45 protein-coding genes, 3 tRNA genes and 1 pseudogene (2 of these 49 only partly in view) are annotated in these 57,671 nt (G+C 51.8%); 27 read left to right on the top strand and 22 right to left on the bottom strand.

Annotated features, from left to right (window positions below; translation table 11 throughout):
• A protein-coding gene (locus HMPREF2981_RS07650; RefSeq protein WP_013399304.1) for an acetolactate synthase large subunit crosses the window boundary here: on the bottom strand, window positions 1-1,231 show its 5' portion. Its footprint begins 590 nt before the window's first position; only the first 1,231 of its 1,821 coding nucleotides appear in the window; its start codon is at window positions 1,229-1,231; its stop codon lies beyond the left edge, outside the window.
• Between the two features lie 541 nt (window positions 1,232-1,772).
• On the opposite strand from HMPREF2981_RS07650, the gene HMPREF2981_RS07645 reads away from it, so the two are divergent.
• Window positions 1,773-2,291, top strand: a complete 519-nt coding sequence (locus HMPREF2981_RS07645) for a hypothetical protein (protein WP_048779015.1) — start codon at window positions 1,773-1,775, stop codon at window positions 2,289-2,291.
• Window positions 2,292-2,402: 111 nt separating this feature from the next.
• Here the strand turns inward: HMPREF2981_RS07645 and HMPREF2981_RS07640 are convergent.
• A tRNA-Lys gene (locus HMPREF2981_RS07640) sits at window positions 2,403-2,475 on the bottom strand.
• A gap of 186 nt (window positions 2,476-2,661) precedes the next feature.
• A tRNA-Lys gene (locus tag HMPREF2981_RS07635) sits at window positions 2,662-2,734 on the bottom strand.
• A 266-nt stretch (window positions 2,735-3,000) separates the two neighbouring features.
• Between HMPREF2981_RS07635 and bcp the strand changes: the two genes are divergently transcribed.
• From bcp to HMPREF2981_RS07595, 8 genes are all read left to right on the top strand, one after another.
• Window positions 3,001-3,477 carry a thioredoxin-dependent thiol peroxidase gene (bcp, locus tag HMPREF2981_RS07630; RefSeq protein ID WP_070524208.1) on the top strand — a complete coding sequence of 159 codons (477 nt, stop codon included), beginning with the start codon at window positions 3,001-3,003 and terminating at the stop codon, window positions 3,475-3,477.
• Between the two features lie 67 nt (window positions 3,478-3,544).
• A tRNA-Leu gene (locus HMPREF2981_RS07625) sits at window positions 3,545-3,629 on the top strand.
• 254 nt (window positions 3,630-3,883) lie between these two features.
• On the top strand, window positions 3,884-5,872 hold the full coding sequence (locus HMPREF2981_RS07620) for an ABC transporter substrate-binding protein (RefSeq protein ID WP_070662081.1): 1,989 nt from the start codon (window positions 3,884-3,886) through the stop codon (window positions 5,870-5,872).
• 182 nt (window positions 5,873-6,054) lie between these two features.
• Complete coding sequence (locus HMPREF2981_RS07615) at window positions 6,055-7,536, top strand: malate:quinone oxidoreductase (RefSeq protein ID WP_070662078.1); 1,482 nt, start codon at window positions 6,055-6,057, stop codon at window positions 7,534-7,536.
• 231 nt (window positions 7,537-7,767) lie between these two features.
• A complete protein-coding gene (locus tag HMPREF2981_RS07610; protein WP_070662076.1) occupies window positions 7,768-9,063 on the top strand; it encodes a YihY/virulence factor BrkB family protein in 1,296 nt (431 codons plus the stop codon).
• Window positions 9,064-9,227: 164 nt separating this feature from the next.
• Window positions 9,228-10,163 (top strand): alpha/beta fold hydrolase, encoded by a 936-nt coding sequence (locus tag HMPREF2981_RS07605; protein WP_070662074.1) that lies wholly within the window; start codon window positions 9,228-9,230, stop codon window positions 10,161-10,163.
• Between the two features lie 194 nt (window positions 10,164-10,357).
• Window positions 10,358-11,449, top strand: coding sequence for an S-(hydroxymethyl)mycothiol dehydrogenase (locus tag HMPREF2981_RS07600; RefSeq protein ID WP_070662071.1), 1,092 nt, complete (start codon window positions 10,358-10,360; stop codon window positions 11,447-11,449).
• A 20-nt stretch (window positions 11,450-11,469) separates the two neighbouring features.
• Window positions 11,470-12,117, top strand: coding sequence for an MBL fold metallo-hydrolase (locus HMPREF2981_RS07595; RefSeq protein ID WP_070662069.1), 648 nt, complete (start codon window positions 11,470-11,472; stop codon window positions 12,115-12,117).
• 103 nt (window positions 12,118-12,220) lie between these two features.
• On the opposite strand, the gene HMPREF2981_RS07590 is transcribed toward HMPREF2981_RS07595, so the two are convergent.
• The 3 genes from HMPREF2981_RS07590 to HMPREF2981_RS07580 form a co-directional block, all read right to left on the bottom strand.
• Window positions 12,221-13,738: a hypothetical protein gene (locus tag HMPREF2981_RS07590; RefSeq protein ID WP_246825388.1), complete on the bottom strand. Its 1,518-nt coding sequence runs from the start codon at window positions 13,736-13,738 to the stop codon at window positions 12,221-12,223.
• 88 nt (window positions 13,739-13,826) lie between these two features.
• Window positions 13,827-17,018, bottom strand: coding sequence for an AAA family ATPase (locus HMPREF2981_RS07585; RefSeq protein ID WP_070662066.1), 3,192 nt, complete (start codon window positions 17,016-17,018; stop codon window positions 13,827-13,829).
• Window positions 17,015-18,202: a metallophosphoesterase family protein gene (locus HMPREF2981_RS07580; RefSeq protein ID WP_048779032.1), complete on the bottom strand. Its 1,188-nt coding sequence runs from the start codon at window positions 18,200-18,202 to the stop codon at window positions 17,015-17,017. Before HMPREF2981_RS07580 ends, HMPREF2981_RS07585 begins: the two co-directional genes overlap by 4 nt.
• Before the next feature lie 104 nt (window positions 18,203-18,306).
• On the opposite strand from HMPREF2981_RS07580, the gene HMPREF2981_RS07575 reads away from it, so the two are divergent.
• Window positions 18,307-19,440: an ADP-ribosylglycohydrolase family protein gene (locus tag HMPREF2981_RS07575; protein ID WP_048779128.1), complete on the top strand. Its 1,134-nt coding sequence runs from the start codon at window positions 18,307-18,309 to the stop codon at window positions 19,438-19,440.
• 34 nt (window positions 19,441-19,474) lie between these two features.
• On the opposite strand, the gene HMPREF2981_RS07570 is transcribed toward HMPREF2981_RS07575, so the two are convergent.
• The 6 genes from HMPREF2981_RS07570 to HMPREF2981_RS07545 form a co-directional block, all read right to left on the bottom strand.
• Window positions 19,475-20,359: a YwqG family protein gene (locus HMPREF2981_RS07570; RefSeq protein ID WP_048752828.1), complete on the bottom strand. Its 885-nt coding sequence runs from the start codon at window positions 20,357-20,359 to the stop codon at window positions 19,475-19,477.
• 12 nt (window positions 20,360-20,371) lie between these two features.
• The gene (locus tag HMPREF2981_RS07565; RefSeq protein WP_048752829.1) at window positions 20,372-21,226 is read right to left on the bottom strand and encodes a YwqG family protein; all 855 of its coding nucleotides are present in this window, start codon (window positions 21,224-21,226) and stop codon (window positions 20,372-20,374) included.
• A 144-nt stretch (window positions 21,227-21,370) separates the two neighbouring features.
• The gene (locus HMPREF2981_RS07560) at window positions 21,371-22,258 is read right to left on the bottom strand and encodes a YwqG family protein (RefSeq protein ID WP_048752831.1); all 888 of its coding nucleotides are present in this window, start codon (window positions 22,256-22,258) and stop codon (window positions 21,371-21,373) included.
• A gap of 409 nt (window positions 22,259-22,667) precedes the next feature.
• A complete protein-coding gene (locus tag HMPREF2981_RS07555; protein ID WP_048752832.1) occupies window positions 22,668-24,074 on the bottom strand; it encodes an RNA polymerase sigma factor in 1,407 nt (468 codons plus the stop codon).
• A 274-nt stretch (window positions 24,075-24,348) separates the two neighbouring features.
• Complete coding sequence (locus tag HMPREF2981_RS07550) at window positions 24,349-25,986, bottom strand: DUF4192 family protein (RefSeq protein WP_070662063.1); 1,638 nt, start codon at window positions 25,984-25,986, stop codon at window positions 24,349-24,351.
• A gap of 268 nt (window positions 25,987-26,254) precedes the next feature.
• Entirely contained in the window at window positions 26,255-27,166 is a 912-nt protein-coding gene (locus HMPREF2981_RS07545) for a PAC2 family protein (RefSeq protein ID WP_070662060.1), read from the bottom strand.
• A gap of 224 nt (window positions 27,167-27,390) precedes the next feature.
• Between HMPREF2981_RS07545 and HMPREF2981_RS07540 the strand changes: the two genes are divergently transcribed.
• The 4 genes from HMPREF2981_RS07540 to HMPREF2981_RS07525 all read left to right on the top strand — a co-directional run bounded on the left by HMPREF2981_RS07540 (window position 27,391) and on the right by HMPREF2981_RS07525 (window position 32,899).
• A complete protein-coding gene (locus HMPREF2981_RS07540; protein ID WP_070662057.1) occupies window positions 27,391-28,884 on the top strand; it encodes a leucyl aminopeptidase in 1,494 nt (497 codons plus the stop codon).
• Between the two features lie 326 nt (window positions 28,885-29,210).
• The gene (gene lpdA / locus HMPREF2981_RS07535; protein ID WP_004004973.1) at window positions 29,211-30,593 is read left to right on the top strand and encodes a dihydrolipoyl dehydrogenase; all 1,383 of its coding nucleotides are present in this window, start codon (window positions 29,211-29,213) and stop codon (window positions 30,591-30,593) included.
• 166 nt (window positions 30,594-30,759) lie between these two features.
• Complete coding sequence (sucB, locus tag HMPREF2981_RS07530; protein WP_070662054.1) at window positions 30,760-32,400, top strand: 2-oxoglutarate dehydrogenase, E2 component, dihydrolipoamide succinyltransferase; 1,641 nt, start codon at window positions 30,760-30,762, stop codon at window positions 32,398-32,400.
• Between the two features lie 151 nt (window positions 32,401-32,551).
• Window positions 32,552-32,899 (top strand): hypothetical protein, encoded by a 348-nt coding sequence (locus HMPREF2981_RS07525; RefSeq protein WP_070662051.1) that lies wholly within the window; start codon window positions 32,552-32,554, stop codon window positions 32,897-32,899.
• A gap of 143 nt (window positions 32,900-33,042) precedes the next feature.
• Here HMPREF2981_RS07525 and HMPREF2981_RS07520 read toward each other — a convergent pair whose 3' ends face one another.
• Window positions 33,043-34,122 (bottom strand): serine/threonine-protein kinase, encoded by a 1,080-nt coding sequence (locus tag HMPREF2981_RS07520; protein ID WP_246825386.1) that lies wholly within the window; start codon window positions 34,120-34,122, stop codon window positions 33,043-33,045.
• Between the two features lie 564 nt (window positions 34,123-34,686).
• Here HMPREF2981_RS07520 and lipB point away from each other — a divergent pair.
• From lipB to HMPREF2981_RS07505, 3 genes and pseudogenes are all read left to right on the top strand, one after another.
• Window positions 34,687-35,394, top strand: a pseudogene (gene lipB, locus HMPREF2981_RS07515) (lipoyl(octanoyl) transferase LipB); the annotation flags it as partial.
• A gap of 208 nt (window positions 35,395-35,602) precedes the next feature.
• Window positions 35,603-36,610, top strand: a complete 1,008-nt coding sequence (lipA, locus tag HMPREF2981_RS07510; RefSeq protein WP_004004979.1) for a lipoyl synthase — start codon at window positions 35,603-35,605, stop codon at window positions 36,608-36,610.
• A 265-nt stretch (window positions 36,611-36,875) separates the two neighbouring features.
• The gene (locus HMPREF2981_RS07505; protein WP_048753778.1) at window positions 36,876-37,595 is read left to right on the top strand and encodes a DUF4191 domain-containing protein; all 720 of its coding nucleotides are present in this window, start codon (window positions 36,876-36,878) and stop codon (window positions 37,593-37,595) included.
• 110 nt (window positions 37,596-37,705) lie between these two features.
• Here HMPREF2981_RS07505 and HMPREF2981_RS07500 read toward each other — a convergent pair whose 3' ends face one another.
• Window positions 37,706-38,155, bottom strand: a complete 450-nt coding sequence (locus HMPREF2981_RS07500; protein ID WP_004004982.1) for an RDD family protein — start codon at window positions 38,153-38,155, stop codon at window positions 37,706-37,708.
• Window positions 38,156-38,345: 190 nt separating this feature from the next.
• Between HMPREF2981_RS07500 and glnA the strand changes: the two genes are divergently transcribed.
• From glnA to HMPREF2981_RS07480, 4 genes are all read left to right on the top strand, one after another.
• A complete protein-coding gene (gene glnA, locus HMPREF2981_RS07495; protein ID WP_004004983.1) occupies window positions 38,346-39,770 on the top strand; it encodes a type I glutamate--ammonia ligase in 1,425 nt (474 codons plus the stop codon).
• A gap of 614 nt (window positions 39,771-40,384) precedes the next feature.
• Entirely contained in the window at window positions 40,385-40,900 is a 516-nt protein-coding gene (locus tag HMPREF2981_RS07490; RefSeq protein ID WP_048779053.1) for a nuclear transport factor 2 family protein, read from the top strand.
• A gap of 223 nt (window positions 40,901-41,123) precedes the next feature.
• A complete protein-coding gene (locus tag HMPREF2981_RS07485) occupies window positions 41,124-41,990 on the top strand; it encodes a GRP family sugar transporter (RefSeq protein ID WP_070662048.1) in 867 nt (288 codons plus the stop codon).
• A gap of 115 nt (window positions 41,991-42,105) precedes the next feature.
• Window positions 42,106-42,588 carry a GNAT family N-acetyltransferase gene (locus HMPREF2981_RS07480; RefSeq protein ID WP_246825385.1) on the top strand — a complete coding sequence of 161 codons (483 nt, stop codon included), beginning with the start codon at window positions 42,106-42,108 and terminating at the stop codon, window positions 42,586-42,588.
• A gap of 131 nt (window positions 42,589-42,719) precedes the next feature.
• Here HMPREF2981_RS07480 and HMPREF2981_RS07475 read toward each other — a convergent pair whose 3' ends face one another.
• On the bottom strand, window positions 42,720-43,100 hold the full coding sequence (locus HMPREF2981_RS07475) for a PH domain-containing protein (protein ID WP_070662040.1): 381 nt from the start codon (window positions 43,098-43,100) through the stop codon (window positions 42,720-42,722).
• A 99-nt stretch (window positions 43,101-43,199) separates the two neighbouring features.
• Here HMPREF2981_RS07475 and budA point away from each other — a divergent pair, with 99 nt between their 5' ends.
• The gene (budA, locus tag HMPREF2981_RS07470; protein WP_246825384.1) at window positions 43,200-44,015 is read left to right on the top strand and encodes an acetolactate decarboxylase; all 816 of its coding nucleotides are present in this window, start codon (window positions 43,200-43,202) and stop codon (window positions 44,013-44,015) included.
• 227 nt (window positions 44,016-44,242) lie between these two features.
• Here budA and HMPREF2981_RS07465 read toward each other — a convergent pair whose 3' ends face one another.
• Together HMPREF2981_RS07465 and HMPREF2981_RS07460 are read right to left on the bottom strand one after the other, a co-directional pair.
• The gene (locus HMPREF2981_RS07465) at window positions 44,243-44,671 is read right to left on the bottom strand and encodes an HIT family protein (RefSeq protein WP_070662037.1); all 429 of its coding nucleotides are present in this window, start codon (window positions 44,669-44,671) and stop codon (window positions 44,243-44,245) included.
• Window positions 44,672-44,686: 15 nt separating this feature from the next.
• The gene (locus HMPREF2981_RS07460) at window positions 44,687-45,346 is read right to left on the bottom strand and encodes an MBL fold metallo-hydrolase (RefSeq protein ID WP_070662034.1); all 660 of its coding nucleotides are present in this window, start codon (window positions 45,344-45,346) and stop codon (window positions 44,687-44,689) included.
• 193 nt (window positions 45,347-45,539) lie between these two features.
• Between HMPREF2981_RS07460 and HMPREF2981_RS07455 the strand changes: the two genes are divergently transcribed.
• Window positions 45,540-46,004: a Fur family transcriptional regulator gene (locus HMPREF2981_RS07455; RefSeq protein ID WP_070662032.1), complete on the top strand. Its 465-nt coding sequence runs from the start codon at window positions 45,540-45,542 to the stop codon at window positions 46,002-46,004.
• Window positions 46,005-46,122: 118 nt separating this feature from the next.
• On the opposite strand, the gene HMPREF2981_RS07450 is transcribed toward HMPREF2981_RS07455, so the two are convergent.
• The 5 genes from HMPREF2981_RS07450 to HMPREF2981_RS07430 form a co-directional block, all read right to left on the bottom strand.
• Window positions 46,123-47,073 carry a metal ABC transporter permease gene (locus tag HMPREF2981_RS07450; RefSeq protein ID WP_070662029.1) on the bottom strand — a complete coding sequence of 317 codons (951 nt, stop codon included), beginning with the start codon at window positions 47,071-47,073 and terminating at the stop codon, window positions 46,123-46,125.
• Window positions 47,070-48,056, bottom strand: a complete 987-nt coding sequence (locus HMPREF2981_RS07445) for a metal ABC transporter ATP-binding protein (protein ID WP_070662025.1) — start codon at window positions 48,054-48,056, stop codon at window positions 47,070-47,072. Before HMPREF2981_RS07445 ends, HMPREF2981_RS07450 begins: the two co-directional genes overlap by 4 nt.
• Entirely contained in the window at window positions 48,057-49,025 is a 969-nt protein-coding gene (locus HMPREF2981_RS07440; RefSeq protein ID WP_238382283.1) for a metal ABC transporter solute-binding protein, Zn/Mn family, read from the bottom strand. It abuts the gene before it with no gap.
• 158 nt (window positions 49,026-49,183) lie between these two features.
• Window positions 49,184-50,278 (bottom strand): hemolysin family protein, encoded by a 1,095-nt coding sequence (locus HMPREF2981_RS07435; RefSeq protein WP_070662018.1) that lies wholly within the window; start codon window positions 50,276-50,278, stop codon window positions 49,184-49,186.
• Window positions 50,275-51,627, bottom strand: a complete 1,353-nt coding sequence (locus HMPREF2981_RS07430; protein WP_070662828.1) for a hemolysin family protein — start codon at window positions 51,625-51,627, stop codon at window positions 50,275-50,277. The genes HMPREF2981_RS07435 and HMPREF2981_RS07430 overlap by 4 nt, the downstream gene beginning before the upstream one ends.
• 365 nt (window positions 51,628-51,992) lie before the next feature.
• Here HMPREF2981_RS07430 and HMPREF2981_RS07425 point away from each other — a divergent pair, with 365 nt between their 5' ends.
• The 4 genes from HMPREF2981_RS07425 to HMPREF2981_RS07415 all read left to right on the top strand — a co-directional run.
• Entirely contained in the window at window positions 51,993-55,832 is a 3,840-nt protein-coding gene (locus tag HMPREF2981_RS07425) for a multifunctional oxoglutarate decarboxylase/oxoglutarate dehydrogenase thiamine pyrophosphate-binding subunit/dihydrolipoyllysine-residue succinyltransferase subunit (RefSeq protein WP_070662015.1), read from the top strand.
• A 239-nt stretch (window positions 55,833-56,071) separates the two neighbouring features.
• Window positions 56,072-56,668: a GDSL-type esterase/lipase family protein gene (locus tag HMPREF2981_RS07420; protein ID WP_013397390.1), complete on the top strand. Its 597-nt coding sequence runs from the start codon at window positions 56,072-56,074 to the stop codon at window positions 56,666-56,668.
• 197 nt (window positions 56,669-56,865) lie between these two features.
• The gene (locus HMPREF2981_RS11280) at window positions 56,866-56,940 is read left to right on the top strand and encodes a 50S ribosomal protein bL37 (protein ID WP_095343185.1); all 75 of its coding nucleotides are present in this window, start codon (window positions 56,866-56,868) and stop codon (window positions 56,938-56,940) included.
• Window positions 56,941-57,140: 200 nt separating this feature from the next.
• On the top strand, window positions 57,141-57,671 hold the 5' portion of the coding sequence (locus HMPREF2981_RS07415) for a sigma-70 family RNA polymerase sigma factor (RefSeq protein ID WP_004005002.1). Its footprint extends 111 nt past the window's final position; the window shows 531 of its 642 coding nt (coding positions 1-531); it begins with the start codon at window positions 57,141-57,143; its stop codon lies off the right edge, out of view.

Below are 57,671 nucleotides of genomic sequence, written 5' to 3'. Positions count from 1 at the left end.
CGTAGAAAGCATCGGGACCGGTGAGGGCGCTCAGGCGCTCCAACACGTGCTGGGGGGATCCCAAGCCGTCGTCGGTCTTGGTGTACCCAAGGGGGTAGTCGTTCTTGATGGTATCAAGCTCAACCCACCACTCGCCCAAGTTCGGCAACTTGTTGGCGAACTCAGTGGAGAGCAGTTCGTTGAGTTCGGGGAGCACATAGCGCAAATCACCCACGATCGGCACGTCTGCGAAGCGAATCTTGGAGATTTCTGCCGGGTCTACGTCAATGTGGATGACCTTGGCTTCAGGGGCGAAAGAGTCGAGTTTACCGGTCACGCGGTCGTCAAAACGGGCCCCTAGAGTAATCAGCAGATCGGATTTCTGCATAGCGAACACGGCGGGAACGGTGCCGTGCATACCAGGCATGCCCAGGTTTTGCGGGTTGGAGTCTGGGAAAGCACCACGGGCGTTCAACGTGGTCACCACGGGAGCCCCGGTAATTTCGGCGAGCTTTGCCAGCTCCTCGGATGCACCGGAGCGGATAATACCGCCGCCAACGTACAGCACGGGACGTTTGGATTCACTGATGAGCTTGGCCGCTTCACGAATCTGCTTGGAGTGACCACGGGTTACGGGAGTATACCCACGCACCTCAACCTTGGGAGGCCAGTTGAACTCCATCATACCGACCTGCGCATCCTTGGTGATGTCCACGAGCACGGGGCCGGGGCGTCCGGTGGAGGCGATATGGAATGCGGCAGAGAGTGCACGCGGAATATCCTGCGGATCAGAAATCATGAAGGAGTGCTTGGTAATCGGCATGGTCATACCCACCACGTCTGCTTCCTGGAAGGCGTCGGTGCCCAGAAGTTTGGTGGAAACCTGACCGGTGATGGCTACCAGCGGAACGGAGTCCATATTGGCGTCCGCGATCGCGGTGATCAGGTTTGTGGCGCCCGGTCCCGAGGTTGCAATACACACGCCGACTTTGCCGGTAGAAGTTGCATACCCTTGAGCCGCATGCCCTGCCCCCTGCTCATGACGAACGAGGATGTGGTTAATTTTGGACGAATCCATCAGGGGGTCGTAGGTGGGCAGAATTGCGCCGCCTGGCAGACCGAAGACATCGGTAACACCCAAAAGTTCGAGTGTACGAATAATCGCTTGCGAGCCGGTCATGCGTTCGGCAGCAGGGGCTTTTTCTTCAGCCTGCCCACTACCCGCGGAGTTAATCGAAAATCCCGTGGTCATAATAATGATGCCTCGTTTGTATTGTTTTCTAGTTCTCGACAGATGCGCGTGAAGCCCGCCTGTTCGGGTATCTTACACACTGTTTCGCTCGCTGTAGGCTCCGGTCGGGTGCCTTTAGCTATAAAAATACCCTTCGCTATGGTGTTGCGAAGGGCGCACATTCTATTCACAGAAAATCTACCTTGTGAAGCACCCTAGGCGACGACGACAAGGCTAAGAATTCGCTGTGTCTTGCGTGTTTGCACCTTTATATAGTCTCGCTCTTGATGACATGAGTCAAATTTCCACGCCGTTTTTATGAGAGTTTCTCTAATTTCTTCGCATTGCGTGTACTTTCGATATATTTTCGAGCGCTTACTCAACGCTTTGGATACCGTGCTGGGCTCCCTGCGCTCGAGATAGCTGGAAAGTATTCAGTGCGGCGCAGGCAAGAGTCTCGTATCCTAGACTCTCACGGTAATCTGCAAGCTCCAGGAATCCCCCAGGTAAATATGTGACGTGATACAGTGACGTAGAACGCCTTCGCCGGTAAGATGAGTACATGACCAACTCGCAAAACCTGGCTGCTTCACCCTCCCCTACACCGGAGCAGTCTAACCAACCACAGAGCGCCGAGGCTCTTACGGGAGAACAGCTCATCAAGGTGCTCCATCCTGCATTCGATGAGCAGATTATTAACTATGGGGCCTACGACTTGGTCTACGCTACCGGAAGCGCCATCTACCGTAACCCCGATATCGACCAACACCAAGAACCTATGCAGGAGCATTTTTTGGTGGGCTACCAAGAGGTTCCTGACGAGGTTATTATCGCCCCTATCCGCATGCCAGATGTTACGCCTGCTGGCACCGCATCCACCATTGATAACACAAATGCGCTGCACGCATACCGGGTAGGTGAACATTCGGTGGCTATTGAATCGGTGAACGGCAGCTCTTTCCTGCTTATTTTTGAGGATGCGCCTGAGATTACCACCATTCACGGAACCGGCGTTCTCAATCAAAGTCATGATGTCTCTGCCTTCCGCGAGTTTGTAACCTCACGCTGGCCTGTTCTCTAGGCTCTTAAGCGGCCTGTACAATACAGGACTGTCTCGGATAATGCATATACACTAATAGCCGGACTATATAAAAAGCAAACCCCGTCACAGATAGTGACGGGGTTTATTCTGTGCGCCCTCTGGGACTCGAACCCAGAACCCATTGATTAAGAGTCAATTGCTCTGCCAATTGAGCTAAAGGCGCTTAGGTAACAAATATTGCAGCTTCGCAACGGCAACAGATAAATACTATACGAGCATCAAGCACGTTTTGCAACTTACGAATACGGCTGTAGTCAGCGATTTTGGCGAACATCAACATTCAGCATCACGACTGCAAATCACCATGGTATACAACAAAACCCCGCCATAACCGACGGGGTTTATTTTGTGCGCCCCCTGGGACTCGAACCCAGAACCCATTGATTAAGAGTCAATTGCTCTGCCAATTGAGCTAGAGGCGCTTACTTGGGGTGATGTATCGCATTCATACGACAACAGATAAATACTATACGGATAATTAATATTTCACGCAAGTTACATATAAGTGACGCTTCACACAAACTCTCATTTCTTGCTGTCGCTCATGCTCTCGATGGCACCGCAGCACCTCATCTCATGGCACACCCTCACAAAAAATACCCCAGAGATCCTATAAACCCCGTACACTAAAGAGAACGTTTACGGCAACACATGCATTACCGAGAACCTCTACTTTTAAGGAGAAACCATGAGCACCCGACTAGAACCAGGCACAAAAGCCCCAAGTTTTACCCTGGAAGATTATACTGGTCAGCAATATTCCCTAGCGGATTACGCAGGGCATAAGGTCATTCTCTACTTCTATCCCAAGGCATCAACACCCGGATGCACTAAAGAAGCCTGCGATTTTCGAGATAACCTTGCCTCTTTGAAGTCGCTCGGATACGTTGTCTTAGGCGTTTCTCCCGATAAGCCCGCAGCTTTAGAGAAGTTCACCGCCAAAGAGTCTCTCACCTTCCCCCTTCTCTCCGATGCCGATCACGCCGTTGCGCTTGCCTACGGTGCATGGGGCGAAAAGAAAAACTATGGCAAAGTCTACGAGGGACTTATCCGATCTACATTCGTCATCAATGAGCAGGGCATCATAGAGCTGGCGCAATATAACGTACGCGCCACCGGCCATGTTGCTAAGCTACGCCGTGACCTTGGCATTGACCCCAAATAGTCGGATTTTTCCGTTTGTATAGTCTTATATCCTCGTGTAGACTTTCCTAGGTAGCTTTGCTCACCGCGCGCGAGTGGTGAAATTGGCAGACACGCAGGATTTAGGTTCCTGTGCCTTACGGCGTGGGGGTTCAAGTCCCCCCTCGCGCACCAATCTTGGGTCCGCAACGTCTTCTTATCGAAGAAGTTGCGGGCTTTTTGTTATATACCGCACAGCAGAGTACCCTGGCGCTATATCCCTAAGCCTATAATTCGCTGTGAGTCGTGCCTAAAACCCTCTTTGAGTATCGCGACATTAAATCGTGACGTTGTATTCTAAAAGAATAGTGTTTTCGCCCAGACATAAACGTCTTATCAACCACGCATTACCTATCACGGTTCAGTAATCACCATGAAAGGGCTTGTCCGTGAATCATCTCTCCCCAACCGATGCCCCCGGTATCAGCTACAGCGGCATCAGCCGTCGCACTGCGCTGCGGTTAGGGTCTCTTCTGGCAGCGGGTTATACTTTGACGGCCTGCGGTGATTCGGCACCCGACAACGGTTCAGGAGAGACCCGCAGAATCTTTAGATTTGCTCAAGGCGCGGCACCTTACTCTCTTGATCCCGCCTTTGACCCGGTCTCTCCGACGTACCGTGTAACAGCACAGATTCTTGAAACTCTCGTGAGTGCCGACCACTACACAGGTACTCCACAAGAGGCGCTCGCCTCCTCGTGGACGATTAGCCCAGATGGTCTGACCTATACGTTTACGCTCCGGGAAGGGGTCTCATTTAGCGATGGCACTCCCCTTACGGCAGAAGCCGTACTGCGTAATGTACAGCGGTGGCAGGCGTTAGCAACATCCCCAGAAACGGCAGCACGCTGCGTTCCCTTTCAGCCGCTCTACGGCTGGGGGTTTGGTAACATTGTGCACTCCAACTCGCCACACGCAGGTAAAGCATCACAGGAGACAAGCTCTTCACCGTCTGCCGCCGCAGCCGCAACGCAAACTCCTTCGGCTCAGGAAGACACAGATACACCCAAGGCCGATACACCAAAGACTGATGAACACACCGAGCAGATACCTTTACGTTATGCTCCCCTAGTTTCCGATGTGCGCGTCACCGACTCCAAACTTGTGTTTACGCTTGTACGTCCTTCACAAGCGTTCTTGCGGATTCTGACCCAACCGGCTTTCGGCATCGTTTCACCCGAGGCACTTACCGAGAACCACCGTATCAAAGAGATGCCCATCGGCACTGGGCCCTTTAAAATCTCAACGCCCGCTTCGCAAAATACCGATATCGTTCTCATACGCAACGATAAATTTGTGAGTATCAAGCAGGAAAAGATTGAACTCGACGAAATACATTTCTCGACTCTCAATTCTTCCGACAAACGTTACTATGCTCTCGTAGACAATAAAGTTGATGCCTGCGATCAAGTAAGCGGCAATGACTTAGGACCTCTGGGGCGTGAAGGGTTCCTATACCCGCTGCGTGATCCCTTCTCGCTTCTTTATCTGGGGTTCAACCTTGCGCATCCGGTTCTTAAAGATATTTCGGTGCGCCGAGCTATCGCGCGAGCTGTCGATCGCGGTGCCCTCATCCGATATTACCTTTCTGGAACTTCTGAAGCACTGCACCTCATGCCTAGGCTTTTTCGTACCTCGGATGACTCTCTGGAACGTCTGTATAGGCGAGATGTTGACCAAGCAAAATCGTTGCTCGCGGCCTCAGGTTACACAGGCGAAACTATCGAATGCTACTACCCTATTGATGTTTCGCTTCCGTGGATTATGTCACCCCAAAAAGTCTATTCTGAGATGATCGGAGCTCTTCTCGATATTGGACTCAATATTAAACCTATCCCGCTGAACTGGTCCGATTATCATACCCGCGCTACGGAAATAAATACTACTCGCGGCATTCTCCTCGGTGGTTTCTACGGAACCTATCGTGATCCTTACGCTTTTCTTGGGCCGATTCTTGCACCTCTTCTGGTGGCGCAGTGGATCGATGCTATGGGATTAAACCCCGTATCGCACGATACCCCCGAGGCGAAGGCGCATCCCGCCGATTCTCCGACTCCATCACCCTCAGCAAGCGCTGCCCCGAAGGACAGTTCCGAGGCCGAGGTCTCCCCTACCCCGTCTCCCAGCATTACGCCTGCAAAAGTGGAACCAGCGCCTACGCTAGAACAGATTATGAGTAAGATCCGCGAAGCCGACAGCGCCACTTCTTTAGACGAACAACGTGAAAAATATCGTTCCGTTAACCAGGATTTAGCGGCATTTATGCCTGCGGTTCCGCTTTTGAACGTTACGTCTAACATAGGCATTAATCGACGTATTATTGGTTACGAAACCGAACAAAGCGCTATCGAGCTCTTTGCTAAAGTGCGAATTTCCTAAGGTTTCCGTTGTGGAATTTAATGTATTTTGCAGAATTTCCCTACCCTTTTGTGAACTACATTACTGATTCTGGGTTTTTCTCGGCGGAATGTGTACCTGCAGACCCTCAGGGAGTACGCTAGAGTCATATAACTGTCATATGACCATGCCCAAAGCTGGGCACCGAACCCCTGGGAGTATCAGTGGTAGCACGTACTGAACAGACCGATGTCGTCCTTGTGGGCGGCGGTATTATGAGCGCAACGCTTGGTATTTTTTTGAAGGAACTGGAGCCCACTTGGAATATTATTCTTCTGGAACGCCTTGATAAGCCCGCACAGGAGTCCTCGAACCCGTGGAATAACGCTGGCACCGGTCACTCTGCACTGTGCGAGTTGAATTACGCCCCCGCTGGCCCCGAGGGAAAAGTAAGCGCCGATAAAGCCTTAGGTATTAATGAGCAGTTCCAGATTTCACGTCAGTTCTGGGCTTCCCTTGTGAATGAAGGTATTCTGCCCAATAACGATTTCATTCGTCCTGTACCCCATATGTCCCTTGTATTCGGCGAAGATCATTCCAAGTACCTTGCGGCACGTTACGATTCTTTCCGCCAGCAGAAGCTCTTCGAGCGAATGCAGTTCTCCAAGGAACGCGACCAGATCGCTCAGTGGGCACCCTTGACGGTCAAGGGCCGCTCCGAGGGAGAACCGGTCGCAGCTACCTGGGCTCCGGAAGGTACCGACGTTGATTTTGGTGCGCTTACCTCCGGCATGATCGACTATCTGCAATCTCAGGGAGTCGAAGTACGCTACGGCTACGAGGTTAAGAACCTTGACCGTGAATCTGACGGTACGTGGACTGTGTCTGCTATTAACCGCATCAATACCAAAGAACCCCTGAAAATCCATACTAAATTTGTTTTCCTTGGTGCTGGGGGCGGTGCCTTGCATCTACTCCAAAAGTCGGGAATTGAGGAAGGCAAGGGGTACGGCGGCTTCCCGGTTTCGGGTCTGTTCCTGCGCAATACCAATGAAATTACCGCCGCTAAGCATAATGCAAAGGTGTATGGTCAGGCATCCGTAGGCGCTCCTCCGATGTCTGTTCCGCACCTGGATACTCGGTATGTTAACGGCAAACGCTCTCTGCTTTTTGGACCTTATGCTGGGTTCAAGACTAATTTCCTGAAGCAGGGGTCTCTCCTTGACCTGCCTCTCTCACTTCGTCTGCACAATATTTATCCCATGACTCGTGCGGGTCTCGATAACCTGTCGCTCGTCAAATATCTGCTCACCGAGTTGGTTAAGGATAAGAATGCGCGTCTGGAGTCCCTGCACCGCTACTACCCTGAGGCTGACGGCGACGAGTGGGAACTCATTGAAGCGGGTCAGCGTGTGCAAATTATGAAGAAGGATTCGAAGAAGGGCGGAATTTTGCAATTCGGCACCGAGGTTGTTTCTTCGGCCGATGGTTCTATCGCTGCCCTGCTTGGCGCATCACCGGGGGCTTCAACCGCAGCACCCATTATGCTGAACCTACTCAAGAGGTGCTTTCCCTCTCAGTTTGCGGGTTGGGAGTCGCGCATCCGTGCTCTGGTTCCGGGGTATGGGGTTAAACTCAACGATAATCCGGATCTCGCTGACGAAATTATGGCTCACACTGCACATACATTAGATATCGCCAACTAAGATACACTTGAGGTGCTGACTCGAAAACCTTAATCCTGTTCCCTGCCATACACAGGTTTTTGGATGGAGGTTTTCGCTGTTAAGTAATAGTAAAACTCTTCAGTGGAGAGAACTCATACGTGCCGCGCTCTATCGTTCCTCCTCATGAGAAAAACTATTTCCTGTATTATTGCCACAAGTACTTGGTACTCCTAAGCGCCGCAAGCAAACACCAAGACAAGGAACGCTCCTATGGCACGACGCCGCAAAAAATCACTTCCTCATTCAGAATATGTAAAAATACGCGAATTTCCTCAGGGCAGTATCGCCTATATTTTTCGACGCGCGGGTTTTTCCTTTGGAGCGCACGGGGGAACAGATCTAGCCGCAGCGCTCACCTATTTCACGGTGCTCTCTGCATTTCCTGCTCTGCTCGCGATCCTGTCACTCCTGGGAATTTTTGGGCAGGGAGAAGACAGCGCCAAGGTAATCTTAGAGTTCCTCCAAGAGCGTGCCCCTCAGCAAATGTACTCGATTCTGGAAGGACCTATTCATCAGCTAACCAATGGACAAGGCGCCGGGTTTGCATTAATCATTGGTATTCTCAGTGCGCTCTGGTCTGCCTCCGGATATGTAGGGTCTTTCGGGCGTGCGCTCAATAACGTATACGGAGTACGCGAAGGACGACCCGGGTGGTTCCTCAAACCCTATAACGCACTCATCACTACCGGGGTTATAGTGCTTGTGGTTCTCATGATGCTGATGTTCCTCTTGGGAGCATCAGTTCTCGACTGGGTTGCGCCCTATATGCCTGGAGTAGATATAGAACTCATCAAGGTTCTGTGGCTCAATGGACGTTGGGTTTTAATTCTCATTCTTGCGGTATTTCTCATTGCGATGCTCTACACTGCAACACCCAATGTGCGGCGTCTTAAAATTCGGTGGACCTCGCCGGGAGCCGTTATCGCCTTGTTTGGCATGGGATTAGGCGGATTAGGCTTTACCGTCTACACCAATAATTTCAGCAAATATAACGCTACCTACGGACTTATCGGTGGTGTCATCGTCATGCTGGTGTTCCTCTGGATCATGAACAATATGCTGGTCTTTGGCGCTCATGTCGATGCTGAATTTGAACGGATGCGCCAAATTGTGGCGGGTGAGGATATCGACGGAAAACTACGTGTAGAGCCCCGCGAAACCCGAGCCATTACCAAGTACCAGGAAAAATTAGAGGCCCTAAGCTCAAGTGCCCAAGAGATCCAAGACCTTGCAAGCGGTCAGCAGACGCTGCCCAAACCGCCCGAGCCCTCAATCCTCGAACGGGTGCAGACTGCCGTTTCTACCAACACTGAGATGCTTCGACAGGCTGTTTCCGATACCCGTGCAGGGGAGACAGAGGCACAATCCTCTGAGGATTCTAGGGACGTGAAGGAGGAGGCTTCGCAGTCCTCTCAAAAACATACCCGCGATTCCATGCCACACAGCGATAATCCTCAAAACGGCAGCTCCAAGCGTCAAGACTCTTCGCGAGACACGCTTTTTTAAGTGCAGCATGAGCGGCACATACACTACCGGATAGACCTGTGGTAGTTGGCGGAAATATACCGCACCCACCACGATTGTGATTGTCATAAACGTGATTTTTCGCCCCACACGTCATATATATTTTCGTCTACACAATCAGCGCGCGCAGGTGCAAAAATATACATATGTGTGAGACTCCCATACCGCCTTTTGAATATACCCGCTACACACCTGCAGACGCGGAAAAAGGTACAACTCCCGTTCTGTTTCTACACGGCTTTGCAACCCGTAGCGACCAGCTCTGGGGCGGTACCGGCTGGATTCGCCAGTACATTCGGGCGGGTATACCCGTGCTAACCGTCGATTTACCTTTTCACGGGCGAAAATACCTCAAAGACTCCAACTTTACAGTACATGCCAAACTCCCGGTGGGAACAATCGAAGAACACGGTATTTTTCCGGTCGTCCAGACCACAGTGTCAGAAGATGGTTCACCGCAGAACGGCATGGCTCTTTTCGCTGATACGCTTTCTGCTCTCCTTGACGAACTTGCTATCCAGCAAGTACATGGTGTGGGTTTTTCCTTCGGATCTAGGGTAGGGTGGGAGCTCGCTCTGAGGCACCCATCTCGCGTTGCATCGCTTATTCTGGGCGGTATGCCCCTGCACAATCACCTCGAAGCCCTGCGCTCTATGCTTTCTGCCTCGTGTGCTGATGATGCCATTACCCAAGATCCTGCGACAGAAGAAGCCTTTACCAGCATTATTGAATCCTCACCTTTGCGCACCGATGCTCTTCTTGATTTTGTGCATATACCCTTCGGCGAGTTCTTCTCACTGCCGTCTGTGCTTGCAGACTCTACGCGCATTCCCGTTATTCACGCTGCTAACCCGCCTTTCCCGTACCCTCGTGTTCCTCTGCTGATCGCAATCGGTTCCGAAGACTCCATCGCTGCCGACGGGCGTAGGCTATATCCCCTGCTCCAGAGGGTACATCCGTATCTAAAATTTCTTGATATTCCGGGGCGGGATCATGTGAGCGCCCTGACCTCAGGCGTTTTTAGGCGCAACGCTTTAGCCTTTGCGCGCGATTCTCAGGGAAGTGACCGGCAAGCAGTATAAACTTTCTGCGCACCAACACGCTTAGCTTATAGCTATTCATATGTACAGACCCTAGTGATAGCCCTATAATGGAAAGACGTATCAAGAAATCTTGATGCGTCAGAACATGTGGTCATACATGCTCTATGCGACGGGTAAAGCCGCACGAGGTCCCAAAAACTTCTTCAACGATCCCGAAGGGAATAAGCCAAAGCATGCACAAGGTTAAAGCTGTTGTAGCGCTCGCTAAGAACGAGCCCGTTACCGTAACGACTATTCACGTACCCGATCCCGGTCCGGGCGAGGCCCTCGTGAAGGTTCTTACCTGCGGTGTTTGCCAGACAGATCACCACTATGTTGCAGGCGGTGTGGGCGATGATTTCCCCTACCTGTTGGGGCACGAATCAGCAGCCGTAGTGGAGGCAGTTGGCGATGACGTGACCGATATTGTCCCCGGAGATCTTGTGATCCTCAACTGGCGTGCGGTCTGCGGTGAATGCCGTGCATGCCGTAAGGGCGAGCCGCAGTACTGCTTTGCGACCCACAACGCTACCCAGAAAATGACCCTGGAGGACGGCACCGAGCTCACTCCTGCTTTAGGTATTGGCTCTTTCGCCGAAAAAACCCTGGTCGCTGCGGGCCAGTGCACGAAGATCACCGCCGATATTTCTCCCGAGCAGTACGCCGCTATTGGACTGCTCGGGTGCGGTGTGACCGCAGGCCTGGGCGCCGTTCTCAATACGGGTGCGCTCAAACGCGGAGAGTCCGTGGCCGTTATTGGGTGCGGCGGTGTGGGTACCGCTGCAATTGCCGGGGCGCAGCTGGGCGGAGCAACGACCATTATCGCCGTTGATATTGATGACGATAAACTTGAACGCGCACGTCAGCAGGGCGCAACACACACCGTGAACTCCGCCAAGGTAGACCCAATCGAGGCTATTCGGGAGCTGACCGGCGGGTTTGGTGCAGACTTGGTGATAGACGCGGTAGGTATCGCCCCCACCTTCAAACAGGCTTTCGAAGCACGCGATCTTGCCGGGCGCGTGGTACTTGTGGGGGTCCCTGAGCCTGGCACCACCTGGGATATTCCGCTGGATGAGGTTTTCGGGCGCGGCGGCTCTATTAAGAGCGCCTGGTATGGTGACACCCTGCCTTCACGCGACTTCCCCGAGTTCGTGGACCAGTACCTGCTCGGCCGCCTCGATCTGGACGGCTTTGTCTCTGAGCGTATTAAGCTGGAAGACGTCAATGATGCCTTTGAAACCATGAAAACCGGTCGCGTGCTGCGCTCCGTGGTGGAACTTTAAAACCGGGAAAGGAACCCCTAATGACTGAAGCTATTGAACAGGTTGTTACCCAGGGGACGTTCTCACTCGACGGCGGCACCTGGGAAGTCGATAATAATGTGTGGATTATTGGCAATGACCAGCACGTGACAATCATTGACCCCGCGCATGACGTCGATAAAATCGCAAAAAAGGTTGCCGGGCGCACGGTCGAGAAGATTCTGCTGACCCATGCTCATGACGACCATATTCGCTCCGCTAAGGAAGCCGCCGAGCGTTTTAAAGCACCCGTCTACCTGAACCCTGAGGATCGGGTGCTCTGGGAGATGGTGTACCCCTCCTGGGACTTCGACGAGCCCCTGCACGACGGGCAGAAAATCAGTGCTGGTAATACCGAGCTACATGTGATCGCTACCCCCGGACACTCCCCCGGGTCGGTCTGTTTCTACACGCCCGAACTTAGCTGGGAAAACAGCGAAGGCGTACTCTTTTCGGGCGATACTCTCTTCAAGGGCGGTCCCGGAGCGACTGGGCGTTCCTACAGCGATTTCGACACTATTATCGAGTCCATCGAGTCGAAGTTACTCACTCTCCCTGAGTCTACGGCGGTTCTCACGGGTCACGGAGACTCCACAGGCATCGGTGTAGAGGCACCCGATCTAGACGCTTGGAAGAAACGCGGGCACTAAAAACCTCACGGCTCTTTTGCTCATATATGAGGTGGTACAGGTCTTCCTCTCGAAGACCTGTACCACCTCATTATTATTCATATGGGTAAGTCCTACTTGCTGATCAGCCGTCTAATGGCGCCAGTTGTTCCTCGTAGCGGCGGCGCCAGAGATACCCGTAAAGATGCCCCATGCAGAAGTACAGGCAAGCGGCAACGATCGGAACGATAAAGGCGTTACGGTAGTAGGGCCCGCTTCCCAGGTACCCTCCCCAGGTAGCACCAAAGGTAAGCCCTAGTGCCATAGCACCACTAATATAGAAGCTCATCTGGGTATCAGGAGTGCGTACCAGCACATGCGCCAAAGCTAATTTATGGCCGCCAACAACAATTCCTAACGCCACGCCGTAGATTGCTAGGCCTACCATCATCATTGATATTCGATCGACAGTAGGCAGTAAAAGTGCAGCCAGTGTGAGCACAACGCCGCTCGAAAGCCAACCGTGCCAAGGAACAATTTTATCTGCGCCTAAAAGCACCGGAAGCATAGTGATAACAGCCGTCCCCAAGCATATTGTAATCATCAAGGGGTAGAGCGATAATGCATTGTGATTGAGAGCGAATCCCAGCAGAGCTGAACCGATAGATCCGATACATCCGCTGATAACCATGAGCCCCAAGATCAGAACCATACTTATAGAATCTGAGGGTATCTCCTGTACATACGATTGTGCGGTTCCATCTGCTCGCTCCACGTCTGAATCTGAGGGGAGCGACTTTGGAGTTCTAGGAAGTACGTTGGGGATAAGAACGACAACAAATATTAACAAACCAGCCAATAAAATAGCCGCCCAGAACCCAGCGTTAATACCCATAAGGCTGTTCAGAAGCACCAAGACAAATGCAGCCAGAGGATACAGCGCCAGCTTTTCGACATTCGTCCATGCAACCATGGCAAAAAGCCACTCAGGATCAGAAGTTTTTGTGGGATTATACCGAGCTTCATGCACAATCACAGGCCATGGCGGAAGGGTGTAGCCCGCCAGCATACATGCCGCCGCATACTCAAAAGTCGTGACCAAAGCTGCGGTCTCCGTAGCCAGCATATTTGACAGATGCATGAGGTACAGTACCGCAGGAATATGCAGAACCGCACTGCCTCCTAATACGAGTCTAAGCCCGCAGTAACGCTCCAAAATCGGGGTTGTCGATATCTTGAGGGTATAGGCAAAGGCAAGAGCCCCTACAGCGTAGCCGCCATCATGCACTGTATGCAGATTTCGCGCAATTACCAGAAAAAGGGTCATACCGATCAGAGCAACAGGCACATGCATCATAACGTCAAATGCGCTGTAAAGAAATCCTTCTTCACGCCGTGTGCGGATAAGGTATCCTAGGCGAAGCCTCAACATTCCCAAGAAGCTGCGACCGTGAGCACGGGTCGCTTCTCGCAGATCGTATTCTTCATAGGGAACCACGGTATTTGTCTGGAGTCCAGATCTCCAGCGAGGTACTCCGGTCCCTAAAGAGCTATGCCGCTGTTGCGAGGGCTTGTTAGTAATGTGCGTACCAGACGCACCAGAACCTAACGGTGTAGGTGAGGTTCTCTCACCGCCGTCTCTTCCGGATGTGGTGGGGCGCATCCTGCTCTCCTTGGGGGTGTTTGAGGCCGGTCTTCTAACCATCTAAGTGATATCTCTTTGGATAGTTTACCCCCACATTCGTCCAAACCTAAACGTTAACTCGAAGAGTCGAGCCATTTTGTCGCTTTTCTATACTGACTTGGGCAGAAATACGCTCTTTCATATCTTCAACGTGTGATATAAGTCCAATAACACGACCGTTCTCTCGAATATTCTCCAGCGTTTCCATTACAAGCTCCAGAGTCTGCGCATCGAGAGTTCCAAAACCTTCATCAATGAAAAGTGTCTCAATCTCTATACCGCCGTTACGTGCTTGAACGACTTCGGCAAGGCCCAAGGCTAACGAAAGCGATGCGAGGAAAGACTCGCCGCCGGAAAGAGAACTCACCTCACGCTGGTCGTTATTCCAGTTATCCTCAACGCTAATACTCAAACCACCGCCGATACGCGCTCGTTTCTCTCGTTTGTCGCTGAGTACCAAACTGTAACGATTATCGCTCATACGCTGCAGATGCTCAGAAGCCACTTGCAAGACTTGCTCAAATTCACCGCCGAGCACATAGCTCACAAGATCTATCTGATGGTTTTTATCAGGATTGTCACCCCGAGCGATGCGCGCCAGTCCAGCGTAAAGATTGGCCTGCTCCACGGCGTGGGCTGATTCCCCTTGCCGTTCTTGGTAGTCCTGAAATAGAGCTTCTAAAGTTTCAATACCATTTGTACGAATACCCTCGCGTGTCATCAAAGTTTCATACTGTTGCTCAACATTATCACGTTCTTGACGTATGCGGGTAAGTTCTTCCTGGGAAGGAGCCTTCTGTCCATGCTCAATAAGCGTGGCAACGGTACGCATGGATGGTCGGTCAAGAGAGGCTTGAAGAGTGGCATGTTCTTCTCGATAAGCCGAAATAGCCTGCTCAAGATGCTGTTGCTGTACCTCCGTGAGAACCGCCTGCTGAACCGCCTCGAAAGTCTCGAAAACCGACCGTTCCAGACTTTGCTGTGCCTGATGGGCGCTCTCTGCGGCGCTAATTGTGGCGTCGTCAAGACGACGGCTCGCATCAACGGCACGATGCGCCTGCTCCACGTAGCTTTCAAGCATGCGTACCCGGTCGGCAAAACTTATGGTAGCTACCACCTGACAAAGTTTTTTCTCAAGCTTTTTCAGGGTTTGCTGCTCACTCGCCTGCTGAGTCTGCAGTTGGGTTAAAGATGTACGCGCCTGGGTCTGCTCTTCCGAAATTTTCTGAAGTTCAAGCGTCTCTTTTTCCTGTTGATGCTGCGCTTCACGCTTGTTCTCTAGGCTTTCTTGAGTTTGGTTATAGACGTTTTGTGCCTCTGCAACTTGACGCTGCGCTTCTTGAGAATCAGGCATGTGAGACTCGTTAAGTTGGTCCAAAACGGTCTGGGTTTGCGCCACGGAAGTAGCTGCTGCCGATGCTTTCTGCTGCTCCCGGTGGGCACGCTTCTCGGCGGCATCAATCTCAGATTGTTCCACTAAGGTAATGCCGCTGACGCTGGGCTGGGCCGGTTGCGGATGCTCCCGAGAGCCGCACACCATGCAGGGCTGTCCTTCGTCCAGCTCCTCTGCAAGTGTGAAAGCAACCTGTTCTAAGCGCCGTTTTTGAAGCCTCGTGTACTCTTCTGAAGCGGTGATAGATACTCGCTGAATTAGCTCATACGCCTGCACGGCCTGGTCGTGAGCAGTTTGCGCCTGCTCTAATTTTTCTGCATGGGCAGCGACTTCTTGCTGGGTCTTTTTCGCAGTTTCTAGGGCAAGTTGGGCCCGAGCGTAGTTCTGTTCAACATCGTGCAGGGAGCTTAGCCGCTTGCTAATATCACTGAGTTTTTGCTGGCTCTGGAGCTCGCGTTTCGCAATTCCTTCCACCGTCCGTTGCGCTTTCTCGGAGTCCCGCTTGAGCGCTGTAAGGGCTGCTTTTGCCTCTTCTAAAGCTTGTTCATCGTACTGGTATACCCGAAGCTGCGCCATCACGCTTGGAGCTTGATTGAGAACCCGTTGAAGATCCTGCGCCATGTCTATCCGGTACAGTGAAGCCTCAAGGTGCTCGGTGCAGTCCCCTAGGGCTTCTAGAGCTTGTGAGGCGCTGCTCCGAGCCATGTTCAGCGTATCCTGTGCGTGCTCGGCGGCGTGCATCCGGCGTTCCTCATCACGACGAGAACGTTCCAGTTCAGCCTCCACAGGGGCTGCTGCCCGAGAGTTACTGAGCGTTCGGCACTGTTTCTTATGTTCCTCTTCCTGGGATTCGTGTCGCATCCATGCCGACTGCAGTTTCTCATATTCCGTCCAATCCTGTATTCGCTGGGCTATGTCCTGCTGTTGCGCGGCAAGTTTTTCACGTTTATCTTTGAGGTCGGTCAGGGCGTGCTCATCCTGCTGTTCTTGCCGGCGTACAGCGTGAAGATGCTCCGTGAACCACCCCTCGAAATCATGCCGTGCAGTCTTAAGATCGGTCGCTAGGTCAAGCTTGGTATATGCTTCAGAAACTTCACGCTCCTGCGCATCAACGATATTTTTGTTGTCGTCAAGGTCTGTGCCGCTACGCGAAAGTCGTTCACATAGTTTTGTGTACGTCGTGACGGTCTGCTCAAGAGTCCTGTCTAAAGCATGTTTAATATCCTGTACAGCACGCTCACTAATCTGTTCTTTCTCTCGAAGCCTATTCAGTACCTGTTCATAGGTATCAACCGGAAAAAGCTGTTTAAGCAACGGAATTCGGTCTTTACTGCGAGCTTTAAGAAAATCGGCGAATTGTCCCTGAGGTAAGAGCATAACCTTCAAAAACTGTTCTCGGTTGAGTCCTATAAGGTTCGTCAGGTAGTCCGCCGAGTCTGCCATGCCCTCCGCGGCTTTACGCCAGGATTGTTCATCCTGCGGGTCTCTGCCCGAAATAAGTTCAGAAACTAAAGCCTGCGGATTTTCGAGGGTGGGTGTTCCTTTATTTTTCCCGCGTGTGATGAGCCGACGATACGCTGGGGTTCGGTCGATCCTTAGACGACGATTCTGTATGCTCAACTCCAGAAAAATATGGGGTTTTATTTCTCCAGGGGGCACATGGGTAGAGTACAAAGATCCTATATCACGCTCGGAAGAGGGCATTCCGTACAGCGCATAACAGATAGCGTCGAGTACGGTCGTTTTTCCCGACCCGGTGGGACCATTAAGAAGAAAAATACCGGCTTCGTTGAGGGCATCAAAGTCTATGACCTCTCGCTTGGGGTAGGCCATGAATGCTTCAAATTCTAGGCGATGAAAAATCATGCTGACCTCCCGCTGCTGATAACCTCATCAACAATATGTTCAAGGGCTCGGGTTTCTGCCGCTTCCAGCGGATTCGCCCGCACAGTAGCGTAGAATTCCTCGCACACATGCGCTGGGTTAGTGGTTTCGGTGATGCGCGGGCGAGTATTTGCGCGCGGTTGTTGATGCAGAGGCTCAAAAACGAACGAGGCAATATTCTCATATCGTTTACGGAGCTCGTCGAGAGTGCCTACCGGCTGCTTATCATCGCGCAGGATAATACGGCAAAAATACTCGGTTTCGTAGGGCGAGAATTCGTCACTTTCCATCAGTTCATCGAAAGTTCCCGTCAGGGTCTTGAGGGGCAGCCGAGTGCGCCATTCATGGGATTCAATCTGCACCTTCACGCACCCTTCGCGTGCTGTGAGGTTCAGCAAATAGGCTCCGTTCTTATTAGCTTCTTCGCTAAAGGAAAAGGGCAACGGCGAGCCGCTGTATCGTGTAAGATCCGTCACCGGATAGCGGCGATGAATATGTCCCAAGGCCGTGTAATCGAAGCCGTTGAAGAGCGCAGCCGGCACCCAGTCCACGCCGCCTACACTGATATTTCGTTCCGAAGAGGAACGCACAGATTCATTGAAGTCACCGTGCTCGCTCACGGTGGCATGGGCCATGACAATGGTGAAATCTGCGGGGTTCTCCCCTGCGTTCCGTTTCTCATTGTCTTCTCGAATTCGTGTGCAGACCTCTCCCAGCACGGCTGCATGGGTAGGGTCGATATCAAGCTGACGCCCATAGTATCGCGGGTTTAGGTAGGGTATGGCGTAAATACGCACTCGTATATCGTCTCGGGTAAGTTCTACCGGTTCAAATGTTTCCTTCAAAGTCGTCACAGGATATATACCCTGCCGCGCTAGAGTACCTGCCCCGTACCCTAACCTACGAGCGGAATCATGATTTCCCGCGCTCAGAACTACCTGAATTCCCGCGAGCCCCAGGCGGTCTAAAGTCTTGCCAAGAAGTTCGGTGGTTTCGGCGCTGGGGTGGGCACTATCGTACACGTCTCCGCTGATGAGGAGCACATCAATCTTTTCGGCAGTCGCATAGTCGATAAGTTCATCGATGAACTGCTGGTGCCATTCGTGCAGGCTGTGCCGGTGGAAGGTACGCCCTAAATGCCAGTCGGAGGTGTGCAGAATCTTCATAGTTTTTAGTATTGCATTGGGTGCTGGAACATGCACCCTGATTTCATCATGTACGTAACTTATGCCCGTATTTTGGCATTGTAGGGTATGGGATAATGTGCGTTATGGGTGATTTTACTCGGGTTCCTCATATTTCCTCTCCAACGTATGCCGAACGCCTTCGATCTGCCTTGATTGCGGGTACACTAGGCGATGCGTTCGGGTATCCTTTAGAGCTTCTGAGCGCCACCGAGATCGCGGAACGCCCGCAGAGCATCACAGCGGAAAATACCCCGCTGGTCTTTAGCGATGACACCCAGCTGATCTGCTATACCGTTGATGCCCTGACCGAGGTTTTGGAATGGAACAACCAAGGGGCAGCTGCCGATGAAGCGGCATGTCTGTGGCTCGCCTATCTGCGCTGGTACCGAGGTATGGGTTTCGTTTTACCCGAGAATGCTCCTTATGCTCTGCCTCGTACCATCGATCATGGTACGTATATGACCCGGAAGGAAGGTCCAGGGAAAGCAACTCTGCGTGCTTTAGCAAGTGGAGAGATGCAGACCGCTACGCAGAACATTAATCCTAAGGGGCTAGGTTCTGGTGCTCTTGTACGGTCGGTTGCATTCGGGTTTTTACCGGTGGAGCAGGAACGTACAGTTGTATCGTTGGCGGTACGTGGTGCGGCGCTCACGCATGGGCATCCGGAGGCGCTAGTTTCTGCAGCGGCATATGCTCTGCTGGTTCGTGATGTTCTAGGTCGGGTAACTTCGGACCAACCTTCACGATCTTCAGACATACTCGCCGCATCAGTAAAGACAATTATCAAGTGGTGCGGCACGGTAAATGCGGATGGTGTGTTTCCCAGTGACGGTTCGCAGACCCGCGATGTTCTAGAGCAGGCGCTTCGTCTCGGGAGCGGAGAACATCCTGTAGAGCCCTCTGCGGAGGCAGTAGCACAAGAGTTCGGCACCGATTGGATGGCTACGACGGTGTTGGGGATCGCCGTGTGGGTGGCGCTCTACGCGGAGTCGCGCGCCCGCGCCTCCTCCGGTCTAACCCGTCATATTTTGCTCGACGCTTACACGCAGGCCATATCGGTAGATTCCGATTCGGATTCCGTCGGGTCTGTGATGGGGTCTCTCGTGGCGCTCTGTTTTCAGCTCGGCGACTTGGTGGAACCGCAGATAAAACGTGTTCGGGGTCTTGATGAAGTGCAGGCCGTTGCTGAGCGGTTTCTCACTCAACTTGGACTATAGACTATATTTCAGGCAAACAATCGGCGCGAAGCAGCTATCCGCAGGACCATTCAAAAAGGACTTTCGAGAAGTCGCGGTTATTCAGCTGTTCCGGAGTCATCAGCCAGTTTGCAGTGCCCTGATCTCCCCAAACAGTAACAAATTTTTCGGCATCCTCAGAGAACATAGTGAGCAGGTTGATTGTGTAGTTATCGAGCCCATCATGCTCTTGACGCGGGTCCTGCTGGGTAAACTCGGGGTATCCGCCAAGTTTGTGGTAACTTCCCTGATCTATGTCACGGTAGAACATCACACTCGGGCGTTCCTCATCTGCGGGCGCGTATGCATCAACACCCGCGAAATCGCCGATAGGCTGCTGGGGGTATAGTTCATCCCACAACTCTACAAACCGGCTCTGGTAGACCCACCAATTCTGTGGGGTTATTCCTTCTGAGGCTTCTTCAAAGCTGAGTCCGATTTCCCATCCCTGATCCATGTGTACTGGCCAGGCCATAAATTCCACCTCGGTTTGTTTCTCTTGATCTGGCATAACAAGAGTGTGGGCACATGGGTTTGTTTCCTCAAGATTAGGATAATAGATCACGCGAGCATTGACCTGCGACACCGGGTTCTTCAGGTCGATGCCCAGTCCCAGCTCATCATACGGATCCAGCCAGAACTGAAGTATACCGATCTTGGGGTAAAGCTCATTTTGGGGTAACTCAGCACAGTTAATCTGCGCGACCATACCCAGCGGCCTACCGTTCTGGTTAGTGGGGGCCTGAGCCCCGGCGGGCAGGTACGGCACTCCCCCAAATTTAGAGGCGGTCACCGGCACAGTTCCCTGAACTGCGCGAGGAATGATGCGCACAGTGGGTTTACGATCCTGCTGGCTCAGCAGATGATTAAGGTGCTTGACCCGCTCAAAAATAGTGCTCATGGTGTATTTTCTTTAGCAGCTATCCCACGAATAAAAGACCTTCGAGAAATCTAAATTCTCCAGCTGCTCTGGGGTAATCAGCCAGTTTGCCGCTCCGGCATCGCCCCACATGATGGTTATGGTGTCACCTTCATCCGCAGAGACAAGAGTGAGCAGATTAATCGTGTAGTCTTTCCATTCCTCCTTGTCATCGCGGGGGTCCCAGTCGATATACTCGGGAACACCGCCCAGCTGGTGGTGATCAAGATCTTCATAAAAGGTGCTCGCAAGGTCATCGCCTTCAAGCCCTGCAAGTTCATCAAGATCCCAAGGACTTTCAATCTGCTCCTGCGGGTAGCGTTCATTCCACAACCGCGTAAATAACTGCCCGGTACTGTATTGTTTGAGTTTTAGCCCGGACTCTAGATTTTCAGGCTCGAAGCTTAGGGCGTATTCTCCGCCCAAAAGAGGCCATATAAAGCCATTATCCTCGGTAATGACTAGTTTATGAGCCTTCCTGTTCGCTTTTCCCAGCTTGGGATAGTAGATCACGCGATCATATCGTGATGAGGTGTAATCTTCCGTATCGGTCTCGATCGGGCTAATCCAGAACTGCAGCAGCCCCTCCGTCGGGTAAATACTATTCGGGGGCAGATCGACGCAGTTAATCTGCGCAATCATATGCAAAGGTTCACCGTTAACGTCTACGGGACCGTCCTGGCCCTTGGGCAGGTACGGCACTCCCCCGATTTTGGAGGCGGTGACCGGCAATGTCTTGTACTTAGCGAATTGTGTATTGATACGCATCGTGGGAACTTGATGTCCCACATTCATCTCAGCCAGTAAAGTGCGAGCCCGTTCTAGTATTTCTGTCTGTTTATCCGTCACGCGTTCTCCTCGTTGGGTTGGGTGCCCAGTATTATATAAAGATGACTCACACCTTAGCATGAAGCATTATCTTTACACCCGGTCGGAGAAGATACACGCCGGAGAATTTTGTGTGTACAGCCAGCTGGTCCTAAGTATTGGACCTTATGACCATTCGAAGAGAACCTTCGAGAAGTCTCGGTTCTTAAGCTGGTGCGAGGTCACCATCCAGTTTGCGGTTCCCATATCGCCCCACATAATGCCCTCATGGCTCCCTGACTCCACCCGTGATATAAGCGTCAGCAGATTCACGGTGTACTGAGTAAGAGCCGCATCACCATCACGCGGATCGCGTTGCTCGAAGAGGGGGTAACCACCAATTTTGTGATGGGTATAGCTTTCGGGAGTGCCCGTCATATCGCGTAAGGTCTTGATGGTGTCAGCACCGCCGTCGAACTTTCGAAGGTCCCAAATGCTTGTTATAAGCTGTTCGGGGTACATATCGTTCCAGATTCGAGTAAATTCCGAATGTGGGCGTCCGTCAAAAATCCATTCTTCATTACTCTGGGATTTGGCGATAAGACCATACCCATGACGTCCGCTGACCGGCCAATATAAGTCATCATAAGGGTTATTAACTATAAGTTCCGTTACGGCGGTACCGATCCCGGAGTCTGGCGCATCCAGAGTCGGATAATAGACAACTCGAGTTTTTTGTTGGCTGGTGGGATCGTCTAAGTTTAGCCCCCACAAGTCTTCGTGCGGATCAAGCCAGAACTGTAGGATTCCGGTTTCGGGGTAAATGTCGTTTGTGGGAAGCTCAGAACAATTAATCTGGGCAATAAGCCCCAAATTCTGTCCACTGCCGTTGGTCGGCGCCGCGGTACCAACCGGAACGTAGGGAACACCTCCAACCTTAGAAGCGGTCACTGGCAGAGGTTCTGATGTCTGCTGAGTGTCAAAGAAAATAACAGGCGATATCTGCTGTGCATTGATGCGGTCAATAACGTTCAGAGCTTGTTGTTCAAGAGCGGTCTTTTCAAGAATACTCACAGTATCGTCCCCTATCGGTGATGTGGATGTGGGATGCGGTTGTTGGTTGCATTTCCGGAAAAAATGCGGGTTCGTTATCTTGTGGTAACCACTACTTCTAGGTAATCACAGATAAACACGCTATGCCATACCTTGCGTTCCGTGTCGTGTACTTGCAGGGTCGACTTTATACGCACGAACATGCCTTAGATTTGCGTTGTTTACCACCGCCTTGTTAGCGGGCCCTTCCAAGCCGCAACAGCGCGGTATTCAAGGCTGCAAGTTACGCTCTTTCACCCTCAAGATAGATTTCAGTAGGGGCGTTTTCTATTCGCATACTGCTTAATTGTATTAAGTGTTATACGTAAGTGCGCCCATCAGAAAGGTCTGATGGGCGCACTCAACACGTTACGACTAGGGGGTATTGTCTCTAGTCTAGATAGTCACGTAAAACCTGCGAACGCGAGGGGTGACGCAGTTTCGACATGGTCTTTGATTCGATCTGACGAATGCGCTCACGCGTCACGCCATATACCTTGCCAATTTCGTCTAAAGTCTTCGGCTGCCCGTCGGTCATGCCGAATCGCATAGCAACCACGCCCGCTTCACGTTCGGAGAGCGTATCGAGCACCGAGTGCAGCTGCTCTTGGAGAAGAGTGAATGACACCGCGTCAGCCGGAACGACAGCCTCCGAATCCTCAATCAGGTCGCCGAACTCGGAATCGCCATCCTCACCCAGCGGCGTGTGCAGAGAAATAGGTTCGCGCCCGTACTTCTGCACCTCAATAACCTTTTCGGGAGCCATGTCCAGCTCTTTACCGAGCTCCTCGGGGGTGGGTTCACGCCCCAAATCCTGAAGCATCTGACGCTGCACACGGGCGAGCTTATTAATGACCTCAACCATGTGCACAGGAATACGAATAGTACGCGCCTGGTCCGCCATTGCACGGGTAATTGCCTGACGAATCCACCAGGTGGCGTAGGTGGAGAATTTAAAGCCCTTCGAGTAGTCGAATTTCTCGACCGCGCGAATCAGACCAAGATTACCTTCCTGAATAAGGTCAAGGAATAGCATTCCGCGGCCCGTATAGCGTTTAGCGAGTGAGACCACGAGGCGCAGGTTCGCCTCCAACAGGTGGTTCTTTGCACGCTTACCGTCATGGATCACCCAGCGCAGTTCCTTCTTGAGCTTCGGATCCATGTCGGGGTTGTCGGCGAGCTTGTGCTCCGCATACAGGCCAGCTTCAATGCGCATCGCAAGATCGACTTCCTGCTGCGCGTTCAGGAGCGAGACTTTACCGATCTGCTTCAGGTAGTCTTTCACGGGGTCAGCTGTTGCTCCGGGGGTAACGACGCGTTGAGCAGGTGCATCGTCATCATCGCTGGCGGTCAGCACGAAGCCAGAGCCTTTTGCCGCCACTTCTTCGGCAGCTTTCTTCTCTTCTTTTTTGGCGACGGCTTCTTCATCTTCGTCAGCGTCTTCGTGCTCTTCGCCGTCAACGTTCTCGGGATCTAGTTCGTCGTCAAGGTCAAGATCAAACTCGTCCTCGTCGGTCTTCTTCTTACGTCCACCGGTTTTACGTTTAGTGGTTGTTTTACGCGCGCGCTTAGACTTCTCTTCAGGCACGGCCTCGGCAGTAGTTTCGACCGAGTCCTCTGCATCAGATTTTGCGTCTTCTTGAGTTTTGGCTGCTGCGCGTTTCTTAGCAGGCGCTTTTTTTGCAGGTTTGGATGTGGCTGCAGTTTTTTTAGTGCGGGTTGTCTTTTTGGGGGTTTCGGCTACAGTCTCTTCAGAGGTTTCACCGGTCGCGGTCTTCTTGCTGGTTGCAGGTGCCACAAGAACCCTTTCTAACTCGTGTTGGGGTGCTTTGTCTGCAAAACACCTAAGACCCTGTCAAGTCTTGCTCCTCACATTACTGGTGAAAGCAGGGTTAGCGGAATAAATATAACCGCTAGATACTGGGGCTTATTCCCTGCGTTTTCACCTCATGAAGGCGCGCGCAAAAGCACAGACTTTACGGGGTCATCATCAAGTATGGCAGAATCTTATTTTCTTTCAAATAAGGCTCGCCTAGACAACCCTGTTTTATTCCCTGCAAACACAACGTTCGCTACCCTGCCTTGGGCTCAATCGTCTCTACCTTGGCGGCGGCTGCCTCGTGAGGCAATAGAGTACTGAAGTAAAGGTCGCCACGCCAACACCGCACGGGATCCGTAATCCAGAGCGGAAATACAGATTCTGATAGGGCCTGAAAAAGAGGCATATCTTCATCACAGTGAAGCCTAGCGATATCGGCGAGAATACCTGCATAGGTGTTTCCGCCACGTAGCCAATTTATCCAGGCTTGAAGAAGCCTCAGTCGACCATACTGTTCACCCGATTGAACCGCATGCACCAACAGATTACAGAGAACTTCGAGAGCGTTAAGACGGCTCCAGGCCGGTTTATAGTCCTTTGTTAGACCGCTCAGAAGTTCCACCATCCGGTCTATCTTCGTTATGTGTTCTTCCGGTCTGGTCTCAGACGAGTCGCATGTGTCGTCTAAAATCTGCTGTTGAAGTATACGATGCGTACGCCGTATCCAGTCGTGCCAGCTCACGCGACCGTGCCCGATACCTCCGATACGGGGGCTTTCGCCCCGAAAAGTTTGATAAAAGGTCTCCGGCAGCGTCGTGCGCCGACGAGTTGTTGGTTTGCCGTAACATAGCGGTTCCACCGGTTCGTATGATCCTTCACCGCATGCGGCATGCATACAGTCATATCCGTCTAGTACCCCCAATGCTTCCGGCAGGTCTTTAGCCGCTTGGTACAGTATAAATTCTGGGGTTGCCTGGGTATTCATGCTGCACAGCAGATAGCCGGCTATTTCGGGTGATATCAGCGAACGTAAACGATCCCCAAAACTTATGGCGTTATCGTGCTCTTCGGCGTTTTCAGGCGGATAGGTACGCATTACCCAGCGTACAGCCTCAAGGGCACTTTCCCAGTAGCAGAGTTCAATACTTTTCTGACGGTAGTAGCCGGGATGTTCTAAAACAGTATGCCGACCCGTAGCTCGGTTAAGTTCTTCTTCAAAGGTATGCATCCACAACAGACTTGCTTGTTCCCATTCTGTCACCTCATTCGTGGAGGCACTGGTTGCAGTATCCCAGAGGCATTGCGTATATGCAGACAGGGGTTCTGCGGATACTTGGCGTCCCTCATACACCCGATCGAGATAGTACGAGCTATGCATAATGTCTTCAATAGGGCCGCGGTAAGTGAGCGCAAGCTGGTTTTGATCAAGTGACCATCGCGATACGGACCCGCAGTACAGCACATCGTAAAGATCAAGATGAACATTGTTGCAAGCTGCGTAGAGTGTGGGCAGCCACTGGTTGAATGAGATTCCAGCGCGATTATCGATATACAAATCCGTATTGTGTAAGACAGTGCGTGTAGCAGGTGAAAGTTGCCGCTCTCGAGTTGCCGCATTGCCGCTAAAGATCAAAGCAAAGACCCCAGTAATGGGCTCGAACCCGTCAACGGTGGCGGGTACCAGATTCGCTAACGTATCAAAATATTGTTCTAGGTCTTGTTGCTCATCAGGAAGATTAACGCGTATACACGGCCCTACAGCATGCTTCGTCACGCTTAAAAGCACCAGCGATTCTTGCGGCCAGTACCCAAACTGATGCAGCACTAGAGCTATCAAGTCTTCTTCGGTATGTAAGCTATAGGTTGTCGTTAGGTTACTCGTTGTTGTCATATCTTTACTATGGCAAGATTGCTCACCTTAAAAGTTCGCAGACCAACTAACCTGTGGATAACCCAGGTGCATTCGCTTCGTTAGGACACATATTTCGCTTCTGTGGATAAGAATTAGCTGTTTTCTATCCAAATATTACGATCCATACCCACACGAGCAGCACAAGGCATACGTGACCCCTAAAAGTTTAGGGATGCACCCACCATAGCTTGAATTTTCTATGTTGCGTGCACCCCTGAGTTAAACCATGAGATCTTTTGAGCCTTACTTATTCTTCATGCTCCTCAAGGAATCGCTCAAACATGGCACCGATTTCATCACGTCCAGGAATCTTATGGGCGTCGCGCTGCGAGAGCGGAATAGCGACGTTTGAGGTACGGAAGTTTTCATCGTAATTCGCTTCCATCGTCGAAATCATACGCCCAATCTCTGGGTTCTCCTTGACCTGCTCATTAATTTGCCCATGAACAGTCCTCGCAGCCTCCCTAAGCTCATCACTCGGAAAAGCCAATCGGGTTGCCATACTCACGTGTTCAAGCGCGGTCAGCGTTCCCTGCGGTAAATCAGCATCAGAAACATACTGGGGAATATTAATACCGAATCCCACAGTGTCGAAGCCGTTCTCGGTGAAAAGAACCTCTAAAAGATTCGTCATATTAGCATGCAAATCAACTTTAGGACGCCATGGCGAAATCCCTTCAATGAGGTCTTTCCGAGAGCCATGCGCCGTCACCGGCATAGGACGTGTATGCGGCACAGGCATTGGAAACGCCGACACCAGCACCACAAGTGAAGGATCCAGCGTCCGCACAATAGACAACAACGCCTGCTGAAAACGCTGCCATTGATAATCAGGTTCTGAACCGGTCAAAAGCAAGAAAGGCTTATCAAGGGTATCTTCGACCGCATAAAGCTTCAGAGCAGGCATAATTGGCTGCTCAAAATGGTCTTTATTGAAGAAAATATGTGGTCTGCGGCTACGGTAATCATGAAGCTGATCCGTATCAAACTCCACAACCTCAATATTCTTAAGTTCCTTGAGAAGAAAATGTCCCAGCTGCCCCGCTGTGGATCCTGCATCCTGTGGGCTTGAGAGAGCAATAACCAGAGTGAGATTTTTCAACCGTGCATCATGAAGAATTTTATTATTCGCCAAATATAAATCTTCAGGGTTTAACATCTTCACTCCTTTCCCTCGCCGGGTTTAGTCTCTGAGCTTTTTATTTTAATGTATGTGTCTAACCGCAACAGTACTATTTCCTAGTCTCTCGCGCGAGGCGAACACTCGTAAAAGCGTTAGAAGAGTATTTTCACCGTACTGTTCGTCAAGATTTCCGATACCCGCAGTGTACAGTAGAAACACATTACCCAATATCAATATTCCAACCCATTCGCGGAGGAACTATGTCGACAGCACTTTCTCTTCACACCAACGACCTGCAATCGCTGAATGCTGAGGTACTTGTTCTCGGTGTCTTTTCGGGAGAAGACGGACCTTACCTAGCCTCAAATTCACTTCCTGATGATTCGGCGCAGAGCATCAATAAACTTCTGGAGTCTCTAGGTGCCACAGGTGCTCTCGACCAAATACTTCGCCTCCCCGGCGTAGAAGGGGCATCGTCCGACATCATCGCTCTCATCGGTTTAGGCTCAGACACCACAATTGACCAGGAGCGCCTAGATGCCCTTCGCTTCGCTGCTGGCTCGGCAACCCGTCAGCTTTTAGGAACTGCACATATCGCGCTCGACTTCGGTAGTACCTCACGCGACGAAATTGAAGCTGTAGCTCACGGTGCCGTTCTCGGATCATTCTCCGAAGAAGGAGTACGCAGCAAAACTGCAGATTCTGTTCGAGACGAAGCGGAGTCCATCACCATTGTGGCAAAAGCCGATGCCAGCGAAGCCGAGCCCGCCCTTGTGCGCGCCGTTATTCTGGGCGAAGCTGCCAAGGATGCGCGCCGCCTCGTCAATATGCCCCCTTCACACCTGTACCCGGATTCTTTTGCAAATCTCGCCACAGAGCTTGTCAAAGATTATTCAGATGTCAGCATTGAAGTCTACCCTTATGACCGTTTGCTCAAGGAAGGTTTTGGAGGCATCGCAGGAGTCGGTCAAGGCTCCCCGCGGAAGCCCGCACTCGCCGTTGTTAAGTACACCCCCGAGAGCCCTTCTGCACATGTGGCTCTCGTTGGCAAAGGGATTACTTTTGATACCGGTGGAAACTCCCTAAAACCTGCGGCATCTATGATGACGATGAAATGCGACATGGCAGGTGCAGCATCGGTTCTGCACGCAGTTCTTGCGGCGTCCGAGCTGGAAATTCCGGTTGAGGTCACCGGATACCTTTGCCTCGCTGAGAATATGCCCGGCGGTGCTTCCCTGCGCCCCGAAGACATCATCACTATTCGTGACGGCCGCACGGTTGAAGTTCTCAATACCGACGCTGAAGGCCGCCTAGTCATGGCGGATGGTATTGCTCTTGCATCCGAATCAAACCCTACCGTAATCCTGGATATTGCAACGCTCACGGGTGCAGCTATGGCGGCGCTGGGATTGCGTACCGCCGCACTTATGGGTGATGAGGATATTCGCGACCGTGTACAACAGGCAGGGGCAAAATCCGGTGAGGCATACTGGCAAATACCACTCGAATCATATCTGCGTGCCTCTATGAATTCCCCAGTAGCTGATATTAAAAATATGGGTTCGCGCTACGGTTCCATGATGATCGCAGGGCTCTTCCTGCAAGAATTTGTAGGTGAAGGCATTCCCTGGGCACATCTCGATATTGCTGGTCCTGCCTTTAACGAAGAAGGTGCTTATGGGTTCACCCCTAAGGAAGGTACCGGTTTTGGCACCGCGACCCTGGTGAATTTCATCGAATCGTACGCACGGTAAAGGAAATATCCGCCTTATATTGGGGTCCCTAGACTGACGGTCTCAGGGCCCCGATACTGCTCTTCTTCTACGTGCAAAATCTCACATCATAAATTCCAGGATGGTTACGCTCTTCAAAAAATTTGCACAGTTTGTGCGATTATTGCCCCAAATTAGCGTCAGGTGAACTTAAAGGGCCTAAAACAGGGGTATTGTTGTAGTGAGTGTTTTTCTGCTCTCTCATAGATGCGCGCCCTCACGCAAACCGGAAGGTGCGGGTCTGCTGTTTGACAGAAAAGCAATATAGATAAAGAACGCATTGCACCGGGGTTACAGCCCCACAATCTATGCAAGGGAGCAACATCGTGGCTCAAGAATTCGACATCCTCATCCTTGGCGGCGGTTCCGCTGGTTACTCTGCCGCTCTGCGCGCGCGCCAGCTGGGTTTTACCGTTGGCCTCGTTGAAAAGGAAAAAGTAGGCGGCACCTGCCTGCACACCGGTTGTATTCCGACGAAGGCATACCTACACGCCGCAGAATTGGCGGAGGACGCTCGTGAAGCCTCTAAAGTAGGCGTAAACGCCACCCTAGAGTCCATCGAAATGGGTAAGGTACGCGATTACAAAGATGGTATTGTCGCGGGTAAATTCAAGGGTCTCTCCGGTCTTTTGAAGATGAAGGGCGTAGAGGTTATCGCTGGTGAAGGCAAGCTGACCGCTCAAGATACCGTGACCGTCAACGGTACGGATTACAAGGGCAAGAATATTATTCTTGCTTCCGGCTCTATTTCTAAGACTTTTGGCCTGCCTATTGAAGGTCGAGTTCTGACCTCCACCGAGGCTCTTGAAATGGACTACCTGCCGAAGAGCGCTATCGTTCTCGGAGGCGGCGTCATTGGCTGTGAGTTTGCCTCCATGTGGAAAGCTATGGGCGTAGACGTCACTATTATCGAGGGTTTGCCCAACCTCGTTCCGAACGAAGATCCCGCCATCATCAAGGTCCTTGAGCGTGCCTTCAAGAAGCGCGGCATCAAGTTCAATACTGGTACTTTCTTTGAGAAGGTTGAGCAGGACGCTAACGGTGCAAAGGTAACCCTGGCAGACGGTAAGGTATTTGAGGCCGACATCGTGCTCGTTGCTGTTGGCCGTGGCCCCAACACTGCAAATATGGGTTACGAAGAGCAAGGTATCCCCATGGATCGTGGCTTCGTGCTTGCTAACGAGCGCCTGCACACCGGTGTTGGAAATATCTATGCTGTGGGTGACATTGTTCCTGGCGTTCAGCTTGCACACCGTGGTTACCAGCAGGGCATCTTTGTTGCCGAAGAAATTGCTGGTTTGAACCCCACCGTTGTCCCCGATGTTAATATTCCGAAGGTGACCTTTTGCGATCCTGAGATTGCTTCTGTGGGTTACTCCGAGCCGAAAGCGAAGGAGAAATTCGGTGAGGACAATGTTGAAGTTGCCGAATACAACCTAGCTGGCAATGGCAAGTCCTCAATTTTGGGTGCTTCCGGCATCGTCAAGGTCGTGCGTGAAAAGGACGGTCCGATCGTAGGCGTTCATGCTATCGGTAAGCGTATGGGCGAGCAGATCGGCGAAGCTCAGATGTGGGTTGATTGGGAAGCATTCCCCGAGGATGTTGCTAAGTTTATCCACGCTCATCCGACTCAGAATGAGTCTTTGGGTGAGGCTGCCATGGCTCTGAACGGTACCCCGCTACACGGCTAATTATCGCCTTATCAAATTATGGGTATGTCACAATAGACTGAGATGCCCTATCACCAGGGCAGAGAGTTACCCCGTGTTTTGTTATCACACGAAAATTATGCGCGGGTGGCCTTGCCCAGTAAAAGTTTTTCTAGTTCAAGCATTCACAAGGAGAATGGGAAGAGATATGTCCCACACCGTAGAATTGCCCGCATTGGGCGAATCCGTGACCGAAGGCACCGTGACCCGCTGGCTTGTAGCTGTCGGCGACACTGTAGCTGTGGACGATCCTATTGTCGAGGTTTCTACCGATAAGGTCGACACCGAGATCCCCTCGCCCGTAGCAGGCGTTGTTGAGCAGATCTTGGTGGAAGAAGACGAAGATATTGAGGTTGGCGCTGCTCTCGTTGTCATTGGCGATGGTTCCAGTGCTCCCGCAGCTGCACCTGCCGCGCCCGCTGCTGAGGCTCCTGCAGCATCCGCCCCTGCCGCTCCTGAGGCACCCGCAGCTGCTGCGGCGCCCGCTGCTGGCTCTGTATCCGGTCAGGAAGTAACTCTTCCCGCATTGGGCGAGTCCGTCACTGAGGGTACCGTGACCCGCTGGCTGAAGGAAGTCGGCGAGCAGGTCGAGGTTGACGAACCTCTCGTAGAGGTTTCTACCGATAAGGTCGATACCGAGATTCCTTCGCCCGTGGCAGGTACCCTGCTCGAAATTCGGATTCCAGAAGACGAGGAAGCAGAGGTCGGCCAGGTTCTCGCCATCATTGGTGATTCTTCCGCCGCAGCTGCTCCTGCTGCACCGGCTCCTGCAACTCCCGCTGCGCCTGCAGCTCCTGCTTCTGCACCCGACACCCCCGCTCCCCCGGCGGCTCCCGCCGCCGATGGCGAAGCATACGTAACCCCGCTGGTTCGTAAGCTCGCCAAAGACAATGGTATTGACCTGTCCACTGTGAAGGGCACCGGCGTAGGCGGTCGTATCCGCAAGCAGGATGTTCAGGCAGCTATTGCCGCTAAGGGCTCGACTGCTCCTGCTGCTGCCGCTGCATCGGCAGCTCCCGCCGCAGACGGTGCTCCCAAGGCAGCACATACCTTCGAAGTTTCGCCCAAGCGTGGTACCGTCGAAAAGACCGCACGCATTCGCCAGGTTATTGCAAAACGTATGCGTGAGTCCCTTGATATTTCCACTCAGCTGACTCAGGTTACCGAAGTGGATATGACTCGTGTGGCACAGCTGCGTGCCAAGGCTAAGGACGGCTTCCTCGCTCGCGAGGGCGCAAAGCTGACCTTCCTGCCTTTCTTCGCACAGGCTGTTACCGAGGCTCTGCAGCAGCACCCCGCACTGAACGCTTCCATGACCGAGGACCTGAAGCAGATTACCTACCCCGACTCCGAGAACGTCGCGATCGCTGTAGATACCCCCAAGGGTCTGCTCGTTCCCGTTATCAAGAACGCATCGGATCTCGGCATCGCTGGCTTGGCTAAGGCAATTGGCGACTTGGGCGGACGTGCACGCACCGGCGACATTGCTCCCGAAGAGCTGACCGGCTCCACCTTTACCATCACCAACATCGGTTCCTTTGGGGCTCTGTTTGATACCCCGATTATCAATCAGCCGAACGTGGCGATCTTGGGTACCGGCTCCATCGTGAAGCGCCCCATGGTGGTTAAGGACGTTGATGGCAACGATTCAATTGCGATTCGCTCCATGTGCTACCTCTCCCTCACCTACGATCACCGCGTGGTCGATGGTGCGGATGCAGGTCGCTTCCTGTACACCCTCAAGACTCGCCTGGAAGAGGCAAACTTTGAGGCTGAGCTCGGTCTCTAAAGGGGTCCTGGCATGATGTAGCATCGTGTTTCAAGGGGTGTGTTGGCGTATAAGCCAACGCACCCCTTTTTTTTTATTTTTTATTCTCCGTCGTTATGCCGAGTTTTTATTAAAGTAGACATTATAGTGACAGAGTGTCAGAATATTAGCTATGTTTCTTCTCAACAACGTTCTTGTGTTTTTGCACATCATAGGTGCCGCGATTATTATTGGGCTCTGGATTGCTCATTTTCGCACACCTAAAGTTCTGCCCGGGCAGTTTCACGCATCGCTTCTGATGCTCGTAACAGGCCTACTCCTGGTAGGAATTGCTGAGGTTACCGGCAGCCCTAACCACATTAAGATTGCGGTCAAAATTCTTATTGCATTGGGCATCGCTATTGCCGCATTCATCGGTCAACGCAAGTACAAGGCGGGAGAACCAATTTCAACAGGCTTGGCGCATGCAGTGGGCGGTCTTGCCGTCATTAATGTTGCCGTTGCCACCATCTGGCACTAAACAGCTCTTCACTTCGGCAGAATGCTCTTGCCCATGTTCCCGGTAGTTTTTATAGACCTACCGGGGATATATTTTTAAGAGCTACACGCTTGAACTCGCAGCCGCCTCATCTATATGCAGCTCTCCCCTGGTGGTTATTTTATTCACGGCTCACGGACGACCGTAGGCTGCGCATCGGGCTCGTTGGGTGTTTCATCCGTGACTGGTGTTGCCGTGACAATACGCCATACCCCCTCGTCGCGATGCAGCTCAAAGATAACTGTCTGCACCGGCACGCCGTCCACAAGGTGAACACCGGATTCTTTCTGCTCCGCATCCGTTGGGGCGTATCCGGGCGACTCTACTTCTGCGGTTATTCCTAAAGAGTCAGAGTCTCTATGCAGAATACGGGTCAATGAGCGCAGTTTCAGCGTCGCCGCCCCCTGGGAGCTCAACGACTGATTGCGCTCCTCTATAACCTGAGTGAGAATAGCCTGCTCATCCTGCGGAGTACTCACAACGGCAGGCTGAGTAGCGTGAGACTCGTGATGATGCATAGCTTCCGGAACCCAGATTGCCCCGGCTATTGCTCCAGCTCCTAAGATTATGAGACTCCCAACCCCCAGAATCACGAGTTTGCGGGTCGTAAAATTACGAGCCTTTGAATGTCCACGGCTATGCCCAACTTTGAGAGTACTCTTCCCTATAAGTTTTTGAGCGTTCTGATGTCTAACCTTGGGCAGGGTCTTAGTGCTTTTAACGGTATTCGGTTCTCGCGAAGCAACAGGGAGTTTAGACCGTACTGACTCAGGCGCGCTGGTATAAGCGTTGAGAGGCTGCGTCTGGAATGCGCTGAATGCGTCAAGAACCTCCTGTGCAGTGGCCTTAGGATCATCAAGCAGACGCTCAAGCTCGGTTCCCAATGTCTGCGGTACATCGGCAAGGAGCGGCAGCGGAATGCGTTGATGAGTCTGCCGAGGCGACTCTCCGGTGAGCGCATACCACAGAAGAGCCACAAAATCATGAACTCCGACATGTTCATGTTCATCCGGCTGGCGTTTACTCGCTTTGACAGAACTGGGCAGACAAAGAAACTCGGGGAGTCCAGCAACGGTTACCATCACGTGCTGAGGCTCTAGATGCTCAGGATAGATATGCGCCGCATGTAAGCTCTTGAGACCCCATCCTATGTGGTGTGCCAAGGTCGCAACCTCGGCGAGCGGTAAGGTTCCACGTGCCTGCACAAGGGATTCGAGTGATCCTGCCTCAACCGGTTCGTACCAATAATAAGTTCCTGTCTCTGTGCCAGACGACTGCCTTTCGTCCCGCGTTACGGCTAGTACAGTGGCGACACCGGGTAAGGGCGGTAAACCGCAAAGTTTTTTGATCTGGTGCGATGGTATTTGCTGAGAATCATGACTTATCGCAAGGGTGTAAAGCCCCGGGGCTAATTGTTTGGGAAGTATACGATTCTTAACCGATGAATCTCTATTTGCATGTATCTTAACTGTCCAAATACTCAGGTTTGGTTCTTCGTGAAGATTTTCAAGGTATGTGATGCTATCGGTGTTCATAACTCTAGATGTACCGGATTTTAGAAAAGCACCGTGAAAGTTATCCACAGGAACAAGGTTTTTAGCGATTTTCATGCTGTATAACGCGTTTCTGCTCGCCTTCTGCCTTGTTTATGACGTCATAATCTGTCACACAAAGTACGAGTTGTTTTCCTAGAGCGATGCTGCGGTCCAGAGCACGTGTAATCAGGAAGCCCTAATTTTTATCGTGGTCGTTCCGGTACTAAGGTAGAAGCTATGTCCGTAATACTTGAACGTGTGGGGTTTGCCCCTGACTATGTGAATTATGTTGAGAGCCTTGATATGCAATCTCGCCTTCATGCAGAGGTAGCGGCACGCGCTCGGCAAAACACTATTCTTCTGCTCGAACATGAGCCCGTGATTACGGCTGGCAAGCGCACTGAAGATCATGAGTACCCCACAGACCGTTCAACTCCAGTCGTGAAAATTGACCGCGGCGGAAAACTTACGTGGCATGGTCCCGGCCAGCTGACGGGGTATCCCATTCTGAAACTTCCTGAGCCTCTTGATGTAGTAGCGTATGTGCGCCTCCTAGAAGAAATTATTATGAATGTGCTCGCTCAGCTTGGCATCAAAGGCGAACGAGTGCAAGGGCGCAGTGGCGTATGGATTCTAGGCGATGGTATTACACCGGATAAGAAAATCGCCGCTATTGGGATTCGCGTTTCAAAGCAAACCACAATGCACGGGTTCGCCATTAACTGCTGCAATGAGACCGCGCCGTTCATGCAGTTCATTCCCTGCGGTATTACGGATGCTGGCGTCACAACAATCTCAGAGCAGCTCGGTCGTACAGTAACCCCGGCAGATATTCTAGAGACCCTTGAGCGTGAGCTTATTAAGTATCAGGATCGTTTGGCAATGCCTTTTGAGCCCCTTGTTCCGCAGGAGCACAAGGTGGCACACGAGACGGCTGCGTAGCCACAAGACTCAAGTATTTCACCTTGTCAGTGCTGCTTATCGATATTCGGCGGGTAATCCGAATAGAGATTTGTGTGCGTAAACAAGACTTAAAGACAAATAAACCATAATCCACGCCACAGTGTTTTTCGCCTGCATGATGCGGGCGTAAAATAGGTTTCAGCCCGTTTTAAACCGAGGGCGCATCCAGTTAGAAGGAGCAACACACATGAGCATTAAGCCTGAAGGCCGCAAGCTGCTGCGCGTCGAGGCTCGCAATGCTGAGGTTCCCATCGAGAAGAAGCCTCACTGGATTAAGACCAAAGCCGTTGTGGGGCCTGAATACAATGAAATGAAGGAACTGGCCCGGGGCCAGGGGCTTCATACAGTGTGTGAGGAAGCTGGCTGTCCTAATATCTACGAGTGTTGGGAAGACCGCGAGGCAACCTACCTTATTGGCGGTTCCGAATGCACTCGCCGCTGCGATTTCTGCAATATTGCGACTGGTAAACCTGCTGCAGTTGATTACGCTGAGCCCTTCAAAGTCGCTAAAAATGTTAAGGTTATGGGTTTGCGTTATGCCACGGTGACCGGTGTGGCACGTGACGATCTTGAAGACGGCGGTGCCTGGCTCTACGCAGAGACTACACGTCAGATTCACAAGATGTGCCCCAATACCGGTGTTGAGATGCTGATCCCTGATTTCAAGGGTAAGCCAGAGCATGTGCAGAAAGTCATTGATGCACGTCCAGAGGTTTTTGCGCACAACTTAGAGACTGTGCCGCGTATCTTTAAGCAGATCCGCCCGGCATTCCGTTATGAGCGATCACTCGATGTGATCACCCAGGGTAAAGAGGCTGGCATGGTCACGAAGTCCAACCTGATTCTGGGTATGGGTGAAACTAACGATGAGATTTACGAGGCGCTCTGCGATCTGTACGACGCCGGATGCGATATTATCACCCTGACTCAGTATCTGCGCCCCGGTCCCCTTTTCCATCCCATTGAGCGTTGGGTGAAGCCCGCCGAATTCCTGGAGTTCTCAGCTATGGCAGAATCCATCGGTTTTGCTGGCGTTATGGCTGGTCCGATGGTTCGGTCCTCATATCGTGCCGGTCGTCTGTGGGCACGCGCGATGAAGAAGAACGGCTATGAGATTCCAGAAAACCTTGCGCATATCGAAGATGGTGGTGCGGCTTTGCAAGAGGCTTCTTCCCTCGTCGCAGCGGGTTTCTAGAATAGTTCAGTCCGCAGAGACATAGATTTAGAAGGTTCCCCGGCTCGTTTCTTCCTAAAGATTACAAACCGGGGGACTTTGACTTTGTTTACCCAAAAAAATGAGTGGCCAAGCGCCAAACCTTAGGCGCATCTGCAGGGTTTGGCTGTTGGGTGAGTTTTTCCTTAGGAGAATGCACGGGCATCCAGGTCAAGAACAATCTAAGATAGAATAAATACTGCAGTCTTATACTGCATTTTCCTACCCGTTGTCCAGAGGAAGCACCGTGGCAGAAAAGCGCGAAGAGAAGAAAAAGCAGAAGAAAGATAAATCTCCGGGTACGTTTGCCCAGATGAAGCAGGTCTACCAGATGACCAAAAAATCTGACCCGAATATCGGGTGGATTCTGCTTCTTGCAGTGGTCGTTACCCTGCTTGTTTTTGTCCTGATCGGCGCGTTACTCAACAACATCATCACTTTTATTATTCTTGGTCTTGCGGTTGGCGTTCTTGCCGCCATGATTATTCTGGGTCGTCGCGCGCAAAAAGCAGCATTCACGCAGATCGAAGGACAACCTGGGCGTGCGGGTGCCGCCATGAACTCCGTGCGCCGTGGCTGGATTGTGGAAGAGCAGCCTGTAGCTGCGAACCGCAATCAGGATCTTGTTTTTCGTGGTCTCGGTAAGCCGGGGATTGTGCTGGTAACCGAGGGCCCGTCATCTCGTGTGCAGAACCTTGTGAAAAATGAGAAGAAACATCTTAACCGCGTAGTTCCTGGTGTTCCCGTACACGTGATTGAGACCGGTCACGACGAAAATCAGGTTGAGTTGAAAGATGTCGTCAAGACTATGAACAAGCTGCCTAAAGCCCTGACTCAGCAAGAAGTTCAGGGAGTTTCTAATCGTCTTAGTACCCTCAACCATGTGCGTAACCCCATGAACAGCATTCCAAAGGGTATAGACCCGAACCGTGTGCGGCCCGATCGTCGCGCAATGCGTGGGCGTTAAGAAACGGTACATCCTATGGTTGAGCCCCGACATCATGGTGAGGTCGGGGCTCAGCTTTTCTGTCTAATACCCGGAAAACAATATAAGCTCTCCGGCAATACAGTTCGCATCTAGCGGATGCGCACAAGTATAGTTCCTGCCGCGCGATCGTGAAGACCGCGTGAATTCGCATCTAAAATTACGGTGGGCAACACTAGCATGGTCAGCACAGCTCGGATAAGGGCTCGCTTCCAACCAGCGGGCCTGCCATCTAGAGTTTGCACCTGGACTCCAACCAGAAAATGCCCCAGAGTGTGCCCCATAAATCCCACGAGTACGATCAGGTACAGCAGAAAAATTCCTAGTGTCGTTAGACCATGTATTTGTACATTTTGGCCTCCGACTAGCAGAAACGCAAGACCCAAGCATAGATACCAATCTATGATGAAACCTAGGAGGCGGCGCATTGGACGGGCTATAGCACCAGGTCCTGTTTCTGGTCTCCCCATGATCTCTCCGGGGTATTTTTGGTTACTGGGCGCGCCATTGATCCACGACCCAAGATCGTCACGTTCAATCATGGCTTCTATTATCCTGTATCTCTTTCCTAAACGTACGCCACCCTACCACATCTGCAACTTTGTAACACTACCGAAACATAATAGACACGACAGAGCAAAAAATACCCCCTATGCTAGATAGTGGTGCACAACTCATAAACTGGGCGCCACACCAGACACCAAGGACAAAACACCACGAGGAGCAGTCCGTATGTTTACCAGTCCCCAAGAAGTTCTCGATTTTATTAAGAGCGACGAAATTGTCTTCGTCGACATTCGATTCACCGATATGCCCGGGGTGCAGCAGCACTTTAACCTTCCGGCGAAGGCGATCGACGAGGATTTCTTCGTCAACGGTCAGCTTTTCGATGGCTCGTCTATTCGTGGTTTCCAGGGCATTGCCGAGTCTGATATGCAGCTTATTCCTGATGTTAAGTCGGCGTATGTTGATCCTTTCCGTCTTGAAAAAACCCTTGTTATTATCTGCTCTATCGTGAATCCCCGCACCGGTGAGCCCTACCACCGTGACCCTCGCGGTGTAGCCGAACGCGCTGAAGCATACTTGCAGTCCACAGGCGTTGCCGATACCGCGTTCTTTGCTTCTGAAGCCGAGTTCTTCGTCTTTGAGGATGTCCGTTACCAGGTAGAGCCCAATTCCGTGTTCTATAAAATCGATTCCGATGAAGCATATTGGAACACCGGCCGCAAGGAAGAAGGCGGAAATCTTGGTAATAAGACCCCTATCAAGGGCGGTTATTTCCCGGTCTCCCCTGTCGATAAGCAAGCCGATCTACGTGATGCTATGTGCGTAGCGATGGATCAGGTTGGGCTCGAAGTTGAGCGCAGCCATCACGAGGTCGGTTCCCCTGGACAGGCAGAGATCAACTACAAGTTCTCAACCCTCACCAATGCCGCCGACGACCTGTTGAAGTTTAAGTACGTTATCAAGAACACCGCCGATGAGTGGGGCAAGTCGGTGACTTTCATGCCGAAACCTGTCTTCGGCGATAACGGTTCGGGGATGCATTGCCACCAGTCACTGTGGTTAGGCGGCGAGCCACTCTTTTACGATGAGCGTGGGTACGCAAATCTCTCCGATATCGCTCGCTGGTACATCGGCGGTCTGATTGAGCATTCCTCCGCTGTGTTGGCGTTTACCAACCCGACCGTTAACTCTTACAAGCGCCTTGTGCCTGGCTACGAGGCCCCCGTAAATATGGTGTACTCGCAGGGTAACCGCTCTGCCGGTATTCGCATTCCGATTACTGGCGCCAATCCGAAAGCTAAGCGCCTGGAGTTCCGTGCCCCTGACCCCTCATGTAACCCCTATTTCGCGTTCTCGGCACAGCTTATGGCCGGTTTGGATGGTATTCGCAACCGTATTGAGCCACCAGCACCGATCGACAAGGATCTATACGAGCTGCCCGCCGAAGAGGCCAAGGATATCAAGAAGGCCCCCGCTAACCTTGAGGAAGCGCTGGCCGCGCTTGAGGCAGACCACGACTTCCTGCTCGAAGGCGGCGTATTCACCGAGGATCTTATTCAGGCGTGGATCGATTACAAGCGCACCAATGAGCTTGAACCGCTCTCATTGATTCCGCATCCACTGGAATACCAGCTGTACTACGGTGTCTAACCGTTAGTTGCAGAAGTTAGAATGCTCCATGTTCTCATATAATGAGGGATGGAGCATTCTCGTTAATGTCTTTGTCATAGAAGCTAGGTCTGCATCTCTGACCCTAAGATATAAATAGAGCAAAAGAGCTCTCTTTTTTCTAGCGTAACGGAACCTAATGTCCGATATATGTGCATATCAAAAACTCATAATGACAGGTCCTGAGAGTTTAAGAATATGACCTCTGACAAACACATTTATTAGCTTTATAATAATTTTTAGATATTCTTATAGTTTTTCATCTGCCTTTGCTTCATCATAGATTATGCTCATGGCGAGCATACACATACTAACCTTTCCAGAATTTGTATATTCCGGTTGTGCTTTCATATTGACAATACACTGCGGCATTGCCTAGCATGGTAGCCTTCCTTAACTAGTAAACACTGAGAAGATAGACCTATTCGCAAGTTTCCCCACTCAGAAAGAACAGCTCCACAAGGTACTTGACTCCCTCAGTGGCCATAATGTGGAATACTTACAAAATCTGGAATTAAGGCTTAACCTTCACGTATGATGAAGCCGCAAGTAAGTTCTTAGGGGATTACTGCCTCCACGTTCTAAAGGAGTTTGACGTGTCGCATGTACTATCACGCCGTACTGTATGTCTATCAGCTGGTCTTACAGCAGGTGCAACTTTCGTAGGTTGCGCTTCCAGCTCGCTGTCGTCCGATGAAGCACTATATAAGAATGACCAGCTATTACCCTCTGCACCAGGCGAGCCCTATACAGGTTCCGATGAACAGCCTATTCGTACACAAGAGCGTATGTTTATGGCGATGATGGATGCTGACGCCGAGTCTCTCCGTTCCACTCTCACTGAGGATGCTACACTCACCCACATCACAGGCCAGATCCAGACTCGCGATGAGTGGGTACAGTCGGTTGCCGACAAAACTATGTCCTACAGCAATATTGAGGTAGTATCTGCTCGCGTGGAACGAAGTGACAATGGAGCTCAGCTCGTAGCACGCACGCGCACGACCGCAAATATTAATGGGAGCGATGGAACCTGGAATCTCCAACTTGTATCGCAGATACACCCCGATGGTACGCACTTTACGAAGACTGTCGCCTCCCTATGGTCTTAAAACTCGACCGAACTATCCTAAAGATGCCCTTATGCAAGGAGGGCATCTTCTGCTTTAAGATCTCAAACAGGATGCCTACCTGCCGGACTCGAATCTTATAAAAACAAGATAAGCTGGAGTGAGCTTACCGCGTTATAGACGTTTCTAAAATGGTAATTTACTATTCTTTCCACAGAAAAGCTGTATATTCTGTGTTCTCATAATACCTAAGGAAATAATTTCCATGAATATCCTTATCGGTCTTATACCCGCACTATTCTGGGGCATTCTGCCGCTGTGCGTATCTAAAATCGGCGGTAAACCGACTCAGCAAATTATGGGTACCACGATGGGCGTGCTCCTCATGGGTATTGCCACTTCCCTGCTTTTCTTCCCGATTCGCCTTGACGCTTGGGCATTTTTTCTGTGCTTCCTCTCAGGGGCAAGCTGGGCGTTCGGGCAGATGAACCAATATCGCGCATTTACCCAGATCGGTGTTTCTCAAACCATGCCTTTATCAACTGGTATGCAGCTGGTAGGTACTTCGCTGATGGGCGTGGTGGCGTTCGGTGACTGGGGTACCGTTCAAGCTAAAGTAATTGGGGCCGTAGCTCTGGCTCTCATTATCATCGGTATTTGGATGACCACGAAGCAAGAGAATCCTGACCCACAGTCTGGCGGGAATATGCGGGCCGGTATTATCACACTCTTAATTTCTACCATCGGATATGTCGGATATTCATTCTTTCCCAACTACGTGAGTGTAGACGGGTGGTATAAATTCCTGCCCCAATCAGTGGGTATGGTGGTAGCAGCTATCACGATGTCTATGCTGACCCGTGACGGTACCCGCCCTTGGGATAAGAAGTCTTTACAGAACATTATCTGTGGCGTGATTTTCTCGGGTGCTGCGTTAGCCTACCTAGTGTCTATTGAGCCTCATCGCAACGGTGTTGCCAGCGGGTTTACACTCTCACAGATGAACGTTATTATCTCCACTCTGGGCAGTATCTTACTACTGGGAGAGAAGAAAACGCGGCTGGAGCTGCTGTATGTGTTAGGAGGACTCGCCCTCGTAGTTATTGGCGGCGTTCTTATTGGTACGCTTTAGCTGTACACGCCGCACATTCTCACCGTATATTCTCTAGATTTCGTGTGATTCGTACACGTCACGTTAGAATAATGAGAACTGTCTTTTCACCGATATGACTAACGCAGGAGAGCCCGTGTCCAAATTCATCGTCAAGCATTTTGACGAGCTGACCGCTCACGAGTTGCAGCAGATTCATATTATTCGTTCGCTGGTGTTCACAGTGGGTCAGCAATCAACTGATCAGGAGCCTGATGACGCTGATTTCGAATGCATCCATATGGTGAATGAGGACGATTCGGGAAAAGTGCTCGCGTATCTGCGTCTATTCGATCTTGAGAAGGTTCAGGATGCACGCCACCGCTACATTCCGGGCGCATGGACATTCGGTCGTGTGGCAGTTCACCCAGATGCACGTGGTACCGGCCTGGGACGTAAGCTTTTACACGCAGCCTTGGAATGGATCCGGAATAACACGGACGCAAAAGAAATCGTGATCGCCGCTCAAGCATATCTGAAAGATACCTACTACAGTCCTGAGGGGTTTGTTGAGCGCGGTGAGCACTACATGGAGTCTGGAATCGAGCATGTCGAGATGGTGCTCGATCTACAGCGCTAACCACCGTACCTGCAAAAACTCTTACTACGAGGCTGCAGGGTTTAAGGTTCGTGGTGCCCCTTTATCAAGAAGCCGGGATTGAGCATCTCGACATGGTACTAGAGATCGAGCGGTAGGCTCCATCAAGCTTTCTACTGCGTCCCTAGAACGCACGCACCGATAAGCCGATCAAGTTTACGAATATCGGTGCCTCGCCCAACTTTAATCTTGATGTGGCCTGCTCGGGTCCACAATTCAAGTTCAGCGTTAGTATCGAATAGACCCCGAGCGTTCTCCGATGACCACATGTTAATAGAGCTATAGGGCAGAGAATACATTTCTACTTTCTTACCCGATAGCCCCTGAGAGTCACGCACGATTAAACGCTTCGTCGTAAAAATTGCTGCGTCTCGAAAAGTCTTATACGCAATAATTGGTTCTTCCCCTGGCACCATCAGGTCAAGAGCATCTTGCGGAATGGAGCACTCGCCTATGAAAGTCCAAGCAGCAATAGAGTGTAATGATGATTCCAAAATATCTCCTATGACATGAGTGAGCTTATCAGTATCATACCGTAGCGTTCTCGCCGAAGTTCAATCTATGTCGTGAGCATCCAGAAGCAAGCGTAGAATATGGAAGAGAAGGACGCGCCTGTTGGCTTTTTGATAGCGCGCATGGATAGGAAAGAAGGCAAAACGATGGCATATCAGCCGACTCAGCTCAATGGCGAAACCGTATTCCGTAACGAGGTCTTCCAGACCGGTCTTATGTCTCAGTTGCTCGACGGTGTGTACGATGGCGAAATGACAATTGGTGAACTGTTGAGCCACGGTAACTTTGGGGTAGGAACTTTTAACGGTCTTGATGGGGAGATGGTGGTGCTCGACGGCGATTGTTACCAGGTGCGCCATGACGGCTCGGTTTCTATCCCCCAGCTTACTGATCGAACCCCATATGCAGTGGTCACAAACTTCGTACCCATGATCCGTCGTGAGCTTCCGCAAAACATGCTGCGCACCTCCACCTCACAGGTTCTCGATAATTTTACGGTGTCAAAGAACTACATGTACGCTATCAAGATTTATGGCGAGTTTGAGTGGGTTCGTACTCGTACCGTGGTCAAGCAGGAAAAGCCCTACCCGAAGATGGTGGATGCAACCGAGAATGAGGATATCGTTCAGTTCGATAATCTGACAGGAACGATTGTGGGTTTCCGTACCCCCATCTATGAGCAGGGCATTTCCGTTCCGGGGTGCCACGCCCACTTTATTGACGATGACCGTACTCATGGCGGACATGTAGTCGATTTCAAATTAAAGTCAGCAAACGTAGAAATCTGCCCCGGTACCGGTTTACAGCTGCATCTGCCGCTGACTCCCGAGTTCTCTTCCGCCAACCTCTCCCCCGAAGATTTGGCAGATCAGATCTCAAAGGCGGAAAAACACTAAACCTACCTACGGCGAGGGCGAGCCTCCGAATACTTTTTTGCGAGTATGCGGAGGCTTTTACCTGTTTCACAGCAGCAACAACAGGGCAGCATGCACCGTTCAAAGCGTACCGCTGAGGGGCAAGCTGTACATCATGCTCACCACAGACATGGAAAAGTGCCTTTATCTGAATAAAGGCACTTTTCCATGTCTGTGGTGAAACGGAATATTAAGAGGATCAGGCTCTCCTAAGCCTCCGGCACAAAGTCGCCGTGCCCGAGGTCACGCAAGGCGGTACGCACCGCATCCGCGTCAGCATCCAGTTCCTCGACAGTCACGTTAGCGAGCGCATTCGCTGGGTCATATTCCGCCATACTATCCGCTGGGAACAGATGAATATGCGTGTGTGGCACATCGAACCCGGCAATCATAAGCGCCACCCGGTCTTTATCGAAAGCTCGATCTAGAGCACCGGAAATCTTATGCGCTACTGCGAAAAGATGCGCCGCAAGCTCCGCCGGCAGCTCAGGCCAACGGTCAATCTCTTCACGCGGAACCACAAGCAGATGCCCGTGCGATGCCGGCTGAATATCCATAAACGCCACGCATTTCTCATCTTTCCAGACAAAACGGCCCGGAATCTCGCCGTCAATAATCTTGGTAAAAATACTGCTCACTCTATCCTCCAAAATCTAGAGCTTGACCGTGTCACCGGGGTTTAGATGCGAATATTCGGTACCGTACTTGTTGCTAAAGGTAGTAATCAAACCCTCGATAATTCCCGTACCATTCTCATTAATCATGCCATTGTGAATGGGGTACGCATGCCGTGCTCCCACCGCGATCACAAAATCGATAACTTCTTGAACCTTGCTCCAGGGCGCGTGCACCGGCACCAACACATGAGGAGCTTTCGCACCATGTGGCACCACGAGGGAATCACCGGGGTGGTACACAACACCGTTAATGAGGTATCCAATATTGGCGATCGTAGGGATCAGAGGGTGAATCAGCGCGTGCTGACCGCCAAAGGTCTGTACATCAAAACCGGGCACCGAAAATTCGCTATCTGCCGATACAACGGTGATGTGGGCTTTTGGCGCGGTATCAAGAATTTTCTCTGCGACAGCTCGCGGCGCCCAAATATGTAACTGTGGCTTTTCGGCGATCAAAGGCAGCACACGATCGGCATCGAAATGATCGGGATGCTCGTGTGTAATCAAGAGGTAGTCCGCGCCATCAAGCAGCTGAGCATGTTCTCCCTCAGGCGCGAAATTTCCGGGGTCAAACACTAGTACATGACCGTCGTGCTCCATCCGCACACTTGAATGGGTATATTTTGTCAGTTCCATGGTTCCAGTCTACTCGCCAGAATCGAGCCTGCTCTAGTGCTGTACCATGGCTAACTACAGGGTAATCTAGAATTTTCACCACGTGAGAGAATTAATAACTCGCACTTGATATGCAAAATTTTAGTGTAGAGTCATTAAAAAGGCTCACAAACCCGCATACTACTTGGGTGTGCCCCACCCGGAAGGTTATGTTTTGGATACTCATATTCCCGTCCGCAAGATCGTGAAACAGGCAGAGGCGCGCAACACCAAGCAGCGCCGCATTATCAAGGCCACGATGGCCGAACTGGGCGATTTTATTTCGGCGCAGGATTTGCACCTCACCCTAGCTAACCGTAAAGAACAGGTGTCTTTGGCGACGACCTATCGTGTGCTCCAGTCTCTCGCTAATTCGGGAGAACTGGATGTCGTGAAGGGTGTCGAAGGCGAGTCACTTTACCGTCATTGTCAAGGCGATACGCACCATCATCATCTTCTATGCCGCCGTTGCGGTAAGGCCGTGGAGCTTGAGGCACCCGCTATTGAGGATTGGGCTCTTGATATGGGGAAAAAATACGGGTTCTCGGAATTGGAGCATGTAGTTGAAGTTACCGGCTACTGCCCTGAATGCACTCTGGAACTCCGTGATGAAGAAAATCGGTTGACGGGGCACCAGTAAATAAGACCTGAATCCTGGTTCATCCCGCAGAGTATGCGCTACTCTTAAAGTCTGTTGCCCACAACTCAACCAAGAGTTGTGGGCAACAGACTTTAAGATTCTCTAGAAAGAGCCGCTACTAGACGCTCGCAGGGTGATGATGTGCATCCCCTTGTGTCTGACGGGCGATGCGACCCGATGCACTGTGCCGCCTCCTAATTCCACCAATAATGCGGCAAATAAGATAAATTACGAAGGATACACTGGTGACATAAGGACTGATCGGTAACGAACCAGCAAGCGCAAGCAAAATACCGCCCACAATAGCTAGTTCCGCAAAAATCACCGAGAGAATAAGCGCTTTAAGCGGGGATGCGGTTACCTGAAGTGCCGCGGCAGACGGAGTAATCAAGAGGGCCAGCACCAGTAGGGAGCCAACGACCTGAACCGAAAGCGCTACAGCGATACCCAGAACCACCATGAAAACCAAAGATAGGGTACGCATGGGAACACCTTTTGCCTGGGCCACTTCGGGGTCTAGTGAGGCGAAGCTCAGTGGCCGCCAGACGAGAGTCAGGATTGCGATAATTACGATGGCTCCAGCGATCATAGCGTTCAGCTGATCGCCGTCAACCGAAACAATCTGACCGGTTAAAAGCGAGAATTTATTGGCGCTCCTGCCCTGGTAGAGCGAGAGAAAGAGAATGCCTAAACCCAAGCCAAAGGGCATGAGGGCACCAATGACCGAGTTTGATTCGCTTTTCTTCACGCCCATCATGCCGATCAGCAAGGCGGAGATAATGGACCCAATCATTGACCCAGTAATGACATCGTACCCCAGCAGAAGTGCCAGCGCGGCACCTGCAAACGACATTTCAGATACACCGTGCACGGCGAAGGCATGATCGCGCATCATAACAAACATGCCGACGAAACCGCCGATAATACCGAGGATTGCACCCGCAAGAATAGAGTTCTGCAACAGCTGAACTAGTTCGCTGTATCGGTCGAAAACGAAAATCCGCGAGAGTAAATCGTTCTGTTGCTGGCTTGCCGCAAGCACCGGAGAGATTACTGTGGAAAGAATCATTGGGGTGTCCCTCCGCCCTTGTGCTCGGCGTGATATTTCGTAGTATTAGAAGAATCTTCTAGGGCACCCGCCGCGCTCGCGGTTTTGACCGGTTTGCCCGAGGATGCATCATGATCCGTCTCGACTGCAATTTCTCGAAGGTCCTGATGCGCACCATGAAGGTTCTGCTCCCCACCTACCACATGGCAATGGTCGCTGGCATGGGTCTCCCCTACTACAACGTAGCGACCGTTGGATTTCAGCACGTTGATGGGGGTGCCATAAAGATCGCTCAGGGTTTCGCTGTTCATGACCTCGGGTACAGTTCCTACGGTAAATCGCCCGTTGGCGAGATATAAGACGCGATCAACATGCTCAATGATGGGGTTAATCTCGTGAGTTACGAAGATAACAGAGCCACCCTGATCGCGGTTAAACCGATGAATCAGATCAGCAACCGCGTATTGATGGTTCAGGTCGAGAGAGAGAAGAGCTTCATCAGCAAGCAGCATTTGGGGGTTATTCGCGAGAGCTTGGGCTATGCGCAGTCGTTGCTGTTCGCCCCCTGAGAGCAGACCAACCGGAACATTGGCGTATTCTAAAGCGCCGACGGCCTCTAAGAGTTCATTGACTTTTGCACGATACTTTCTGCTGCCCAACCGGATTCCCCAGCGGTGGCCGTCGATGCCCAAGCCAACGAGGTCGCGGGCACGCATCGGGGTTGATGGGTCGATTGCTTTTTGCTGGGGAATGTAGCCTACGCCGGGGTTTCCGGCGCGGGCTGGCTTGCCCAGAACAGAGACTGTGCCGGTGTTCATCGCGGTGAGTCCGAGGGCTACTTTGAGGAATGTAGATTTTCCGGAACCGTTCGGCCCAAGGACCGCGAAATATTCTCCTTGAGCAATGGACAGGTTGAGGTCATTCCAAAGGGTACGGGTTCCAAAAGCGAGGTTACCCCCGCGTATTTCTATCGCGGGGGTGCCTGATGGTGTCGTATTTTTCACTTAGGAAAGTGCCTTTTCGAGATTTGAAACGTTAGTCTTCATCCACGATAGGTAATCGGTGTTTTCGGGGAGAGTTTCGGTAAAGGAAACGTGGGCAACCCCCGCATCTTTAGCCGTTTGAAGCACCTCTTTGGTCTGTGAGGTTTCGGTTTGCTCATTGTATGCCACCAGGGAGACCTGCTTCTCAGTCACCAAATCTTGGGTTTCCTTAAGCACAAGTGCCGGAACGTCTTTCTCAGCTTCGATTGATTCCGCGAACTCCTCAGGGGTTGCATTCTCGGCTCCCGTGGAGGCGATCAGGTAATCGGGCACGGGCTCAGTCGAAATATATTTCTTGCCTTTGCCGTCAATCTTCTTCGCTGAGGAGTCCAGAGTATCAAGTTCTGTGCCGAGTTTCTTAGCATTTTCGCGGTAAGAGTCTGCATGTGCGGAATCCAGCTGTGCCAAGTCTTCTGCTACTTCGGTGGCAACTTTCTTCATGGTGTCGAAGTCGTACCAGAGGTGTTCGTTAAACTCGTGGGCGTGTTTATGTTCTTCACCGTCTTCATGGTCATGATGACCGTCCTTGTGGTCTTCGGCGAGATGATCATATTCGCCGTCAGTTAGTTTCCCGCTCAGCTTGACAGCGTTGACAACCTTCTGTGAGCTATTGTCTTTGCCTGCCATATCTTCAAGGAACTGGTCGTAGCCGCCTCCATTGACGACAACAAGACCTGCGTCCTTCGTTTTAACACGGTCTGCTGCGGTTGCTTCATAGGAGTGAGGGTCAGTGCTAGTTGACGCAATAATAGGGGTAACGTCTACGTTGTCCCCTCCCACCTGCTTGACAATATCGGCATAAACGTCAGTGGTTGCAACAACTTTTACTTTCCCGCCGTCGTTGCCTGATGACCCGTTGGAACCCGAGTTAGCGGTTGAGCAGCCACTCACCATGAGAGATACTCCAGCCAATACCGTTATGGTGCTCATGAGTTTTTTCATGTTATTTCTTCTTTCGACTGCGGCGCGAATATTTTCCGAGCGAGTTTTACCAGGCTACGCAAGGTGAAAACGATTTTCAATTACGACGCGCCGGGTTTGCTAATGCATTACCACTAAAACACGCCATATACCGTATAAACAACTCTTTATTGTTCATCTTGGCTTATCCCTTCAGAGTGCGATGTGCCGGCTTTACGCCGCTTCGAGTCCTGTGTCGTATCACGAATTTCGCCCACAAGTTCTTCGATCACATCTTCCATAAAGACCACACCTAATAATGTGCCTGAAGTGTCTACGACCTGCGCCAGATGCGAGCGATTCTGCTGCATGGTGGCGAGCGCATCGTCAATTTCGGTCGTCGGTGTTAGAACGGTCAAAGACCGCAGTTTATACCAGGGAAAGGGCTGATCTGTGCGTTCAGGGGCTACGTCTAAGGCATCCTTGAGGTGCAGGTACCCCATATAGATTCCGGCTTCATCGTGGACAGGAAAACGAGAATATCCGGTGCGTGCTACGGCGTGTTCTACCTCTGCCGGAGTACATCCAAAGGGCAGTGTATGCACGTTATCCCGACTTACCATAATCTCAGAAACATGCTTCCCGCTAAATTCGAGAGCGCCGCCGATAACGCCGGCATCGTCCTCGACGGTGCCTTCTGCCGTGGATTGGGCAACGATAGACTGTAGCTCGCCTAGGGTAAAGGTAGAGGCGACCTCGTCTTTAATATCCACCCGCATCCAGCGTAAAAGCATGTTTGACATACCGTTGAGAAACGCCACGATGGGAGCAAAAACATGCGAAACCCGTACCAACGTAGGAACAATCCACAGGGCAATACCGCGCGCTGCTAGAGTAACCGCAGCATTTTTCGGCACCATTTCACCAAAAATAACGTGCAGATACGTCACCACGATAAGGGTAACGACGAAGGCAAGAATATTGACCGTGGCGTGCGGAAGACCAAGTAACTCTAAAGGTGCCCCCAGCAGATGGTGCAGAGCAGGTTCGGAAACGTTCAGAATCAGCAGAGAACAAATCGTAATACCCAACTGGCAGGTAGCCAACATTAGAGAAACGTGTTCCAGTGCGTAGAGCACCACTTTTGCGCGTTTATTTCCCCCATCCGCTAGGGGCTCTATTTGGGCTCGGCGGGTAGACATGATGGCAAATTCACCTGCGACAAAAAATGCATTGCCGATAAGCAAAATAACGAGGAGTGCTATAGCTATCCAGTCATTCATGAGCGCACCTGCCGATTCTGCAAAACCGCTGGCTGCGATACGAGCCCTTCCCCGATGCTGTCGGGAATAAAGCGGATGCGGTCTACCCGGCGCCCCTCAACATGGTCTACGCGCAGAATACCGCCAGGGATCGGTACCTGGTCACCCTGTTCAGGTATGCGCCCCAGCTGCTCCATCATAAAACCGCCCACGGTTTCGTAGGAAGGATGCTCGGCGATGACACCGGGGATAAATTCGTTAACCTCATTCGGGCGACGCAAGCCTGAGAACACCCAGTCGCCGTTACCAAAACGTAGAGGCCGTTCCGTTCGCCCTTGATCGTGCTCATCGGATACCTCGCCCACAATCTCTTCAACAAGGTCTTCAAGAGTCACAATTCCCGATGTTCCGCCGTATTCGTCGAGGACGACGGCAAGTTGTAATGCTCCTTCACGCAGCTGAGTAAGAAGCGCATCCACGTGCAGCGTTTCAGGAACCTGCAGCACGTCATCAGCCAATGCACCGGCTTCCAGGGTTTCACGCACATCGGTTGGAACCCCGACAGCTTTCTTCACATGGATAACGCCCACAATATTGTCATGATCTCCACGATAGAGAGGAAAACGCGAATGCCCGGTCGCACGGGCCTGCTCTATAACCTCTGTTACGGGCGCCGTATCTTCGAGCATCGTAACCCGCCCTCGCGGAGTCATCACCTCGGAAGCGGTAAGTTCAGCAAAACTAAGCGTGCGATCCACAAATCGAGCCGTATCTGAATCCAAGGTTCCCTGCTCCGCAGAGCGACGCACCATTGCCGAAAGCTCTTCGGGACTGCGGGCAGCAGAAAGTTCCTCCTGAGCCTCCATGCCGAAGAGACGAAGAATTCTATTGGCAGACCCGTTCATCACGACGACCGCAGGTTTCATGATGCGCGTAAATATAAGCTGCGCAGGCGCGACTTGCCGCGCCACCCGGTAGGGTTCAGCGATCGCAAGGCCTTTAGGCACCAGTTCACCGAGGAGCATCGATAACAGGGTGGCAATTCCCATAGCAAGCACAAGGGTCAGGGTGGAAGTTACAGCCCTAGGAAGACCCCACGAAGAGATAAATCCAGCGGTTAACGCATTAATGGAAGCGTCGAGTGTGTACCCCGTGAGCAGAGTCGTGATCGTAATGCCAATTTGGCAACTTGAAAGCTGTGTTGAGAGAGTACGTAAGCATTGAAGAACGGCGTTAGCGCGAGTATCACCTTTTTCCCGTTCTTGATACACGGTCGCGGTCTCAAGCGCCACAAGTGAGAATTCGACAGCTACGAAGAAACCGGTTCCTAGAATGAGTGCGATGCCGAGAGCAAGAAGTATAAAGTTCATGCGCTCACCGCGCACCCAACGTCATCAGGACGACGAGCGTCATAAAAGTGTAATATTCGACAGTCTGTATTGAGGTAACTGAAGGGGTCATCCATAGCCCATATTCTAGCGAATGTTTAAGGCAATTTTGCAGTGGTCGCTACGCTTTCCTTTAGATATCAATGTAAAACAGAGATGCATAAGCTCCCATGAGTACAATATCTCGCAGAACTTACCCACCCTCAAGGCATGTTTTGCCTTCCTACAAGCGTGTTCCCGTGAAGAACAGCTCACCGTATCCGCCGGGTTCAGCTGGAAAGTTCGGGTGAGTTCTCACTAAACTAGGTTATAGAGTATTTGATGCGTTGCAGCTCTTGCAGTCCGCAATGTGTGCGAGACTTGAAGAGGCACACACAAAGCCAACTTATACTCAGCGTGATGATTCGCCCCTCGAAGATGCGGGTCGTCTGTGCCGGATTTCTCCGGACGCGACGGATAAATTCACAGTCAAGGAAGAGGCGTTTACAGTGCCAAATCTGCCAGATCACCTGGTACCTGAGGAATTTGCCGGTAACGAATGGTTCGTCGAAGAACAATATGAACGTTATCAGCAAGACAAAAATCTCGTGGATCCTTCGTGGTGGCCCATTTTTAAGTCCATTGATAAGGCCCTTCAAGGAACTCCGGCGGCCTCCGCCCCGGTAACAGCTATCCAAAAAGCCGAGGCGATACCTTCTGCTCCAGCCGCTGCAGCATCTATTACTACTATTACTACCCCGGAGCCTCAGCCTGCCGCACCAATAAAGTCGGCAGCATCACCCGCTCCTAAAACCTCATCAAAGGCAGAAAACGTGGAACCTGTAGAAGATAAAATTGTGCCCCTACGCGGACCGGCTAAAGCCGTTGCCGCCAACATGGAAGACTCGCTCACCGTTCCAACCGCTACGACGGTGCGCGCGGTACCAGCTAAGCTGCTGATTGAAAACCGTTCTGCCATCAACGCTTATTTGGCTCGAACCCGCGGCGGCAAGATTTCTTTCACGCACATCATTGGGTACGCCGTTATTCGTGCGCTCGCTGCCATGCCTTCAATGAACGTCACCTACGGTCATGATGAAAAAGGCAAACCGATTGCTATTCACAATGCGAACGTGAACTTCGGTCTGGCTATCGATCTGCCCCGCCCTGATGGCTCCCGCAACCTCGTGGTTCCGAATATCAAGGGTGCACAGACCTTGAGCTTCTTGGAGTTCTGGCAGGCCTACGACGATATCGTCAAACGTGGTCGTGCAGGTCAGCTTGGGCTGGAAGATTTCCAGGGAACTACGGTTACTCTCACGAACCCTGGCGGTATCGGTACCGTACACTCTGTTCCTCGTCTTTCGAAAGGGCAGGCCGCAATTATCGGTGTGGGTGCTCTTGAATACCCTGCTGAGTTCCGTGGTGTGGCGGAGACGATGGTAGCCCAGCACGCTATTTCCAAGGTTATTACCCTTACGAGCACCTATGACCACCGCGTTATTCAAGGTGCTGGTTCCGGCGAATTCCTTAAGATAGTAGAGAGCTACCTCTTAGGCGCCGAAGGATTCTATGACGAAATCTTCCAGGCTATTCAAATTCCCTTCGAACCTGTTCGATGGAGCCAGGATAATCAGGTCAATCCTGATACTGAGGTTTCTAAGGTCGCCCGCATTCAGCAGCTTATCCACGCGTACCGCGTGCACGGTCACCTTATCGCCCGCACCAACCCAGTGGGCTACCAGCTACATTCAAACCCCGATTTGAATGTAGAAAGCTACGGTCTGACTCTGTGGGATCTGGATCGAGTATGGCCTACGGGAGGGTTTGGCGACAAAGAACAGCTTCCTTTGCGTACTATTCTGGCGCGTCTACGTGAGGCATATGCGGGTACTCTCGCGGTCGAGTACATGTACATGGAAGACCGTAAAGCCCGTGAATGGTTCCAAGAGAAGCTGGAGCATGGATACAGCAAGCCTAGCCGCGAACGTCTGATGCATGTTCTGGAGAAGCTTGTTGAGGCCGAGGCCTTTGAGACCTTCCTGCAGACCAAGTACCTGGGTCAGAAGCGTTTCTCACTCGAAGGCGGAGAGTCGCTCATTCCTCTGCTGGATGCGATCATCAACAAGGCGGCAGATAATGATATGCACGGGGTCGCCATCGGTATGGCGCATCGTGGCCGCCTCAATGTTCTGACCAACATCGCGGGTAAGTCTTACGCCCAGATTTTCCGTGAGTTCAGCGGTACTGCGGCACCATATGAAGGTGGTTCTGGCGATGTGAAATACCACCTTGGCACCGAGGGCACGTTCACCTCTACCTCAGGCAAGCAAACTCAGGTGTATTTGGCTGCTAATCCTTCACATTTGGAGGCTGTTAACACCGTTCTGGAAGGCATCGTGCGCGCCAAGCAGGATGTTCTTAACGACCAGGGTATCGAAGGTCATCCCATTCTGCCCATCTTGATTCATGGTGACGCCGCGTTTGCCGCACAGGGTATCGTCATGGAAACCTTGCAGATGGCTAATCTACGTGGCTACACTACCGGCGGTACCGTACACATCGTGGTGAATAACCAGATCGGCTTCACGACATCTCCGAAGGATGGCCGTACCGCCACCAACGCAACCGATATTGCTCGGATGACCAAGGCGCCTGTCTTCCACGTAAATGCCGACGACCCCGAGGCCGTAGTTCGGGCAGGTCGTCTCGCATTCGAGTATCGCGAGCGCTTTGGCCGCGATGCCGTAATTGATTTGCTCTGCTACCGTCGCCGTGGTCACAACGAGGCTGATGACCCGTCGATGACTCAGCCGAAGATGTACCAGGTGATTGATAATATGCCTTCGACCCGTACCAAATATGCAGAGGCTCTGGTGGGTCGCGGCGATATCACCCAGGAAGAAGCGGATGAGGCATTGAGTGCATACCACTCGAAGCTGGATGCGATCTTCAGTGAGACCCAGGCGGCCGTACCCGCTCCTGAGGCGCCCAATGTCGCTGGGCTTGAGCTGCCGGCCTCTCAGCAGAGCACCGAAATTGTTCATGGCGGTAACACCGCGATCTCTCGCGATACCTTCGAGCACATCGCAAAAGCATTCGGCGAAGTTCCCGAGGGCTTCACGGTTCACAAGAAGCTCAAGAAACTGTGTGAACAGCGTGTTGAGATGGGCACAAACGGCAAGGTCAATTGGGGCATGGGCGAGCTTCTGGCCTTTGGCTCTCTGCTCATGGAAGGCACCGATGTGCGTATGAGCGGCCAAGACGTTCAACGCGGTACCTTCGTGCAGCGTCACGCGGTGCTGCATGATCATCTCACCGATGACGAATGGTCACCGCTGCAGCATCTCTCGGATCATCAGGGCAAGCTACGTATCTACAATTCACTTCTGTCTGAGTACGGTGTCATAGGCTTCGAGTATGGATACTCGGTTGAACGTCCCGATTCGATGGTGGTGTGGGAGGCCCAGTTCGGTGACTTTGCGAACGGTGCCCAGACGATTATCGACGAGTTCGTGTCATCGTCTGAACAGAAGTGGGGTCAGCGTTCTTCGCTGGTTCTTCTGCTCCCCCACGGTTATGAGGGGCAGGGCCCGGACCACTCATCAGCACGTATAGAGCGGTACTTGCAGTTGTGCGCTGAAAACAATATGACGGTTGCTGTGCCTTCTACCCCGGCATCGTATTTCCACCTGTTGCGTCGTCACGCACAGCACCGCCCGTATAAGCCGCTTGTGGTTATTAGCCCTAAACAGCTCTTGCGTTTGAAGGCTGCCTCATCCTCAATTGAGGACTTCACGGAGGGATCGTTCCAGCCCGTTATTGGTGATCGTTCCGGTGTTACTCCGGCTCAAGTTGAGCGTGTAGTCTTTGTCTCTGGTCGTCTCTACTACGATCTTGAGGCTGAGCGTGCAAAGCGCGGTGATACGAAAACCGCTATCGTCTCCGTTGAGCAGCTTTACCCCCTGCCCGAGGCAGAGGTCAAGGCACAGCTGGATTTGTACTCGAACGCCACCGATATTGTATGGGCACAGGATGAGCCCGCTAACCAGGGTCAGTGGCCGTTTATGGCTTTGAACCTGCTGCCACTTATTGACTACCGGATGCGTTTGGTGTCCCGCCCTGCGTCGGCATCTCCCGCAGCAGGTACGGGTAAACGCCATGCCGCTGAAGCTGAGGCACTGATGAAGCAGGTCTTCGAAGGCTAAATTCTTTGTGGGGTAAAGCCCCATCACAACCGTAGCTTCACAGCGAGTTTTATAACTCGTGCGATTGTGGAAGACTGTAGTGATGGGGCTTTTCCTATGCCTCAAGTGGATTTTTCATCACGATTGGATCAAAAATTTTCGAGGAGTTCGAAAACATAACTCGAACACCTTATGCTTAAACAAAAGGACAGAGCGTTTACGTACTGCAGACGCAAGATATCAACGGAAGAAAGAACCCCGTGGAGCAACGCAATATTCGACTTGTAGCGGTTGGAGACGACCTGCTCGCCGGTGTCGGTGACCCCCGCACCCTAGGTTGGTTTGGTCGCGTGATGGCACGTACCCCGCAAACTAGTGCATCCATTTCAGCCTATAATCTCGCAGCCCCGAATGAAGGAAGCGAGCAGTTGAGTACTCGATGGTTTGATGAGGCACGCCGCAGGTTCCTTCCCGGTGCCGATAATCGTTTGGTCATAGCTCCCTCAACTTTTGACATTGATTTGGGACTCACTAGTGCACGTTCACGCTTGAATCTTGCCAATATGGTAGACATGGCGTCTCAGAACAGCATCCGTGTACTTGTGGTGGGCCCTCCCCCAACTCTCGACCCGGAGCGTAACCGTCGCATCGCTGATCTTTCGGCGGCTTATGCAGATGTAGTAACCCGTCGTAATCACGTGTATGTCGATACATTCAACCCTCTTTTGCACCACGAACAATGGCGTAATGATCTGGCCGCTAATGATGGGCGTCCGGGGCAGTCTGGATACGGTCTCATGGCGTGGCTTGTGCTCCACCGCGGTTGGTACAGCTGGCTTAACCTTCCCGAGCAGTAAGATCTTACGCAGACAGAGTATCTAGATCTCCATATTTTTCGCATCAGCCTGTTGGTAAGATGCATTCAAGCCGTTTCTATGAAAAAATAGACGGCGTTGCCCTATGCGTTTAAGCCTGTGCTAAGACTCGGGGCGGTTAGTTTAGAGCCTTGCTGGCTTTCTTTGAGCAGAGGTTCACAATTCTGAAGGAGGCTCCTATGAGCAAGCGCGGTCGTAAGCGCAAGGACCGTCGTAAGGGCGGCGCAAACCACGGTAAGCGCCCCAACGCATAAGGTATCTTGCTATACGTAAGCCCCGGTGGTCTTTCACCGGGGTTTTGCTTTATCGAATTATCTGGCCTTTCAGCTAATGATCGTACTGCGGATACCGGGAATAATTCATTCGAGCGAGCCGTTACATTCCCCGAAGCCTCACACGAAGGTATGCTGTACACAGGCCCCCAAAAGTCATTACACGACAGAAAAGAGCACCTATGAGCGAGTCCAACGCCGCAGAAGCGACGGCGACTCTCACACCTCGTGAATTACGTGAGCGCTTCACTGCAGATGCCATGCAATACGTCGATCAGCTTTATGCCGCTGCCTTACGCATGAGCAGGAATTCGGCAGACGCCGAAGACCTCGTTCAAGAGACGTATACGAAAGCCTTTGCCTCTTTTCACCAGTACAGGCAAGGTACCAATCTCAAGGCGTGGCTGTACCGTATTCTGACCAATACATACATTAATCTGTACCGTAAACGCCAGCGAGAGCCACAGCAGGCACATACGGAATCCGTCGAAGACTGGCAGTTAGCCCAAGCGGGCGCTCATGATGCTTCAGGGCTACGCTCAGCCGAGATGGAGGCTCTGGATGCGCTCCCGGACACCGAAGTACGGCAGGCTCTCGCTTCACTCACCGAAGACTTCCGCATGGTGGTGTACTACTCCGACGTCGAGGGGTTCTCATATAAAGAGATCGCCGAGATTATGGATATTCCATTAGGAACGGTCATGTCGCGGCTG

It is taken from the genome of Rothia sp. HMSC069C01, from assembly GCF_001814655.1.
GTDB lineage: Bacteria > Actinomycetota > Actinomycetes > Actinomycetales > Micrococcaceae > Rothia > Rothia dentocariosa.
Note: the sequence above shows the minus strand (reverse complement) of the source record. Positions and strands in the feature narration are given on the sequence as shown.

Coding starts and splice junctions, on each gene's coding strand:
- HMPREF2981_RS07645 (WP_048779015.1), top strand. CDS start 1,773: ATGACCAACTCGCAAAACCTGGCTGCTTCACCCTCCCCTACACCGGAG.
- bcp (WP_070524208.1), top strand. CDS start 3,001: ATGAGCACCCGACTAGAACCAGGCACAAAAGCCCCAAGTTTTACCCTG.
- HMPREF2981_RS07610 (WP_070662076.1), top strand. CDS start 7,768: ATGGCACGACGCCGCAAAAAATCACTTCCTCATTCAGAATATGTAAAA.
- HMPREF2981_RS07605 (WP_070662074.1), top strand. CDS start 9,228: ATGTGTGAGACTCCCATACCGCCTTTTGAATATACCCGCTACACACCT.
- HMPREF2981_RS07600 (WP_070662071.1), top strand. CDS start 10,358: ATGCACAAGGTTAAAGCTGTTGTAGCGCTCGCTAAGAACGAGCCCGTT.
- HMPREF2981_RS07595 (WP_070662069.1), top strand. CDS start 11,470: ATGACTGAAGCTATTGAACAGGTTGTTACCCAGGGGACGTTCTCACTC.
- HMPREF2981_RS07590 (WP_246825388.1), bottom strand. CDS start 13,738: ATGCGCCCCACCACATCCGGAAGAGACGGCGGTGAGAGAACCTCACCT.
- HMPREF2981_RS07585 (WP_070662066.1), bottom strand. CDS start 17,018: ATGATTTTTCATCGCCTAGAATTTGAAGCATTCATGGCCTACCCCAAG.
- HMPREF2981_RS07580 (WP_048779032.1), bottom strand. CDS start 18,202: ATGAAGATTCTGCACACCTCCGACTGGCATTTAGGGCGTACCTTCCAC.
- HMPREF2981_RS07575 (WP_048779128.1), top strand. CDS start 18,307: ATGGGTGATTTTACTCGGGTTCCTCATATTTCCTCTCCAACGTATGCC.
- HMPREF2981_RS07570 (WP_048752828.1), bottom strand. CDS start 20,359: ATGAGCACTATTTTTGAGCGGGTCAAGCACCTTAATCATCTGCTGAGC.
- HMPREF2981_RS07550 (WP_070662063.1), bottom strand. CDS start 25,986: ATGACAACAACGAGTAACCTAACGACAACCTATAGCTTACATACCGAA.
- HMPREF2981_RS07545 (WP_070662060.1), bottom strand. CDS start 27,166: ATGTTAAACCCTGAAGATTTATATTTGGCGAATAATAAAATTCTTCAT.
- HMPREF2981_RS07540 (WP_070662057.1), top strand. CDS start 27,391: ATGTCGACAGCACTTTCTCTTCACACCAACGACCTGCAATCGCTGAAT.
- lpdA (WP_004004973.1), top strand. CDS start 29,211: ATGCAAGGGAGCAACATCGTGGCTCAAGAATTCGACATCCTCATCCTT.
- sucB (WP_070662054.1), top strand. CDS start 30,760: ATGTCCCACACCGTAGAATTGCCCGCATTGGGCGAATCCGTGACCGAA.
- HMPREF2981_RS07525 (WP_070662051.1), top strand. CDS start 32,552: ATGTTTCTTCTCAACAACGTTCTTGTGTTTTTGCACATCATAGGTGCC.
- lipA (WP_004004979.1), top strand. CDS start 35,603: ATGAGCATTAAGCCTGAAGGCCGCAAGCTGCTGCGCGTCGAGGCTCGC.
- HMPREF2981_RS07500 (WP_004004982.1), bottom strand. CDS start 38,155: ATGATTGAACGTGACGATCTTGGGTCGTGGATCAATGGCGCGCCCAGT.
- glnA (WP_004004983.1), top strand. CDS start 38,346: ATGTTTACCAGTCCCCAAGAAGTTCTCGATTTTATTAAGAGCGACGAA.
- HMPREF2981_RS07485 (WP_070662048.1), top strand. CDS start 41,124: ATGAATATCCTTATCGGTCTTATACCCGCACTATTCTGGGGCATTCTG.
- budA (WP_246825384.1), top strand. CDS start 43,200: ATGGAAGAGAAGGACGCGCCTGTTGGCTTTTTGATAGCGCGCATGGAT.
- HMPREF2981_RS07460 (WP_070662034.1), bottom strand. CDS start 45,346: ATGGAACTGACAAAATATACCCATTCAAGTGTGCGGATGGAGCACGAC.
- HMPREF2981_RS07450 (WP_070662029.1), bottom strand. CDS start 47,073: ATGATTCTTTCCACAGTAATCTCTCCGGTGCTTGCGGCAAGCCAGCAA.
- HMPREF2981_RS07440 (WP_238382283.1), bottom strand. CDS start 49,025: ATGAGCACCATAACGGTATTGGCTGGAGTATCTCTCATGGTGAGTGGC.
- HMPREF2981_RS07435 (WP_070662018.1), bottom strand. CDS start 50,278: ATGAATGACTGGATAGCTATAGCACTCCTCGTTATTTTGCTTATCGGC.
- HMPREF2981_RS07430 (WP_070662828.1), bottom strand. CDS start 51,627: ATGAACTTTATACTTCTTGCTCTCGGCATCGCACTCATTCTAGGAACC.
- HMPREF2981_RS07425 (WP_070662015.1), top strand. CDS start 51,993: ATGTGTGCGAGACTTGAAGAGGCACACACAAAGCCAACTTATACTCAG.